This is a genomic window from Vibrio sp. 99K-1, from assembly GCF_013114585.1.
GTDB classification, from domain to species: domain Bacteria; phylum Pseudomonadota; class Gammaproteobacteria; order Enterobacterales; family Vibrionaceae; genus Vibrio; species Vibrio chagasii_B.
Genome location: NZ_VTXF01000031.1, coordinates 1 through 57,671 on the forward strand (window position 1 = coordinate 1; position 57,671 = coordinate 57,671).

Annotated in this window: 47 protein-coding genes and 2 tRNA genes; 28 read left to right on the forward strand and 21 right to left on the reverse strand. The window is 45.2% G+C overall.

Annotated elements, in window-relative coordinates; translation table 11 throughout:
- Positions 1-157 precede the first annotated feature (157 nt).
- Positions 158-2,308: a bifunctional tRNA (5-methylaminomethyl-2-thiouridine)(34)-methyltransferase MnmD/FAD-dependent 5-carboxymethylaminomethyl-2-thiouridine(34) oxidoreductase MnmC gene (gene mnmC, locus F0228_RS20860; protein ID WP_171731518.1), complete on the reverse strand. Its 2,151-nt coding sequence runs from the start codon at positions 2,306-2,308 to the stop codon at positions 158-160.
- 56 nt (positions 2,309-2,364) lie between these two features.
- Here mnmC and fabB point away from each other — a divergent pair, with 56 nt between their 5' ends.
- The 10 genes from fabB (at position 2,365) to purF (ending at position 17,296) form a co-directional block, all read left to right on the forward strand.
- On the forward strand, positions 2,365-3,576 hold the full coding sequence (gene fabB / locus F0228_RS20865; RefSeq protein WP_004737973.1) for a beta-ketoacyl-ACP synthase I: 1,212 nt from the start codon (positions 2,365-2,367) through the stop codon (positions 3,574-3,576).
- Between the two features lie 431 nt (positions 3,577-4,007).
- A complete protein-coding gene (locus F0228_RS20870; RefSeq protein WP_171731519.1) occupies positions 4,008-5,141 on the forward strand; it encodes a 4-phosphoerythronate dehydrogenase in 1,134 nt (377 codons plus the stop codon).
- A gap of 12 nt (positions 5,142-5,153) precedes the next feature.
- Positions 5,154-6,167 (forward strand): aspartate-semialdehyde dehydrogenase, encoded by a 1,014-nt coding sequence (locus F0228_RS20875; protein WP_061033729.1) that lies wholly within the window; start codon positions 5,154-5,156, stop codon positions 6,165-6,167.
- A gap of 208 nt (positions 6,168-6,375) precedes the next feature.
- Positions 6,376-11,277, forward strand: a complete 4,902-nt coding sequence (locus tag F0228_RS20880; RefSeq protein WP_171762721.1) for a FimV/HubP family polar landmark protein — start codon at positions 6,376-6,378, stop codon at positions 11,275-11,277.
- 145 nt (positions 11,278-11,422) lie between these two features.
- Positions 11,423-12,217 (forward strand): tRNA pseudouridine(38-40) synthase TruA, encoded by a 795-nt coding sequence (truA, locus tag F0228_RS20885; protein ID WP_008220283.1) that lies wholly within the window; start codon positions 11,423-11,425, stop codon positions 12,215-12,217.
- Between the two features lie 175 nt (positions 12,218-12,392).
- Positions 12,393-13,319, forward strand: coding sequence for an acetyl-CoA carboxylase, carboxyltransferase subunit beta (gene accD / locus F0228_RS20890; RefSeq protein WP_004740637.1), 927 nt, complete (start codon positions 12,393-12,395; stop codon positions 13,317-13,319).
- Positions 13,320-13,361: 42 nt separating this feature from the next.
- Positions 13,362-14,627 carry a bifunctional tetrahydrofolate synthase/dihydrofolate synthase gene (folC, locus tag F0228_RS20895; RefSeq protein ID WP_171366556.1) on the forward strand — a complete coding sequence of 422 codons (1,266 nt, stop codon included), beginning with the start codon at positions 13,362-13,364 and terminating at the stop codon, positions 14,625-14,627.
- Positions 14,628-15,194 (forward strand): SPOR domain-containing protein, encoded by a 567-nt coding sequence (locus tag F0228_RS20900; protein ID WP_171731521.1) that lies wholly within the window; start codon positions 14,628-14,630, stop codon positions 15,192-15,194.
- A 61-nt stretch (positions 15,195-15,255) separates the two neighbouring features.
- Entirely contained in the window at positions 15,256-15,747 is a 492-nt protein-coding gene (locus F0228_RS20905) for a CvpA family protein (RefSeq protein ID WP_004740640.1), read from the forward strand.
- A 34-nt stretch (positions 15,748-15,781) separates the two neighbouring features.
- Positions 15,782-17,296 carry an amidophosphoribosyltransferase gene (gene purF / locus F0228_RS20910; protein ID WP_008220291.1) on the forward strand — a complete coding sequence of 505 codons (1,515 nt, stop codon included), beginning with the start codon at positions 15,782-15,784 and terminating at the stop codon, positions 17,294-17,296.
- A 75-nt stretch (positions 17,297-17,371) separates the two neighbouring features.
- On the opposite strand, the gene F0228_RS20915 is transcribed toward purF, so the two are convergent.
- The gene (locus F0228_RS20915) at positions 17,372-18,247 is read right to left on the reverse strand and encodes a LysR family transcriptional regulator (RefSeq protein WP_061033732.1); all 876 of its coding nucleotides are present in this window, start codon (positions 18,245-18,247) and stop codon (positions 17,372-17,374) included.
- A gap of 228 nt (positions 18,248-18,475) precedes the next feature.
- Between F0228_RS20915 and F0228_RS20920 the strand changes: the two genes are divergently transcribed.
- The 7 genes from F0228_RS20920 (at position 18,476) to recR (ending at position 24,408) form a co-directional block, all read left to right on the forward strand.
- Positions 18,476-19,579, forward strand: a complete 1,104-nt coding sequence (locus tag F0228_RS20920; RefSeq protein WP_137407834.1) for a response regulator — start codon at positions 18,476-18,478, stop codon at positions 19,577-19,579.
- Between the two features lie 149 nt (positions 19,580-19,728).
- Positions 19,729-19,866, forward strand: coding sequence for a hypothetical protein (locus F0228_RS20925; RefSeq protein ID WP_004740644.1), 138 nt, complete (start codon positions 19,729-19,731; stop codon positions 19,864-19,866).
- Between the two features lie 74 nt (positions 19,867-19,940).
- On the forward strand, positions 19,941-20,312 hold the full coding sequence (locus F0228_RS20930) for a YbaN family protein (RefSeq protein WP_032498517.1): 372 nt from the start codon (positions 19,941-19,943) through the stop codon (positions 20,310-20,312).
- 161 nt (positions 20,313-20,473) lie between these two features.
- Positions 20,474-21,019, forward strand: a complete 546-nt coding sequence (gene apt / locus F0228_RS20935; RefSeq protein WP_171731522.1) for an adenine phosphoribosyltransferase — start codon at positions 20,474-20,476, stop codon at positions 21,017-21,019.
- Positions 21,020-21,037: 18 nt separating this feature from the next.
- Positions 21,038-23,254: a DNA polymerase III subunit gamma/tau gene (gene dnaX / locus F0228_RS20940; RefSeq protein WP_171731523.1), complete on the forward strand. Its 2,217-nt coding sequence runs from the start codon at positions 21,038-21,040 to the stop codon at positions 23,252-23,254.
- A 152-nt stretch (positions 23,255-23,406) separates the two neighbouring features.
- Positions 23,407-23,736 carry a YbaB/EbfC family nucleoid-associated protein gene (locus tag F0228_RS20945; protein ID WP_004740648.1) on the forward strand — a complete coding sequence of 110 codons (330 nt, stop codon included), beginning with the start codon at positions 23,407-23,409 and terminating at the stop codon, positions 23,734-23,736.
- A gap of 72 nt (positions 23,737-23,808) precedes the next feature.
- Positions 23,809-24,408: a recombination mediator RecR gene (gene recR / locus F0228_RS20950; RefSeq protein WP_004740649.1), complete on the forward strand. Its 600-nt coding sequence runs from the start codon at positions 23,809-23,811 to the stop codon at positions 24,406-24,408.
- 80 nt (positions 24,409-24,488) lie between these two features.
- Here recR and aqpZ read toward each other — a convergent pair whose 3' ends face one another.
- On the reverse strand, positions 24,489-25,178 hold the full coding sequence (aqpZ, locus tag F0228_RS20955; RefSeq protein WP_102425116.1) for an aquaporin Z: 690 nt from the start codon (positions 25,176-25,178) through the stop codon (positions 24,489-24,491).
- A 93-nt stretch (positions 25,179-25,271) separates the two neighbouring features.
- Entirely contained in the window at positions 25,272-25,520 is a 249-nt protein-coding gene (locus tag F0228_RS20960; RefSeq protein WP_105057441.1) for a YkgJ family cysteine cluster protein, read from the reverse strand.
- Positions 25,521-25,679: 159 nt separating this feature from the next.
- On the opposite strand from F0228_RS20960, the gene F0228_RS20965 reads away from it, so the two are divergent.
- The gene (locus tag F0228_RS20965; RefSeq protein ID WP_061033738.1) at positions 25,680-26,117 is read left to right on the forward strand and encodes a YcgN family cysteine cluster protein; all 438 of its coding nucleotides are present in this window, start codon (positions 25,680-25,682) and stop codon (positions 26,115-26,117) included.
- Between the two features lie 135 nt (positions 26,118-26,252).
- Here the strand turns inward: F0228_RS20965 and F0228_RS20970 are convergent, their stop codons facing one another.
- From F0228_RS20970 to rlmA, 5 genes are all read right to left on the reverse strand, one after another.
- The gene (locus F0228_RS20970) at positions 26,253-27,830 is read right to left on the reverse strand and encodes an alkaline phosphatase (protein WP_061033739.1); all 1,578 of its coding nucleotides are present in this window, start codon (positions 27,828-27,830) and stop codon (positions 26,253-26,255) included.
- Positions 27,831-28,025: 195 nt separating this feature from the next.
- Positions 28,026-29,912, reverse strand: a complete 1,887-nt coding sequence (locus F0228_RS20975) for a BCCT family transporter (protein ID WP_105057439.1) — start codon at positions 29,910-29,912, stop codon at positions 28,026-28,028.
- 133 nt (positions 29,913-30,045) lie between these two features.
- Entirely contained in the window at positions 30,046-30,399 is a 354-nt protein-coding gene (locus F0228_RS20980; RefSeq protein WP_105057438.1) for a hypothetical protein, read from the reverse strand.
- 184 nt (positions 30,400-30,583) lie between these two features.
- Positions 30,584-31,537, reverse strand: a complete 954-nt coding sequence (locus tag F0228_RS20985) for a ChaN family lipoprotein (protein WP_171731524.1) — start codon at positions 31,535-31,537, stop codon at positions 30,584-30,586.
- 75 nt (positions 31,538-31,612) lie between these two features.
- The gene (gene rlmA / locus F0228_RS20990) at positions 31,613-32,428 is read right to left on the reverse strand and encodes a 23S rRNA (guanine(745)-N(1))-methyltransferase (protein ID WP_171731525.1); all 816 of its coding nucleotides are present in this window, start codon (positions 32,426-32,428) and stop codon (positions 31,613-31,615) included.
- 205 nt (positions 32,429-32,633) lie between these two features.
- Between rlmA and F0228_RS20995 the strand changes: the two genes are divergently transcribed.
- Positions 32,634-33,602: a nucleoside hydrolase gene (locus F0228_RS20995; RefSeq protein ID WP_171731526.1), complete on the forward strand. Its 969-nt coding sequence runs from the start codon at positions 32,634-32,636 to the stop codon at positions 33,600-33,602.
- Between the two features lie 103 nt (positions 33,603-33,705).
- Here F0228_RS20995 and F0228_RS21000 read toward each other — a convergent pair whose 3' ends face one another.
- Both F0228_RS21000 and gap read right to left on the reverse strand, forming a co-directional pair.
- A complete protein-coding gene (locus tag F0228_RS21000) occupies positions 33,706-34,590 on the reverse strand; it encodes a D-hexose-6-phosphate mutarotase (protein WP_171731527.1) in 885 nt (294 codons plus the stop codon).
- A 237-nt stretch (positions 34,591-34,827) separates the two neighbouring features.
- Positions 34,828-35,823 (reverse strand): type I glyceraldehyde-3-phosphate dehydrogenase, encoded by a 996-nt coding sequence (gap, locus tag F0228_RS21005; RefSeq protein WP_061033745.1) that lies wholly within the window; start codon positions 35,821-35,823, stop codon positions 34,828-34,830.
- 358 nt (positions 35,824-36,181) lie between these two features.
- Here gap and msrB point away from each other — a divergent pair, with 358 nt between their 5' ends.
- Positions 36,182-36,580 carry a peptide-methionine (R)-S-oxide reductase MsrB gene (msrB, locus tag F0228_RS21010; RefSeq protein WP_032498724.1) on the forward strand — a complete coding sequence of 133 codons (399 nt, stop codon included), beginning with the start codon at positions 36,182-36,184 and terminating at the stop codon, positions 36,578-36,580.
- Positions 36,581-36,740: 160 nt separating this feature from the next.
- Here the strand turns inward: msrB and F0228_RS21015 are convergent, their stop codons facing one another.
- A complete protein-coding gene (locus F0228_RS21015; RefSeq protein ID WP_171731536.1) occupies positions 36,741-37,550 on the reverse strand; it encodes a DUF2989 domain-containing protein in 810 nt (269 codons plus the stop codon).
- A 113-nt stretch (positions 37,551-37,663) separates the two neighbouring features.
- On the opposite strand from F0228_RS21015, the gene F0228_RS21020 reads away from it, so the two are divergent.
- On the forward strand, positions 37,664-37,945 hold the full coding sequence (locus tag F0228_RS21020; RefSeq protein ID WP_010437067.1) for a DUF1315 family protein: 282 nt from the start codon (positions 37,664-37,666) through the stop codon (positions 37,943-37,945).
- Positions 37,946-38,089: 144 nt separating this feature from the next.
- Here F0228_RS21020 and ansA read toward each other — a convergent pair whose 3' ends face one another.
- Together ansA and sppA are read right to left on the reverse strand one after the other, a co-directional pair.
- Positions 38,090-39,106, reverse strand: coding sequence for an asparaginase (gene ansA / locus F0228_RS21025; protein ID WP_105057433.1), 1,017 nt, complete (start codon positions 39,104-39,106; stop codon positions 38,090-38,092).
- 119 nt (positions 39,107-39,225) lie between these two features.
- Positions 39,226-41,076 (reverse strand): signal peptide peptidase SppA, encoded by a 1,851-nt coding sequence (gene sppA, locus F0228_RS21030; RefSeq protein ID WP_171731528.1) that lies wholly within the window; start codon positions 41,074-41,076, stop codon positions 39,226-39,228.
- 276 nt (positions 41,077-41,352) lie between these two features.
- On the opposite strand from sppA, the gene F0228_RS21035 reads away from it, so the two are divergent.
- The 3 genes from F0228_RS21035 (at position 41,353) to F0228_RS21045 (ending at position 46,196) form a co-directional block, all read left to right on the forward strand.
- A complete protein-coding gene (locus F0228_RS21035; protein ID WP_171762722.1) occupies positions 41,353-43,362 on the forward strand; it encodes an NADPH-dependent 2,4-dienoyl-CoA reductase in 2,010 nt (669 codons plus the stop codon).
- A 176-nt stretch (positions 43,363-43,538) separates the two neighbouring features.
- Positions 43,539-44,087: an NAD(P)H nitroreductase gene (locus F0228_RS21040; protein WP_008223265.1), complete on the forward strand. Its 549-nt coding sequence runs from the start codon at positions 43,539-43,541 to the stop codon at positions 44,085-44,087.
- 114 nt (positions 44,088-44,201) lie between these two features.
- Positions 44,202-46,196 carry a DNA topoisomerase III gene (locus F0228_RS21045; protein ID WP_171762723.1) on the forward strand — a complete coding sequence of 665 codons (1,995 nt, stop codon included), beginning with the start codon at positions 44,202-44,204 and terminating at the stop codon, positions 46,194-46,196.
- A gap of 18 nt (positions 46,197-46,214) precedes the next feature.
- Here F0228_RS21045 and F0228_RS21050 read toward each other — a convergent pair whose 3' ends face one another.
- Together F0228_RS21050 and F0228_RS21055 are read right to left on the reverse strand one after the other, a co-directional pair.
- Positions 46,215-47,216 (reverse strand): DUF3080 domain-containing protein, encoded by a 1,002-nt coding sequence (locus F0228_RS21050; RefSeq protein WP_171762724.1) that lies wholly within the window; start codon positions 47,214-47,216, stop codon positions 46,215-46,217.
- A 7-nt stretch (positions 47,217-47,223) separates the two neighbouring features.
- A complete protein-coding gene (locus F0228_RS21055; protein WP_116871796.1) occupies positions 47,224-47,910 on the reverse strand; it encodes an SDR family oxidoreductase in 687 nt (228 codons plus the stop codon).
- Positions 47,911-48,171: 261 nt separating this feature from the next.
- Between F0228_RS21055 and F0228_RS21060 the strand changes: the two genes are divergently transcribed.
- Positions 48,172-49,092, forward strand: a complete 921-nt coding sequence (locus F0228_RS21060; protein WP_061033753.1) for a histone deacetylase — start codon at positions 48,172-48,174, stop codon at positions 49,090-49,092.
- Positions 49,093-49,156: 64 nt separating this feature from the next.
- On the opposite strand, the gene F0228_RS21065 is transcribed toward F0228_RS21060, so the two are convergent.
- The 4 genes from F0228_RS21065 to F0228_RS21080 form a co-directional block, all read right to left on the reverse strand.
- Positions 49,157-49,247, reverse strand: a tRNA-Ser gene (locus F0228_RS21065).
- Between the two features lie 400 nt (positions 49,248-49,647).
- A tRNA-Ser gene (locus F0228_RS21070) sits at positions 49,648-49,738 on the reverse strand.
- A gap of 138 nt (positions 49,739-49,876) precedes the next feature.
- Positions 49,877-51,679 (reverse strand): DUF3413 domain-containing protein, encoded by a 1,803-nt coding sequence (locus F0228_RS21075; RefSeq protein WP_061033754.1) that lies wholly within the window; start codon positions 51,677-51,679, stop codon positions 49,877-49,879.
- Between the two features lie 28 nt (positions 51,680-51,707).
- Complete coding sequence (locus tag F0228_RS21080) at positions 51,708-51,935, reverse strand: YejL family protein (RefSeq protein ID WP_004740674.1); 228 nt, start codon at positions 51,933-51,935, stop codon at positions 51,708-51,710.
- An 84-nt stretch (positions 51,936-52,019) separates the two neighbouring features.
- Between F0228_RS21080 and yejK the strand changes: the two genes are divergently transcribed.
- The 3 genes from yejK to F0228_RS21095 all read left to right on the forward strand — a co-directional run bounded on the left by yejK (position 52,020) and on the right by F0228_RS21095 (position 55,775).
- Entirely contained in the window at positions 52,020-53,024 is a 1,005-nt protein-coding gene (gene yejK / locus F0228_RS21085; RefSeq protein ID WP_116871797.1) for a nucleoid-associated protein YejK, read from the forward strand.
- Between the two features lie 107 nt (positions 53,025-53,131).
- Positions 53,132-54,520, forward strand: a complete 1,389-nt coding sequence (locus F0228_RS21090) for an Hpt domain-containing protein (protein ID WP_171762725.1) — start codon at positions 53,132-53,134, stop codon at positions 54,518-54,520.
- Between the two features lie 76 nt (positions 54,521-54,596).
- Positions 54,597-55,775, forward strand: coding sequence for a chemotaxis protein (locus F0228_RS21095; protein WP_171762726.1), 1,179 nt, complete (start codon positions 54,597-54,599; stop codon positions 55,773-55,775).
- Between the two features lie 99 nt (positions 55,776-55,874).
- Here the strand turns inward: F0228_RS21095 and nhaC are convergent, their stop codons facing one another.
- Positions 55,875-57,311: a Na+/H+ antiporter NhaC gene (nhaC, locus tag F0228_RS21100; RefSeq protein ID WP_239937998.1), complete on the reverse strand. Its 1,437-nt coding sequence runs from the start codon at positions 57,309-57,311 to the stop codon at positions 55,875-55,877.
- Between the last annotated feature and the right edge of the window lie 360 nt (positions 57,312-57,671).

A 57,671-nucleotide genomic window follows, 5' to 3' on the forward strand; every position in this document is an offset into this window, starting at 1 on the left:
CCATCTAAATATTGCTTAGCAATGATACATTTTAGCTCTCGGCTATATTTGGACATAAAAAGACCCCCAATAATTGGTGTCCAACTATTGGGGGTCAGTTCACACTCGGGCTTTTTCATTACAGATATTCAGAGTTACTGAACGAACAATACATCAGCTATTGATTGGCGTTCGCCTGTTTATCTGCAACCCATCCAGCCGTTAGCGCCTTGCCTTTACGCAGCCTACGCACCCACATTCTGCTAGGGTGGATGGCTTCCAGCACATCAGCTGGTAGAGGTAGTGGATCGCCACAGATTTGTGATGCTAACACTTCTGCAAGTAATGGAGCTGAGCTTAACCCTCGTGAGCCTAAACCGATAAAACAGAATAGGTTAGGGAAGCTTGTCACCGTTTGAACATCATCTACCGAGTCACGTTGTGGGTTAAAGTTATGCAGATTCTGATATTGCTCTTTAATGGCTTCAAAGTCGCCAACGTTACCGACAAACGGAAGGTGATCGCGGCTTACGCTACGAATGCCTTGGCGCGCTAGGTTGCCACTGGTATCGACCTCTTTTGTCCACTCTTGGTCTGGCAGTGATCCGTGCAGGCGCTCACCATTGTGCTGTTGAACCTCAATGTCAAACTCTTGGTCGATGTTGGTTTTGTCGTAGTTTGCGCCAATGCAATGGTGCCCATTGTTTGGGTTTTGTGGTGTTAAGTAACCATCAAAGCACAACACGGTTTTGAGTTTGTTGAGGTTTTCCGTGGTCGGAATGTGGCTCACTTGACCTTTAACTGGAGTCAGAGGCACAGGTTGAGTCTGCTCAAACTGAGTGAACTTGTGGCCGTTCGCAACAACTACTTGGTCATGTTTAGTTTGAATCTCACCTCGTGGTGTCTCAATAGTGAGTTGCCATTGTTGTTCAGCTTCGAGCCACTCTAACTGAGTCACTTGGTGTTGATAGTGTGTACTTACTTTATTGGTTTCTTCTAATTGACCAATAAGGCGTTGAGTAAGCTGAAGTGGGCTTAACCACCCACCCAGAGGAAAGTAGACACTCTCTTTATCAACTGGCAAACCGACCTTTTCATTTGCTTGCTCTGGTGATAAACGCTGAATCAGATCGGTGTGGAAATTACCTTCCAACATGCGATTGAGCTTCTTAGTCGAGCCTTCATCCCACATCAAAATGTTCACACCACACCAGTTATGATCAAATTCAATAGACTTTGCCGCTTGATTGATGAACTGACGTGCAAACAACAATCCAGGGCCGAATATACGCGAAACGTTTGAGGTCGCCTCACTTAATAGCGGGTAAATTGCACCTTGGTTATTACCAGAGGCGTTACCAGCAGCTTGTGGATGTTCACAATAAAGGGTGATGTTCTTGCCGCGGCGGCTTAGCGTTTTGGCTAATGCAGCACTGGCAACACCACCACCGATGATCGCGATGTCTTGTGAGTCGCTGTGCTCTGATAAGCCATACCAAGGTTTGATATTGGTATGGGCATGTTTTTCGCCAAGTCGGCCTGCAATCATTTCGCGCTTAGTACCAAAGCCTTTGACCTTCTTCATCTCAAAGCCAGCTTCAATTAACCCACGACGCACGAAACCGGCCGCGGTAAAAGTCGCACAGCTACAATCTTGTTTGGCTAGCTTTGCCATGCCATTGAATAGGTTTTGGTTCCACATCTCTGGGTTTTTGCTTGGGGCGAATCCATCTAGGAACCATGCATCCACCAAACCTTTCTTTGGCGTAGGCACGCTTGGCATACAGTCTTTGATATCACCGAACCATAAATCCAATGTGATTGTGCCATCGCCCAATACAATGCGGTGACATTCAGGCAGAGCGATAGGGTAATGTTCTTGGAGTTGCGTCGCATACTCGGCTAATTCAGGCCACGCTTGGTGCGCTTTGATGAGATCCTCTTTGTTTAAAGGATATTTCTCAAAACTGATGAAATGTAACTCTTTGGTAATAGCTTGAGGGTTATCTTTAAGGAAAGCATCGAACCATTGCCAAACCGCAAGAAAGTTGAGGCCTGTACCAAAGCCAGTTTCAGCGATCACAAAACGGCGCTGATCATGTTCAAGCCAACGCTCTGGAAGGTGGTTTTGCTTTAAAAAAACGTAACGAGTCTCTTCCAAACCATTCACGTTGGAGAAGTAAACGTCGTCAAATTGGTCTGAAACTGGCGTGCCAGACTCATTCCATTCCAGCTCAGCATTAGTAATTGAAGTCATAAAATCTATCATTTTGTGATTTGAAGCGATATGTTGGTAGGGATTGTACGAATTTCTAGGAAAGCTGACCACTTTTGTTGGGCTTCTTAGTTATCATCTAGCTGAATTTAGAATTATAGGAATGTCACATGAAACGAGTCGTAATCACCGGTATGGGTATTGTTTCAAGTATCGGTAACAACGTCGAAGAAGTTTTAGCATCACTGAAAGAGGGTAAATCTGGTATTACCGCTTCAGAGCAGTTCAAGGAAAACGGCTTACGCTCTCAAGTTTGGGGTAACCTTAAAATGAACCCTGCTGACCATATTGACCGCAAAAAGATGCGCTTTATGGGTGATGCAGCGGCATTCGCTTATCTTTCAATGGAGCAAGCAATTGCAGACGCTGGCCTAACAGAAGAGCAAGTATCTAATGACCGCACCGGTATCGTTGCGGGTTCTGGTGGTGCTTCTTCTCTTAACCAAGTAAACGCAGTAGACATCATCCGTGAGAAAGGCGTTAAGCGTGTTGGTCCATACATGGTTCCACGTACAATGGCTTCAACGGTTTCTGCTTGTCTAGCAACTCCTTTCAAAATCCGTGGTGTGAACTACTCTATGAGTTCTGCATGTGCAACATCGGCACACTGTATTGGTCACGCAATGGAGCTTATCCAACTAGGTAAGCAAGACGTAGTATTCGCTGGTGGCGGTGAAGAACTAGATTGGTCTCTGACTATGATGTTCGACGCAATGGGCGCACTTTCTACTAAGTACAACGACACTCCTGAGCTGGCTTCTCGTACTTACGATGCAGACCGTGATGGTTTCGTTATCTCTGGTGGCGGCGGCATGCTAGTAATCGAAGAGCTTGAGCACGCAGTTGCTCGTGGCGCGAAAATCTACGGTGAGATCGTAGGCTACGGCGCAACTTCAGATGGCTACGACATGGTTGCTCCTTCTGGTGAAGGCGCGGTTCGTTGTATGAAGATGGCAATGCAAAACGTTGATGGCGTTGACTACGTGAACACTCACGGTACTTCAACTCCAGTTGGTGACGTGAAAGAGCTAGGTGCTATCCAAGAAGTATTTGGTGGCAACAGCCCAGCAATCTCAGCAACTAAAGCGATGACAGGTCATGCTCTAGGTGCAGCTGGCGTACACGAAGCGATTTACTCAACGCTAATGCTAGACAACGGCTTCATCGCTCCAAGCATTAACGTTTCTAACCTAGACGAAGCAGCTGCTGGCCTAGACATTGTAACTGAAGCTCGTGAGCAAGAGCTAACAACAGTTATGTCTAACAGCTTTGGTTTCGGCGGTACAAACGCAACGCTAGTAATCAAAAAATACCAAGCTTAATTAGGCTTGAGTTAGATAGACAAAGGTTAATTGTTAACGGGTGACGCGAGTGCAGTTTCAACACGCACAGGTAACCCATTAACCATGACCCACAGAACAAAGCTTTCTAAACATAGGTTTAGAAATGGAAAGGTTTCCAGAGCTTGATCAGTAGTGGCTTTGGTCAGTACTGGTCGAACAGACGCAGACTCTGTCTCCTGGAGAGCGAGATAGGATCCTTTTGTTCTGGATGTTTGCCCGATTGTTAATTCAATCGGGCATTTTTCGTTTTAGGCTTGAGTAGTAAAAGCTGCGTAGGGCAATCAATCCTTATCTCAACAAGCCTTTATTCATAACGTATTCCATTTGCTACTCGACACCGTGTGTGGAATTTTGCACAATCATTTCAATTCACATTAAGGTCGATAGACCCCAACAAAAGTACTCGCCAAATGAAAATCTTAATCGACGAAAACATGCCTTATGCAGAAGCGCTTTTTAGCCAGCTAGGTGAAGTGACAATGAAGTCTGGTCGCACATTAACTGCGGACGATCTGGTTGACGTAGACGCACTGATGATTCGCTCTGTCACCAAGGTGAACGAAGAATTAATCAGCAAAGCCAATAAACTGAAGTTTGTCGGTACCGCGACGGCAGGTATGGATCACGTCGACCAAGAATTGATGAAAGAGCGTGGCATTTTCTTTACCGCGGCACCGGGCTGTAACAAGGTAGGTGTGGCTGAATACGCGTTCAGTGCAATGATGGTTCTTGCGCAGCAACAAGGCTTCTCTGTATTTGATAAAACAGTCGGTATTATTGGTTGTGGTCAAGTGGGCAGCTACTTAGCAAAATGCCTTGAAGGTATTGGTATTAAAGTTCTACTGAACGACCCTCTAAAACAGCAAGAGGGTGACACTCGTGAGTTTACAGAACTAGAAACGCTGCTTAAGCAATCTGACGTTATCACGCTGCATACGCCAATCACTAAAACGGGTGAATTCCCAACGCATCACTTAATCAATGAGCAAGTGCTAAATAACTTGCGTGCGGATCAAATCCTGATAAATGCGGCTCGCGGCCCTGTCGTGGATAACCAAGCGCTAAAAGCTCGTCTGCAAAAAGCTGATGGCTTCACGGCCGTCCTTGATGTATTTGAGTTTGAACCTGAAGTCGACATGGAGCTGCTTCCTTTACTCGCTTTTGCAACACCTCACGTAGCGGGCTACGGTCTAGAGGGCAAAGCACGCGGTACGACGATGATCTTTAACAGCTATTGTGAGTTCTTAGGCAGTGAACAACGCGCTTACGCGAGCGATCTATTGCCGACAGCGCCTGTGCCTCAAATGAAATTAGATAGAGCTTGGGACGAAGCAACACTGCACAATTTGACTCAGTTGATCTATGATGTGCGCAAAGACGATGCCTTATTCCGTCGCAATATCGCTACGCCAGGTTCTTTTGACAAGATGCGTAAAGAATATTGGGACCGCAGAGAGTACAGTGCAGTCGAGTTAACAGGTGATGATTCTTGTAATCTAGCACCGTTAGCTAAACTCGGTTTTATGGTAAAGCCAACTTTATAAAAGAGAGAAACAATGAGCCAAGAATTTAATATTGCTATTTTAGGTGCGACTGGTGCGGTTGGTGAAACCATTCTTGAAGTACTTAAAGAGCGTAAATTCCCTATCGGTGAACTGCACTTACTAGCAAGTGAACGTAGTGAAGGTAAAACTTACCGCTTTAATGGTAAGACGATACAAGTGCAGAACGTTGCAGACTTCGATTGGTCTCAAGTTCATATCGCATTTTTCTCTGCTGGTGGCGACCTTTCTGAACAATGGGCTCCAGTTGCTGCGGATGAAGGTGTGGTCGTTATCGATAACACATCTAAGTTCCGCTACGAATACGATGTTCCACTGGTTGTGCCTGAAGTGAACCCAGAAGCAATTGCTGAGTTCCGCAACCGCAATATCATTGCGAACCCAAACTGTTCAACGATTCAAATGCTGGTTGCGCTTAAGCCAATTCACGATGAAGTCGGCCTAGAACGTATCAACGTATCTACTTACCAATCGGTTTCTGGTGCAGGTAAAACGGGTATCGATGAGCTTGCTGGTCAAACCGCTAAGCTTCTCAACGGCATGCCAGCTGAAAACTCAGCATTCCCACAGCAGATCGCGTTCAACTGTATCCCTCAAATTGATGAGTTCACGGAAAACGGCTACACGCGTGAAGAGATGAAGATGGTTTGGGAAACACAAAAGATCTTTAACGACTCTTCAATCACGGTGAACCCAACGTGTGTTCGTGTACCTGTGTTCTACGGTCATGCAGAATCTTTACACGTAGAAACTCGCTCACCAATCGGTGCAGACCAAGTGGTTCAACTACTAGAAAACACAGAAGGTGTTGAAGTTTTCCATGGTATGGAATTCCCAACACAAGTACGTGACGCTGGCGGTAAAGACCATGTAATGGTGGGTCGTATTCGTAACGACATCAGCCATCACAGCGGCATCAACATGTGGGTTGTTGCGGATAACGTTCGTAAGGGCGCTGCAACAAACGCAGTACAAATCGCTGAAGTTCTGATTCGCGATTACTTCTAAGCTTCACCGCTTTGATAAACAAGCCTCACTCTTTAGTGGGGCTTTTTTAATCGATTAAAAATATTGTTAGTCAAATTGTGTGAAATTGCTGCGAATATTGTCGCTGCAACACATTTTTTGTTTTCATCTCTATAGTTTTACGTCATTTATCCGATATATTTAATAGATCATCACTTTATCCGAATTTAAGCACCTAGCTGAGCCTTTTATGTTTCAAATTTTCAAGCAGTGGTTAATACCTTTTGCCGTTATCATTGCGACTCAGATTTCCGTTGTTCGTGCAGATTCCATTCGAGTTGTAGGGCCTAATGGTCAGATACAATCAGCGCCTACGTTTTCAGAACCTCTTCAAAGAGCTCAATCGAATAGCGCAGAGCCTTCTCGTTTCTATGGCCCGACTCGTGGCAATGAAACGCTATGGTCTATCGCGTCAAGATTGCGTCCAGATAACTCTGTCTCCGTCCAACAAACCTTGTTGGCAATTTACCGACTGAACCCACAAGCGTTTGAAAACCAGAATATCCATAGCTTGCTGCCAGCTAGTCATTTACGTGTCCCTTCTTTAGAGCAAGCTCGTGCAAGCTCTACGCAGCAAGCCATCAACATCATGAACTCGCACTTGGCCAAGCTGGATGATCCGGCCGCTAAGCCTGCAGTCAAACCAAAAGCAGCTCAAACCTCCAATCAATCGAATGCAGGTTCGAAAAGTTCGGTTGCTACTAAACCAGCCCCTGCTGCTGAAACAGTACAAAAATCAGTGGCTGCTACTTCTCCTGTTAAAGACATGAACAAACTCGAGAAGCAGTTAGAGTTATCTGAAACAGAGCTGTTGTCACTGGAAGAGAAGAATCACCAACTTAGATTAATGCTATCGGATGTGCAGTCCGAGGTGGATGTTCTTAAGACAGAACTAAGTGACGAAGACCGTATTCGCAGTGAAGTTGAAAAGTTACTTGCTGAAGAGCGTAGAAAGAACGCTGAAATCGAAAAAATGGCGCCAAGTGCGATTGACCAGTTGCTGTCTAATGGTTGGCTAGTGGCTGCACTTGCGATCATTCCAGGCCTTTTACTTGGTCTTATCATTGTGATCTTGCTAGGGCGCCGTTCTAAAAATGAAGAGCAGCAACAACCAACGCAAGACCAGCCTATTCAGCCAGAGCCAAGCAGCGCTGCTCCAATGATGTTGGGCGATGAGATCGATGACCTAGACAATGAGTTGTCTCTCGATGATGAGCTGTTTGGTACGGAAGATGACGCAAATAAGCTGTTTGATGATCAAGCACTGGCTGATGAAGACGATGTGTTTGCGGGTCTAGATGAGTCAGACCTTGATTTCAACCTTGATGGTGAAGACGATGACCCGTTTGCCAGCATTGGTGAGAACGGCGATTTAGACACTAACTTCGATGATCTAGATTTAGACAGCAGCAACGGCATCAGTGTTAATGGTGAAGAGAAAGCGCTTGGCCTAGAAGAGATGGAACGTGCGCTTGATAAGACGGCAGAAAGTGCACTTGATTCTGATGATGGTGACTTTGACCTGTCGGACGACAACTCAATGTCTGCTGATGACATTGAAGCTCTGCTATCTCAAGAGTCTCAGACAGAAGACCTAGGCTCCAACGAACTGGACCAATCGATGCTTGATGATCTGTTCGCGTTGGATGACGAAGACGACGACAGCTTCGACATTGACGCACTGATCTCAGAAGAGCAAAGTGATTCGACGCCGAGTACAGAGACGTCTGCAAGCGATGATTTTGATATCGATGCACTTATTTCTGAGCAACAAACCTCTCAACTAGAGCCAACAAGTGTTGAAGATGATATTGATGACATCTTTGCGCAAGTGGCTGCCCAGAATGAACAGAACGATCCTTTCAACCTAGATAGCGACGATGACAGTGCCAAAGATCTAAACAGCGGTTTGGCGTCTGACGACGATATCGAAAACATCTTAGCTCAGTTTGACCAGCCAGTAGAAAGCGAAGAGGAGCAGGAGAGTGTTGACCTGCTTGACGAGCAATTAGCTGGTGATGATGTTGATTTAAGTAACTCGACAGACTTACTTGATGAGATGTTAGAGAGCGACTCTGATGAAGATTCTGAAGGGGAACCTCTAGGTTTTGATGCTCTGTCTGAGTTGGAAGAACTGTCAGGCTTATCGACCGACGATGAACTTAACATTTCTGAAGACAGCACTGACATGTTGGATGAGTTGCTAAGTGATTCTGATGATGACTTCGAACTCGATGCAGAGAGCACTGACCTACTTGATGATTTCCTTGACGATGACGTTGATGATGCCAAGTTCACACTTGAAAGTGATGAAACCTTGGACGAATTGTTGGGTAGTGAGCTATCTGACGATGAGAATGGTGAACAAGCGACAGAGTCTCTTGACCCGTTCGACGAGCTACTGACGAGCGGTATTGAAGATGAGATTGAACCCGAAGTTCAAGCCTTTGATAAAGAGCTAGAAGCTGCATTTGATTTTGACAAGCAGAGTGATGAAGTCAGTAGCCTTGCTGACGCTGATGTTGAATCATTACTTGCAGAGCCTTCTACTGCCCCAGAGTTTTTGGAATCTCCAGAAGCAGAGTTGGAGCAACCGGCAAGTACTGAACAAGCCCCGAGTTTGGAAGACATCGAACTTAACGATGAGCTAGCAAGTACAGAAGCGATAGAAAATAGCACAGAGCCTGAGCTTAAGGATGAAGCTGCCGCATTTAATCGTGATGACTTTATTGATGATATGTTTGGTGTCGCGCCTGCAACGGATGCTTTGTTGGATGACGCATTGGAAACCACCGATGAAGCGCTTATCGATGAGCTAATGACGCCAGAACTTGACCAAGTGGTTGAAGAAGCTTCTGAACAACAAGCTCAATCTGACGTGATTGAACCCGCGGTCGGAGATACAAAACCAGAGGTCGAAAGCGATGAGTTAGATATCGACTCGTTACTCTCTGAAAATACCAGTGTTGATGAATTTGAGCAGGAACATCCTGAGCTAGAGCCTTCACCGGAACTGGGTAGCTCAGAAGAAATCGCAACCAGCTTTGAGAGTGAAGCTACGTCTCCTGCGTCATTGGGTGACATTTCTGACGATGATGAAGATACAGTTGAAGACTGGCTAGCTGAAGCGATCAACGATGTAGAATCACCATCGAACATTGACTCTGATTTTGATTTTGAACCTAAGATTCAAGGTAGCGAAGAGTTTGATAATGTTGTTGAATCCTTGCCAGAGCCAGAGCCAGAGCCAGAGCCAGAGCCAGAGCCAGAGCCAGAGCCAGAGCCAGAGCCAGAGCCAGAGCCAGAGCCAGTTCGTGCTGCGAATATGCCAGAGATCATTCCAAATGAATTCGGTGTACCACAAGACGACGATTGGCTGATTGACGAAGACACCTTTGAAGCAGTGGCTGAAACTGCTGAAGAACCAACGCCAGAGTCTCAACCTGAAACGGCCCTGCAGCCAGAGCCAGTAGAGCAACAGAGCGAAGATGAATTCTCGTTTGATGACTTCGAGCTTCCAGAGTTTGGTGAAGAAGATGCACTAGCTGAAGCCGAGACAGAGGCTATCGTTGAAGCGCAAGCTGAGCCACAACCTGAAGCAGCAACACAGCCAGAAGCCGCGGAGCAACAGAGCGAAGACGAGTTCTCGTTTGATGATTTTGAGCTTCCAGAATTTAATGAAGAAGACGCGTTGGCGGAAGCTGAGGCTGAAACTACCACTGAACTGCAAGCTGAGCCTCAACCTGAAGTAGCCTCACAGCCAGAAGTTGTAGAACAACAGAGCGAAGACGAGTTCTCGTTCGATGACTTCGAGCTTCCAGAATTTAATCAAGAAGACGCGTTAGCGGAAGCTGAGGCAGAAGTTAGCACAGAAGCACAAGCTGAGCCGCAACCTGAAACAGCACCACAACCAGAAGCTACAGAGCAACCAAGTGAAGACGAATTCTCGTTTGACGACTTTGAGCTACCAGAGTTTGGTGAGGAAGACGCACTTGCAGAGGCTGTTAGTGAACCTGATGAAGCTCAGTTAGAGCAGGATTTATCGGATGGCAGTGAGAAGTTTGAGTTCGATGATCTTGACCTTCCAGAATACGATGAAGAAAGCGCTAAAGCGGACTCTGTTTTAGACGATATTGAGCAGAGCAGTGCTGAGCCTGTGGCAGAAGAGCAAGGGGTACAGTTTGACGAGTTCGATTTGCCTGAATACGGTGAAGATGAAGCGATCTCTGATGCGTTTGCAGAAAAGCCTACGCCATTAACTGCCTTTAGTCCGCAGGGAGAAGAGCAAGACGCACTGCATGACCTGTTCTCGAACCCACAAAGTTTTGCTGGTGCGGATGATTTCTCGGGTGTCAATGAAGCAGATTTAGCTGGATTCCCAGAAGCGAACGAATCAACAAGCGCACCTTTAGCACCTAGCACTGAGGTGAATGAAGTTGAAGACGAGCCGTTAGAAGGCTTCGATAACTTTGATGAAACTAATTTGGCTGAATTGCTTTCAGAAGATGTTCAAGACACAGTCGACAACATGTTCGAGAAGCCATTAGATGCGACATCGATTGATAGCGCTGGGTTAGATATTGATGCAATGCTTGAAGTGGGCGGTGAAGATTGGAAAGGTTTTAATCTTGCACCAGAACAGCAATCGAGCATGCAAGATGGTGTGCCGGATGATCAACAAGAGATCTGGGCGTCTGCAGAACAGCAAGCTGAACCTAAGATCAAAGAAGAGAACTGGGCGCAGCAAGATAACCTGACCGAATCATCGAATAGTCGTGATAAGCAATACATGACCATCGATGAGTTGATGGCTCAAGTTGAGCAAGAAGGTGAAGATGCTATTAACCCAGACGAAGAAGAGCTGAAGCTGGATGTTGGTCTTAACGAATTCCCTGATGTGATTGGCGATATAGGAAACTATGATGTTGATAGTAACGCTGAAGCCGCTGGTAAGCTTGATCTCGCCAAAATCTACATTGAGATGAGTGACTCTCAAGGCGCGATTAAGCTTCTAGAAGAAGCGATAGTCGACGGAAGCGACGATATTCGTCGCGAAGCTAAGAATCTTATCGATACGTTAAACGGCCGATAAATTGAGCGAGATATAAAGGGTAGCATTGGCTACCCTTTATTTTTGGCGGGTCGTGCTTTTAATATTGTAGATTTAGTCCCATCCTATTTGGGATAGCACTCATTTCCGTATATACTTCTCGCCCATTTTCAAAGAGAACAAGAACATGAAAATTGCTTTAGGTATTGAATATAACGGTACCCACTACTTTGGTTGGCAACGCCAACGAGACGTGAAAAGTGTCCAAGAAGAATTGGAAAAGGCTCTTTCGGTTGTCGCAAATCACCCAGTAGAAGTTCAATGTGCAGGACGAACGGATGCCGGTGTTCACGGTACGGGACAAGTCGTTCACTTTGAAACCAATGTCGACCGCAAAATGGTGGCATGGACAATGGGTGCAAACGCCAACATGCCTAAAGACATCGCTGTTCGTTGGGCAACAGAAGTGAATGAAGATTTTCATGCTCGCTTCTCTGCAACGGCACGTCGCTACCGCTATATCATTTTCAATCATGCACTGCGTCCTGGAATCTTAAATTCAGGCGTGAGCCATTATCATGGTCACCTTGACGAGAAAAAGATGCATGAGGCAGGTCAGTACTTGCTGGGTGAAAATGATTTTACGTCGTTTAGAGCAACGCACTGCCAGTCTCATAGCCCGTGGCGAAATATGATTCACTTGAACGTGACTCGTCATGGCCATTACATCGTGATTGATATTAAGGCGAATGCGTTTGTGCACCATATGGTGAGAAACATTACGGGTAGCCTAATTGCCGTTGGTAAAGGTGAGCAGAAGCCAGAGTGGATCAAGTGGTTACTTGAAGCGAAAGACCGTAAGTTGGCTGGAGCAACTGCTAAAGCCGAAGGTCTCTATTTAGTTGATGTGGATTATCCAGAAGAATTCGGTCTTCCAAGAGAGCCAATTGGTCCTCTGTTTCTTCCAGATAATTTGAACTAAATGTGGGACTTAGGTTCAAAAAATATTGCGAAATCGTGCGTAAAATAGCTCAAGAAAATAGGTACAACCAGTTTTTTATCTACACTTGCTGTTTTATGTGCTTTAATCTCCTCGCATAATTCCCAAATTTATTTCTTTCGCAATCAAGCGGAAGAATCGAAACAAAAGGTCTTCCATGAGTTGGCTTGAAAAGATTTTAGAAAAAAGCAACATCGTAACATCTCGTAAAGCGTCTATCCCTGAGGGTGTTTGGACTAAATGTACTTCTTGTGAGCAGGTGCTTTACCATGCTGAGCTAGAGCGTAACCTAGAAGTATGTCCAAAATGTGACCATCACATGCGCATGAAAGCACGTCGCCGCCTAGAAACATTCCTAGACAAAGGTGAGCGTGTTGAACTTGGTACTGATCTTGAGCCGCAAGACAAACTGAAGTTCAAAGACTCTAAGCGTTATAAAGAGCGTATCTCTGCTGCTCAAAAGAACAGTGGTGAAACTGACGCACTTGTAGCAATGAAAGGTGAACTACTAGGTCTACCAATCGTAGCGTGTGCGTTTGAATTCTCATTCATGGGCGGTTCAATGGGCTCTGTAGTAGGTGCTCGTTTTGTTCGTGCTGTAGATGCTGCTATTGAAAACAACTGTGGTTTAGTTTGTTTCTCTGCAAGTGGTGGTGCGCGTATGCAAGAGGCATTAATGTCTCTAATGCAAATGGCAAAAACCAGTGCTGCACTTGAGCGTCTATCTGCGAAAGGCCTGCCGTTTATTTCAGTAATGACTGACCCAACAATGGGCGGTGTTTCTGCAAGTTTGGCCATGCTTGGCGATATCAATATCGGTGAGCCAAAAGCACTGATCGGTTTTGCTGGTCGTCGTGTAATCGAGCAAACAGTACGTGAAGACCTACCTGAAGGTTTCCAACGTAGTGAGTTCCTACTAGACCACGGTGCTATCGATATGATCGTTGACCGTCGTGAAATGCGTCAGCGCGTAGCTAGCCTAGTTGCAAAAATGACCAATCAGCCTTCACCATTAGTAGTTTCTGTGAACGATTCACCGAATGAAGCTGCTTATGAAGTACCAGAAGCGCCAGAAAAAGGGTAAAGTACCTTCTAACAAACCAACTTTATTATGGTTATGAGTTAGATGAGTCAACAACCTATTCCTCAAGCCACATCCTCTTTGGAGATGTGGCTTGATTATTTATCAAACATCCACACCAGTGCTATTGATCTTGGACTAGACCGAGTTCAGGCCGTCGCCTCTAAGGCAAATCTTACCAAACCTGCTAAACACGTCATTACCGTTGCCGGAACCAACGGCAAAGGCTCAACGTGCGCACTGATGGAAGCCATTCTATTAGATGCGGGATACTCTGTTGGTGTCTACAGCTCTCCTCACTTAATTCGCTACAACGAACGCGTTCGTATCAATGGTCAAGATCTATCTGATGAAAAGATGGTTCAGTCTTTTGACTTTATTGAGAAAGAACGTGGTGAAATCAGCCTGAGCTTCTTCGAATACGGTACTTTGGCTGCGTTGCGCGCTTTTCAAACGGAAGCGGTCGACGTTGTATTGTTAGAAGTTGGCCTCGGCGGGCGCTTAGACGCTACTAATATCGTTGATCACGATGTGTCTGTCATTACGAGCTTGGCGGTTGACCATGTTGATTGGCTTGGCGATGACATCAATGTGATTGGTTTTGAGAAGGCGGGAATCTATCGTAGCGGTAAGCCGGCTATCTGTGGTCAACCTAAGCCTCCAGCGACGGTTGCTGCGCACGCCGATGATATCAAAGCCGAGTTTTATCAGGTCGGTATTCAATATACCTATGCCGTTGATGGCGATACTTGGAACTGGCATAGCGGTGCATTCCAACTGGAGTCGCTTCCTATCCCAACATTGCCACTCCCGAACGCGGCAACGGCATTGATGGCACTGGGCACATCAGAGTTAGATATTAGCGATGTGAACGTGGTTAATGGTTTGAAGAACGCTCAGCTTCCTGGGCGCATGCAACAAATTAGTGACCAGCCTGTGATTGTGCTCGATGTGGCTCATAACCCACATTCAGCAGAATACTTTGCACAGCAAGTTACTAAAAAATATGCGGGCAAGAACTTGCACGTTGTAGTCGCTATGCTTCATGACAAAGACATTCCAGCAACATTAGAAGTGTTAGCACCAATTGCAACACACTGGTACCCAGCTTCTCTACAAGGGCCACGTGCAGCAACGGCAGCTGAACTTTGTCAGAGCCTTCCTCAAGGTGTTGAGCAGCATACAAACCCGGTTGCGGCGTTTGAGGCGGCGTTAGCATCAGCGAAAGGTGAAGACGATGTCGTGTTGGTGGTCGGTTCTTTCCATACAGTAGGGGAAGTGCTGGAGCATTGGCAGAAAAAAGGAAACTAGATGGCAAGTAAATTTCAGAGCCGCTTAGTCGGCACCATCATTTTAGTGGCCATTGGCGTGATTGTATTGCCAGATGTGCTTGATGGTAAAAAACTTCACTACAAAGAAGAGTTTGCGAGCATTCCTATTAAGCCCGAGCTTGATAGCAATGTGGAAGTGTTTGAGGTTCTTGACCCAGTGGAAGATCAGATTGCACTGCCGGATTCTCCAGTCGAGCGAGTGGCCGAAAGCGGTGGGTCATCAGAAACCCAAACGGCATCGGCTTCTGAAAAAGAAGCAGATAAAGTGGCGGTTGTGGTTAAGCCAGTACCTGAAAAAAATGAGTACCAAGACAGCGCTTGGATCATTCAATTGATGGCTTTGAAGAATGCTGACAACGCGAAAAGCGTGGTTAAGGATTTGCAAAAGCGTGGTTATCAGGCTCACACCAAGCAAGAAAAAACTTTTACGCGAGTAATTATTGGCCCAGATGTATCTAAATCCAAACTTGAGCGACAAATTAAGGAATTAGAAAAAATTACGGGTTCAAAAGGCCAATTGCTCAAATTTAAACCGTTAAATCCATAAGAAAACGTTTGCGTCAGCATTTTTTCTGTTAAAATGCGCGCCAACTTAAGATGAAGAATTCATGAATTGGTTAGATTTTGTCATTTTAGGCGTGATCGGCTTCTCTGCCGTGATCAGTTTAGTTCGTGGTTTCGCTAAAGAAGCGTTGTCACTCGTTATTTGGTTTGGAGCATTTTTTATTGCTAGCCAGTACTACGCAAAATTAGCGGTGTACTTCACCAATATCGAAGATGAGATGTTTCGAAACGGAACTGCGATAGCAGCATTGTTTGTTGCAACGTTAGTTGTCGGTGCTTTAGTTAACTATGTTATCGGGCAGCTAGTTCAGAAAACAGGCCTGTCAGGTACAGACAGAATCCTCGGTGTCGTCTTTGGTGGCTTACGTGGTGTTTTGATTGTTTCTGCAGTGTTGTTTTTCATGGATGCGTTTACTGCATTCCCAAGTTCTGAGTGGTGGAAGAATTCGCAGTTGGTTCCGGAATTTAGTCGAATCATTGCGCCGTTCTTCGAGCATTTACAAGCAACATCTAGTTTCTTATCTGGCGCGCTATAGCGCCAGTTAATGTCGAAAAATCGAGGATTAGGACATGTGTGGTATTGTTGGAATCGTGGGTTCAACACCTGTAAACCAGTCTATTTATGACGCTTTAACGGTATTGCAGCATCGTGGCCAAGATGCCGCTGGTATTTGTACCATAGAAAGCAATCGTTTCCGTCTGCGTAAGGCGAACGGTTTAGTAAAAGATGTTTTTGAAGCAAAACACATGCAACGCCTCCAAGGTAACGTTGGTATTGGCCATGTTCGTTACCCGACTGCAGGTAGCTCAAGCGCGTCGGAAGCTCAGCCTTTCTACGTAAACTCGCCTTTTGGCATCACGTTGGCTCACAACGGTAACCTAACGAACGCAAATGAAGTTCGCGAAAAGTTATTTGAAAAAGACCGTCGTCATGTGAACACTACTTCGGATTCAGAAGTGCTATTGAACGTATTGGCTCATGAGATCGATACGGTTAAAGGTAACGTGACTTCAGATGATGTTTTCCGCGCTGTATCAAACGTACACCGCACAATTCGTGGTGCTTACGCAGTAACAGCTATGATCATCGGCCACGGTATGATCGCATTCCGCGACCCACACGGTATTCGTCCACTGTGTCTAGGTAAGCGTGAAGTCGAAGGTAAAACAGAGTACATGGTAGCGTCTGAGTCGGTAGCACTGGATGCTGTTGGTTTTGATTTCATGCGCGATGTGGCACCTGGTGAAGCTATCTATGCAACATTCGATGGCGAGCTTTTCACTAAGCAATGCGCAGACAACCCACAACTAAACCCATGTATCTTTGAGTTTGTATACTTTGCACGCCCTGATTCATTCATCGATAAAATCTCTGTGTACAGCGCACGTGTTGAGATGGGTGAATTACTCGGTAAGCGTATTAAAGAAGAGTATTCAGACTTAGACATTGATGTGGTTATCCCAATTCCAGAAACCTCTAACGACATTGCACTGCGTATCGCTCAAGCTATCGACAAGCCATACCGTCAAGGTTTCGTGAAAAACCGTTACGTTGGTCGTACGTTTATCATGCCTGGACAGCAGCAGCGTAAGAAGTCGGTTCGCCGTAAACTCAACGCAATTCGCTCTGAGTTTAAGGATAAGAACGTTCTATTGGTTGATGACTCTATTGTACGCGGTACCACTTCAGAGCAGATCATTGAGATGGCCCGTGACTCTGGCGCAAACAAAGTGTTCATGGTGTCAGCGGCTCCTGAGGTTCGCTTCCCTAACGTTTACGGTATCGATATGCCGAGCGCGACTGAGCTAATTGCTCATGGTCGTGACAATGAAACGATCTGTAAGCAGATTGGCGCAGACGCTCTGATCTTCCAAACGCTACCAGACTTGATTTCTGCGGTAGGCATGGGCAACCAAGACATCGCGCGTTTCGATACTTCTGTGTTTAATGGCGAGTATGTAACGGGTGATATCGACCAAGCGTACCTAGATTTCCTAGACTCTCTACGTAATGACGATTCTAAGATTCAGCGTGAGATCCAACAAGATCTAGCGAACCTAGAGTTACACAACGAAGGCGCTTAGTTTTCGTTAGTGGCAAGAATATAAAAAACCAGAGCATCGGCTCTGGTTTTTTTGTTTTTGAAGTAGGGGATTAACCTAGTGAATGTGGTAAGCGATCACAAAATCAATAAACAATCTAACTTTCTCAGGTAGATGGTCTTTGTGGTTATAAAGCATGTAGATGTCACGCGGGTTAGCGCTCCAGTCTTCCAGTACTTGTACTAGGCTACCGTCTTCAATGTATTCGCGAATCATCACGTCTGGCATCAGTGTGATACCTAGACCTTCAGAACAAGCTTGTCTCACCACATTAAGTGCGTTTGCGTTGAAGCGGCCTTTTTCACTGTTAACTACTGTCTCATCATTCGAGTTACTTAGCTGCCACTTAATCAGTGGGTAGCCTTTAAGCAATGAATGGTTCGCCAGTTCTTCAGCATGGCTCGGTGCAGGGTTCTTCGCTAAGTAATCAGGGCTCGCTATAAGAATATCTTTTACTTCACTGATTTTTCGAGCGATGAGGCTTGAATCACGTTGCGGACCTACTCTGAAAATCACGTCCCACTCTGTAGGGTCGAGTTGATCAGCTTGGTTGTTCATCATCAACTCAATATTGATATCTGGGTATTGAGTCATGAAGTCGCTGAACATTGGCATCATCATGCGCTTAGTCAGGTTGGAAGGCGCTGTAATGCGGATCTTACCGGAAGCACCTTTACAAACATCCGTCAGTTCTTCAGCAGTTGAAGAGAGACGTTGCAGCAGTGGAGAGCATTCATTAAAGAAACGTTCGCCAGCCTCTGTTAAAGAGAGTTTACGCGCGTGTCTATTGAGAAGTCTCAGGTTTAGCGAGTCTTCTAGAGCTTGGATGCGTCGTGTGATGGTCGCAACCGGAATCATAGTCTTGCGCGATGTTGCGGTGTAGCTCCCATTTTCAACGACGAGTCGAAAGAGGTTTAAATCATCTAATTTCATAAATCCAGACACATTTGTTTACAATCTCATCTAATTTATACGTAACATTGAGATCAATGTTTGCGTCATGTCAACTTGTTGCACTATTTACAAGTATTCCAAGCCTTGTCACGAATTACCAGTAAAGAGTGAACATTTGTGTATTTAGCATTTTATTACTAAGTTTTATATTAGTTCTTAGAACAGATAACAATAATAATTCGACTTAGTTTTGTGAGGTTAGAAATTATGTACAAAACTCACAGTCAGCCAGTAATGACCTCGGCACAGGAAGTGATGAACCAGAAATGCGTAATGTTGGTTGATGATGATCCTATTTTTCGCCGTATAACCGGCGCTTACCTTGAAAAGGTTGGTTATAAAGTGGTTGAGGCTGAAAACGGACTGGACGCTTTGCAGAAGCTCAGAGATGCAGCGCCAGATTTAATTGTGTGTGACTTATCAATGCCGATCCTGGACGGTATCGAGCTTGTAGAAGAGCTCAGTTTAGAGTACCCATCACTGCCTATGATTGTGGTGTCTGCGACAGATGACATGTCTGATGTAGCGAAAGCACTACGATTTGGTATTAAAGACTTTTTAGCTAAGCCATTAGAGGACCACGGTCATCTAAGCAGTGCGATTGCCAACACATTAACAGATTCGTTCGACAACCTTTCAGATCAACGAGATTTCTCAAGCCAGTGGTTTTGTGTGGATGATGGAGGAGAGATCCCGGAAGACCAAGAGTTACATTGGCACCTGAATTACTTGCAGGACAACCCAAGCGCAGCAAGAGATTTGTTGCACGCGTTGTTACCAGACAAAGACACAAGACAAGGCTCATGGCGTTGCAGCTACCGTTTGTTGCAATCAACGGAAATGATGCCGCTTGTATTTGATTATGCATGGACGATGAATGGGCAGTTTGCTTTCTACCTTGTCGATTCAGCGTCTTCTGAAAATGGTGGCTCTGCGACTACCTTGTTAGTGAGAGCTTTGTTCCACGATTACTTAAGAAACAGAAAAGATTTTAGTGCTGACCTCAAAGATATCGCTGAAATTTTGGAGAAAGGGATTCGCTGCTCGGCGTGTTCAACACCTGTCAACGCGCTGTTTGGAGTTGCTAACCTCGCTGAGGGCACCATCTCAATTTTGCCTGCGGGTTTGGATGGGCGTTGGTCGAATGGTGAAATGAATCAACATATTGCAGCAGGTGAACGCTTAGGCGATAACTGTAAAAAGAACTTTATCACCAGAGACTTGCCAATAGAGCAGGGCTGTCAGTTGTCGTTGAGCCTGCTTGGAGCGGCAAGTTTCAGCTTGGATATCCATCAAGGGACAACCGATTAACCCTATATTCCCTCGGTTTTTGTGAATAATTGATTAAGGTATAGTTGCGCAAATGGTGTGGCTATGCCTTTTTTGTTAAATGTCTATTTAGCAAAGCGGGTTTGGTTCGCCACTGGACTTACCTTTACTAACAAAAACAAGAAGCAATCATGGCAGATAATCAAGACTTTAAAGACCCGTTTAATGTATTCTACTTTTTAGGCTTTCTAGCCGCATTTTTAATGATTCCATTACTACCAGCAACACTAACGTTGATCCGTGTATTTAATGGCTACGCAACATTTTAGTTAAGCTGTCGTCGCCAAATGGTGATAGCTAACTCAAGGAGGCCACAATTAGCGTTCGAGTTTTAAGCCTGAATATTGCTGGTGGCCTTTGTATCTTTCTCGCAGTTCTAGGGATTGTATTACCCGTTCTGCCAACCACTCCCTTCCTTCTTCTTGCTAGTGCATGTTTCATGCGAAGCAATCCAAAAGTTCACAAATGGATGCATGAGCATAAAACGCTCGGTCCTCTGTTAGAAAACTGGTACCAACACGGCGCTGTCACCAAGCAAGTTAAAACGCGTGGCGTATTCTTTATCTTGTTGAGTTTTGCGTTATCTATCTACTTTGCTCCACTCATTTGGGTCAAGGCTTTCCTAATTTGTGTACTTGTTATTCTTCTCACATGGTTTATGCGACTTCCAACCCATGAGTTGGTTGCTGACAGCAAAGAAAATCACTACCATTAAGCCAGTGTGCCTGCTTGTATAGCGGGCGTTTATTATTTCAGCAATTAGAGTTATGACTCTCGTTGCAATGAATACCAATCGTACCTTTCCTTAATTTCAAGCGTTGATGTTTGATTCGTTAACCAGAGTTTGGAAAGCGGCCTAATGAAGTGCATAAGATTATGAACACAGAAAAAATCTCTCTGATCAAAGCAAGCATCAAAAGCATTCCTGATTACCCTAAAGCGGGTATTTTGTTCCGTGACGTAACAAGCTTGATGGAAGACCCAGCAGCTTACAAAGCGACTATCGAGTTGTTAGCGGAAACATACAAGGACATGGGCTTTACTAAGATCGTTGGTACTGAAGCTCGTGGTTTCCTATTCGGTGCGCCTTTAGCATTAGAGCTAGGTGTTGGCTTCATTCCTGTGCGTAAGCCGGGCAAACTGCCTCGTGAAACTGTGGGACAATCTTATGAGCTTGAGTACGGCACAGATACACTAGAAATTCATACTGATGCTATCGTTGAAGGCGATAAAGTGCTGATGGTTGATGACCTACTAGCAACTGGCGGTACGATTGAAGCGACAACAAAGTTGATTCGTCAGCTTGGTGGTGTGGTAGAGCACGCTGCATTTGTAATTAATCTTCCAGAAATCGGTGGTGACAAGCGCTTAGAAGGCTTAGGTCTAGAAGTGTTTAGCATCTGCGAATTCGACGGCCACTAATCCTTTTCGGAATTATTCATGAGCTATCTTGCGTTAGCGCGAAAATGGCGACCAACCAAATTCAAAGAAGTGGTTGGTCAAGCCCATGTTTTAACAGCATTAGAGAATGCCCTTAGCCAAAATAGGTTGCACCATGCGTACCTATTTAGCGGAACTCGCGGTGTCGGTAAAACGACCATCGGCCGCTTGTTTGCTAAGGGACTTAACTGTGAAACCGGCATTACTTCAACCCCTTGTGGTGAATGTGCAACTTGTAAAGAGATCGATGAAGGTCGCTTTGTTGATCTACTAGAGATCGATGCGGCATCACGTACTAAGGTAGAAGATACCCGCGAGCTTCTGGACAATGTTCAGTACAAGCCAGCGCGTGGTCGCTTTAAGGTTTACCTTATCGATGAAGTACACATGCTTTCTAGGCACAGTTTCAACGCGCTTCTAAAGACGTTAGAAGAGCCGCCTGAGTATGTGAAATTCTTGCTCGCAACGACCGATCCACAAAAACTGCCAGTGACTATCTTGTCGCGTTGTTTGCAGTTCCATCTTAAGCCGATCAGCGTTGATAATATTCACGAGCAGCTTGACCATATTCTTGAACAAGAGAAGGTAACGTCTGAGTCTCGTGCCCTTGGAATGATTGCTCATGCCGCCGACGGTAGTATGCGTGATGCCTTGAGCCTGACGGACCAAGCTATCGCATTAGGCAACGGCAATGTCGTGACTGATACGGTTGCGCACATGCTTGGCACATTAGATACCGATCAAGCGATCCATCTACTTGAGGCTATTAGCAGTAAGCAGCCACAAGAAGCGATGGCTTGTATCCAAAACTTGGCTGAGAATGGCGTAGAGTGGGATGGTTTGCTGAATCAACTTGCTGCGCAACTTCATCGTCTCGCCATGTATCAAGCGTTGCCGTCTACCTTAGACAAAGCGCAGCCTGACGCAGAGAAGCTTGAACTGCTGAGTAAAGCGTTAAGCCCTCAAGATATTCAGCTTTATTACCAGATAGTGCTAAAAGGTCGTGAAGACTTACCGTTATCGCCAACCGCACGTGTTGGTATTGAGATGGTGGTTTTACGCATGTTGGCATTTAGGCCTGCAGAGCAAAGCGTAGCAACGGCTATCTCTACTCAGTCGACAAGCCCTGTTGCTGCGCCGGTTCAGAGTCAAGCTCAGCCGGTTAGTCAACCAGCGCCAACGGCCGCTCCGAGACAGCCGCAGATGCAGCAGCAACCTGCACAACAAGCTCCGCAGCAAAGTCCGGCTCAGTATCCGAATTCACAAGGCTACCCTGAGCATTCTGGTCATCAAGGTTATCCAGAGCAGGATTACCCGCAAAGCCAGTATGATGCGCCGCCAGCTTATGACGAACGTCCTAGCTACGGTTCAGAGCAGTCGATGAGTCCTATGGCTCAACAAGCACAGCCTCAGCAGCAAGTGAGCTATCAGAATCAAGCTCCGGCTCAGCCACAAAACGTTGCACCGTCTGCTCCAGAAGGGCAGCCTGCTCGTCCGGCATCACCTGTCAGTGGTTTGCGCCACCAATTGCGCTCTCAGCGTAGAGGTAGTGCAGCACAGGATGGCAAAGGTTCAGCGCCAAAAAAGGCTAAAGCGACACCTGCTAAAACTTCAGTTCTTGACCGAGTTGCTCAGCAACACGGTGGTTCTGAGCGGGTGTCGCCAGCTTCTTTACCGACCTCTCCGACAGAAAATGTTACCAATGATAATGAACCTTATCGCTGGAAACCGTCTAAACCTGTTGTAAAAGAGGCGAGCAAAGAGCTTACACCTACTCAGATCAAGCGAGCGTTAGAGCACGTCAAAACGCCAGAAATGGTTGAAAAACTGCTGAATGAGTCGATTGCTCAAGATGAGTGGTCTGCCACGATTCAAAAGCTAGAGACAGCTAAGCTTGTTGAACAGTTAGCGTTGAACTCTGTATTTACTAAAAACGATACATCGATAACGTTAACCTTGAGATCGAGCCAGGCTCACTTGAATACGGACCGAGCGCAGAGTGAACTGTTACAGTCTCTGAATACGGTACTCGGGGAAGAGTGTCATCTAAGTGTTGAAATCGGTGATGGTGGTGAAACACCACTAGAATTACGAGAAAGGCTGTACCAAGGTAAGTTGAAAGACGCGTTTACCAGTTTGGAAAACGATGCCAACGTACAGTTTATCGAAAGACGCTTCGCTGCAGAGCTCGACAGAGATAGTGTTCGTCCTATCTAACGTTAATTTTGATTTAGTGATGGGCGTATCATCTTAGATACGCCGATCGAAGAACTGAACACCGAGGGGTTGAATCACACTGCTTTAACCCCCATTTAAGCGCTTATAGCTTAATAAATTTTAATAAACCAATTAGACCAGAGAGTATTAACATGTTTGGTAAAGGCGGTATGGGCAACATGATGAAGCAAGCCCAGCAAATGCAAGAGCGCATGCAAAAGCTTCAAGAAGAAATCGCAAATATGGAAGTAACAGGTGAATCTGGTGCTGGCCTTGTAAAAGTAACAATCACTGGTAGCCACAGCGTTCGCCGTGTTGATATCGATGAAAGCCTAATGGAAGACGATAAAGAGATGCTTGAAGATCTTATCGCTGCTGCTTTCAACGATGCGGCTCGTCGTGTTGAAGAAACTCAAAAAGAAAAAATGGCTAGCATCACTGGCGGAATGCAACTTCCACCAGGCATGAAGATGCCTTTCTAAGCGACTTATTTCTAAGGGTTTGTTCTTGTCTTACTTGAGCGGACCGTTATTTGAAAATTAGAACGGTTAAATATGCGTACCAGTCATATGCTGGAGCATTTGATGGAGGCCTTACGTTGTCTACCTGGGGTTGGCCCCAAGTCGGCGCAGCGTATGGCCTTTCATTTGTTACAGCGCGATAGAAAAGGCGGCCTTCAGTTGGCTGATGCTCTTAGCCAAGCAATGACTGAAATCGGTCACTGCAATGAGTGCCGTACTTTTACTGAAGAAGATACCTGCCACATTTGTACCAATCCTAAACGTCAGGAAAATGGTCAAATCTGTGTAGTAGAAAGCCCAGCTGATATTGCAGCTATCGAAGCAACTGGCCAATACTCTGGTCGTTACTTTGTGCTTATGGGGCACCTTTCACCACTCGATGGTATTGGTCCAAGTGACATCGGCCTCGATGTTTTGGACTACCGCCTACGCCGTGGTGATATCTCTGAAGTTATCCTAGCGACTAACCCTACTGTTGAAGGGGAAGCGACAGCACATTACATTGCCGAGCTTTGTAATGCCCATGAAGTGAACGCGAGCCGAATCGCTCATGGTGTTCCCGTTGGTGGTGAGCTAGAGCTGGTGGATGGCACCACGCTTTCGCACTCCTTACTCGGTCGTCATAAGATCTAAAAAAGCCGCTTGGTGAATCATCACTAAGCGGCTTTTTCTTTTATCACTTAAAGCTTCTTTTATCCAAGTCTTCTCTGTGCTTAATCCGATCCTCGAACGGCTTTGTATATCACCGCACCGATCACCGCACCAATAATTGGAGCAACCCAGAATAGCCATAGTTGAGAAACGGCCCAGTCACCAACAAATACCGCTACACCCGTACTTCGAGCTGGGTTCACAGAGGTATTGGTTACAGGAATACTGATAAGGTGAATTAGGGTTAAACAGAGACCAATCGCGATGGGTGCAAATCCCGCGGGTGCTTTAGAGTCGGTCGCGCCCATGATCACGAATAGGAACACCATGGTCATCACAACCTCACAAACCAGTGCTGCGGTTAGTGAGTAACCACCGGGAGAGTGCTCTCCAAAGCCATTAGACGCAAAACCTGATGAAACAGCATCAAAGCCAGCTTGGCCGGAGGCAATCACAAATAATACGCCGCCGGCAATAATACCGCCGAGTACTTGAGCAATGATGTAAGGGACAACATCTTTGGCATCAAAACGGCCACCAGTCCAAAGGCCAATAGTGACAGCTGGGTTGAGGTGGCAACCGGATATATGCCCAATAGCGAAAGCCATGGTGAGTACGGTTAAACCAAAGGCAAGAGAGACCCCAAGCAGGCCAATACCTACATCGGGAAAAGCAGCGGCTAAGACGGCACTACCACAACCACCTAACACCAACCAAAACGTACCAAACATTTCTGCGATATACCTATTCATAACGATCCTTATTAATCTGTACCAGTATCAACAAGATAGTTTAGATTTATCAAAGTTGTGAAATCTTGGGCATATATAAAAAGAAAAATTTTGCTAGGTTATTGCTTCGAGCTCAATAAGGTTATCGAGTGCTTCTTGATCGGTTTTACCACAAACGACAGGGCAAGCCTTGAACTGATGACACACTTTAGGACGTGAGTCTTGACCAAACAGCTTACAGAGATTCTGTTCGTTTAATTGAATGCAGCGCACACCCGCAGGTTTACCATTCGGCATTCCAGGAATAGCAGATGTAATACTCGGAGCGATACAGCATGCTCCACAACCTAGGCGACATTCCATCAAATTAAACTCACTAAATAACAGGGTGCGCGATATTAGCAAAAAACAATCGCAGTGACAGCTATTGATTGGATCAAAGAATGAACAATTATTATCCTTGAACTTTTTATGGGCTAGCGGTATAACACGCACCCCAGTAAAAGAGTAAGAAGTAATCCTATGACGAATCCATTTTGGCAAGAAAAAACACTAGAGCAGATGTCCGAGCAAGAGTGGGAATCTCTGTGCGATGGTTGTGGTAAGTGTTGCCTACATAAGCTTATGGATGAAGATAGCGATGAAGTTTACTACACCAATGTCGCGTGTAGCTGGCTTAATGACAAAACGTGTTCTTGTAAGGACTACCCAAACCGTTTCACTTCAGGTGAAGAGTGTTTGAAGCTAACTCGTGACAAGATCGACGAGTTTCATTGGCTGCCAGATACGTGTGCTTATCGTCTTCTATCCGAATCTAAGCCGCTTCCAGAGTGGCACCCATTAATTACAGGCTCTAAGTCTGAGATGCATGCTGCGGGTGAAAGCGTCCGCAACAAAGTCGTGTACGAAATTGATGTTGTGGATTGGGAAGACCACATCTTGAACCACCCAAATCGTTAATGATTAAAAAAACAGTCGCTCACAGCGGCTGTTTTGCTATTTGGCGTTACCTAAATTTGAAGCTTACTTCGCTTAAATTCTTACAACAAAAAACGCCCCGCAGGGCGTTAAGTGAAGCTAGCAAAAAAGATCAGGCTAATTTACTTGCTGTTTGATGTACTCACCAAGCTCTGAGTGATGCATGATTTTTGATACTGGTAATATCTTTTCTGCTGGTCCCCAAGCAAACACATTTACAGGTGTATGGGTGTGTGTGCCTGTACCCCAAACAATGTTTTGACCTGTTGCTTGTTCTCGAGCAAGTAGATTGCCACGGTCGTTATATGGGAAAAATGCATCGAAATCGTTGATGGCAGGAACATTCTCTTCAGAAAGGTATTTGTGTTGCGCCAATCGATATGGGTTTGGCTTACTTGCGAGTACCTTTTTCGCTTGTTCTGCAGTGATTGGAAATTCACTATTTTTGTTCACGATCTCAGCGAATTTCTCAGGCGTTTGTGCAGCTTTGTCGAGTTTTTGATACTCACTGATCATGCTGTAGTAGCTTTGTTTCTGATTGTATAAACCATCAAGAATATCGAATGCACCGAAGTTAAAGTTTGGCGCATAATCACGATCGGTAAAGGCTTCACCTGGGCGCTTTTGTGGCTTTGGTAGCTCACTTGATGAATAACTAAAGCCGAAAGAGCCGGTTTCATGGTCTGCAGTCACGATTACGATGGTGTCTTCACGATCTTTTGCCCATTCGTATACCGTTTGAATTGCCTCATCAAACTTAAGTAGCTCGTGCAGCATAGTACCTGCATCATTACTGTGCCCAGCCCAATCTATCTGACCGCCTTCAACCATTAGGAAAAAGCCATCTTCATCTTTTGATAAGACGTTAAGCGCTTTTTGCGTCATCTCTTTTAAGCTCGGTTGTGTGCGTTCGCCACTCAGCTTTTTATTGCTATATGCGATGCCATCGTCCATGCCAGAGTACGCGAATAGACCAAGTAATTTGTCGCCGTTAGCGTTGTCGAGCATATTGCGGTTAAACGCTAACTGATAGCCATCCTTCTGGGCTTCAGCAAGAAGATTTCGGTCATCTTTACGTTTTGACTTGAGGTAAACGTCACCTTGGGTCAGTTGCTTAAGTTGTTTGTATGTTTCGCCTTTGTCATTTGTTGACTTCGGGATCCAGTGACGCAGCCCGCCAGAAAGCATCACGTCGACGCCTGTTTCCAGCATATCGCTAGCAATATGGTTTTCTAGAGAGCGGTGTGGCTGATGCGCGGCGAATGCTGCAGGTGTAGCATGAGTTAAGCGCGTATCGGAAACCAGCCCGGTTGCTTTACCCGCTTTTTTTGCTTTCTCCAGCACGGTTTCTACGTGATTGCCTTGGGAATCAATACCAATAACTTCTGAACCTGTGTAGATACCTGTAGCAAGCATGGTTGCGGAACAGGCAGAGTCGACCACAATCGCATCTTCTGGGTGGGTAAGAGATGAACCAATCACGCCTTCTTGAGCAAGCTGATAAAGGGCGGTCTTTTGACCTTTATAGATTGAGTTAGGTGCTTGGTTTGCATAAGTCTCCAATAAGCCAACTTGTTGAGGTCCCATACCATCGCCAATCATTAGAATGACATTTTTGATTTCTGCTGAAAGTACATTGAATGAGAGTGTTGACGTTGCCACTGCGGCGATAACAGGTTTTATAAGGTGCTTCATTGTTTGTCCTTTTTTATATAAGCGGGGTGATTAAAACACCCAAATGTGTCAACTCTGTTTCATATTTATTTCATAAATATAAAATTGAGTAATAGCTCAAACTATTTGGAACAGAAATAAAAAAAGGCTCACATCACTGTGAGCCTTTGGCTTATTTAGGAGGGCCCAAACTCGTGGGCAGCGTCATGGCTAAAGTCAAGCAAGCGGTAGTTCTGCAACCACTTGGTTGAACGCGATTCGAGCATTCTGAGCCTGCTCAGATAACTCGACCTTTTTCGCTTGTGCGGCACTAAGATTACTCTCGGCCTGCTCAAGTGCTTGCTGCAGGTTCTCTGGTAACTCGTGAGTTTCCATTTGTGAACCTTGTTCTAGCACATAAGCGCGAATTTCTTTTTTCACTGCTGCTAGTTCTGTATAAGCAACACGCTCAAGCTCTGCAGCTTCTTGTGCAGCGTCTCTCTCTTTCTCAAACTGAGCCAGTGCCATACCTTCAGCTGACCATGGATCCATGTCTGGCAGCTCTTCGATATTGATGGTTGGTTCGATGTATGCATCTTGGTGACGTAAATCGAGGCTAGTTGCGCGCACTGCTGAAATCATCAACATCACAGAGATAGCCAGTAGCGGTAGGCCACCAACAATCGCTGCAGTTTGTAACGTACTCAAGCCACCTAGGAACATCAGAATCGTTGGTAAGAACGACAGTGTGAATGCCCAGAACATACGGTTCCAACGCATTGGTTCTTCTGTCACGTTGTTCTGAACAACAGAAGCAAGGATGTATGAGATAGAGTCAAAGGTAGTCGCAGTGAAAATGATACACAGTAGTGTAAATACCGCGATAACGATTGTGCTCATCGGTAACTGTGCCAGCATCGAGAAGATAGCCTTAGTTGCGCCTTCATTGTTTAGTACAGCTACAACATCTAGCTCGCCAGACAGTTGTAGAGACAGGCCGTAGTTGCCCAAGATCATGAAGAATAGGAAACAACCTAGCGAACCAAAGAAGATAGAACCTGACACCATTTGTTTGATGGTTCGACCGCGAGAGATACGCGCTACAAATAGACCCATACTTGGTGCAAATACTAGCCACCATGCCCAATAGAAAATCGTCCAGTCTTGTGGGAAGTGCGTATTTTCGAATGTGCCGTAGCCACCAAATGGTTCAGCCCATGTCGCCATCACGAAGAAATTAGACAGCAGACGACCAATCGAGTCTAAGCCGGTTTCCAGCATGAAGATCGTTGGACCAGCAATCAGTACGAAAGCCAATAGACCCATTGCACCCCAGAAGTTGATGTTACTTAGGATCTTAATGCCTTTTTCCAAACCCGCGTAAGACGAGTAAGCAAAAATAGCAGTACAGACCAAAAGAACCGTCACTTGTGTTAGGTTGTTTTTCGGCAAGCCAAACAGGTGATTCAAGCCTTCGGTGATTAGAGGAGCTGCCAAACCTAAGGTTGTTGCTGCGCCGCCTAATAGGCCGAAAATGAATAGGATATCAACGATCTTTCCTGGTACGCCTTTACTACGGTGTTCACCAAGAACAGGCATTAATGCACTTGAGATCTTTAGAACAGGTTGTTTACGTACGTAGAAGAAGTAAGCGATAGGAATTGCCGGAATTAGGTAGATAGACCATGCGATTGGTCCCCAGTGGAACAGACCGTAGGTCGCTGCCCAGCGTACTGCTTCTTCACTGCCAGGTTCTAGTTGGAAAGGAGGTGATTGGTAGTAGTAAGCCCACTCAATACAGCCCCAGTACAAGATACTTGCACCGATACCACCACAAAATAGCATGGCAGCCCATGAAGCAGTTTTAAACTCAGGCTCTTCATCAGCTTCGCCGAGTTTAATTTGTCCCATATCACTGAACACCACGTACACCATAAATGCACAGGCTGCGAGACCTAGCGCTAGATATAGAAAACCAAGTTGATCAGTCATGAATGTTTTCGCAACCGCAATCCAGTCTGCGCCTTGAGCAGGGAACAGAATGAGCGGGAAAACTATCGTGAGGAGGAGTGCAATCGCACCAAAGAAGGTTGGCTTATCAATAAGCTCAAAAGTGTTTTTCACGAGTATTATTCCATTAAAATGAGAGCGGAATTATGGAATGAACTCGTTTTTCTGACCTAATCGGGTCTATTGTCGTGACGACAAATCGTTTTTATTTTGAATAAAATACGTTCAAAGGACTCAGCGGGTAAGGCTATATTAGAGCAAGAAGAATACCGCCTACGGTTGCCGCTGCGGACAGGTATTGCCCCGCTGAATAAGAACCGTCATCCTCTTCTTCGATCTTATCTGGGTGATCCATACCTAGAGCGCCGTGAGCGAAAGACTCGACTTTATCGGTGACTGTCGCGTTTTCTGCTTCAACTTTCTTCGCTTCTTTATCGATTTCTTTAAGGGCAGATAAGAGTGCTTTGCCCTCTTCAGAAAGCTTAACCGTATTTTGCTCAACCTTAAGCGGCGCAGGCTTTTCAGCTTCGCTATCTTGACTCTTAGTGTTCATCTGCGAAGGTGAATATAGCTGAGTATTACTCGTTCCTACTGGCGTCATATAGTTCTCCTTACCTATCCTTAAACATAGTATCGGCAGAGGTGTGAAAAACTTGTGCAATTAATCATCGATAGTGATGTTTTTTTATTCGCACATTACACTTTCTTCTGCTTAATCAAAACTGCTTGGTATTTAAGCAATTCCTATGCCGATACCCATGTTCAATTTAGGAAGCTAAGCGAGCTTAGTCACATTGTAGGTCTGAGCTGCGTTTAGACAGGTGTTTGTATGCCTTCATACGGTTCTCTTTCTGAACAAAACGTACGGGTGGAGACAGCACTTGCAGTTGGTAATCACGCGAATCTGAAGACAAGGCGTCAACAGGTGTGATGATGGCAACTTTCAGGTCAGGATTGCGACGCGAGATAGAAGCGGCTGTGCCTAAACCACCTTCAGTATGGAACTTACCAGCGACATGAATCACCTGTTTGTCTGGGTTCGTTGCTAGGTAATCGACAATTGATTCCGCCATGGTTTCATCCCAAGTTACTTGAGCGGCAAACTGCTTTTCAGTTTGTTCAGGCGTACCGTGGTGCATCGATGCCATGAACTTGTCTTTGTATGGGCTATCGCCAGTATTCACTTCAGTCGCTACCCAACCTCTCTGTTCTGAAGAAAGCTGCTCTAGGTACGGTAACCCTTTACGGCCAATACATTGAACGAAAGGCTTTGGTGCGTTTGCTGCGATAACATCCAAATTATTGGCTTTTGCGAACTCTACTAGTGCGCGGTAATCGCTTTCGTAATTTGGCCAAGCGGCAGCCTTGGAGATAAGCACCTGTTCACCAATCTCACCGTTTAGGTATTGGTTAAGCGTGTCTTGGTGCTCTCGGGTAAACTGCTCCATTGATAGGGCAATGTTTGAATCTGCGTTTTGACGCGCTTTTAAGAAGTCAGTCTGAAAGCGGTGAATGGCAGAGTGAGTGTGCCATTCGCCAATAAGAATGACGTCAGCGTCTAGCAGCTCTTGAGGTAAAGCGTTAAGAGAGAGTGCTTCGCCTTGTGGTGAGGCAAACTGGTAATCGTAGTAGGTGGAAACGGTTTCCGGTTGAACCACTTTTTGAGAAGTGTTTTCTGAAGGTTGATTAGCACAAGCTGTGAGAAGAGTGGCTAATCCGATAAGAATAATACGTTGCATGAAAGGCCTCCTTGAAGAACACGCATACTAAAGGAGGCAAGGTGAGATTTCAATGCAAACGATAATCAATATCAATTAAATCTGTTTGCGATACACTCTTAGCATAAAGTCAGCTTCACAGTTGAATTGCTCTGCGTTGGTGAGTTGTTGTTTAAACTCTTCAGTCGCTTTCCAAGCAAACGGCGTCATCTGTAGCAGGTCGAATGCATCTGACCCCGATAGTTCCATCATATAGTTTAGATGCTCTTGGTGCTCAAGAGTAAAACCTTCGATCAATTCAGGATCTTCATCGTGTAAACGCACACCATCATAAATGGCGTCACGCAACTGATATAGATGTCTGCTTGCTGGTGTTACTGTAATCATGACACCATTGTCTTTAATTGTGCGTTGGAGCTCTTCTGTCTTACATGGTGCATAAATGCGTAGAATGCCGTCTAAGCTGTTTTCAGCGAAGGGTAGTCGATGGCTAGAGGCAACAGAGAAGTCGACTGCTGGGTAGCGTTTAGCCGCGTATTTGATAGCAACCTTAGAAATGTCTAGGCCAAAAATCGCGCCGTTCTTATCTTGAAGATTCAACGCGATTTCATTGGTGTAATATCCCTCGCCACAGCCAATATCCAATAGGCTAGGATCTGTGTCTGGCAGGTAGCTGGAGCATAATCCGACTACCGCTTGGCGCATTGGATCGTAATGGTTGCCTTCAAGGAAGCGACGACGTGCCTGCATCATCTCTTTGTTGTCACCTGGATCTTTTGAACGTTTATGGTGTGCTGGCATCAAGTTGACGTAGCCTTCTTTTGCTAAATCGAACTGATGGTTCTTTTCACACTTAAACGTACGATCGTGTTGAGATAAAGGTTGGTGACACAAAGGGCATTGGTAGTGCATGACGATCTCAGAGCATAGAGTAGGGCGGCAAATTCTATCAAAAAGGTCTCTGTCAGGCTAAACAAAAAAGTCGTTGATAGTGGCTCTGGAGATGTGGAGTGTTGGGGCTGATAACATTAAAAATCATTGCTTCGATTTTGGTCACGTTTGTCTGCCGTTTTTCTGGGTATTGTTCACTCTTTCCTAGCGTGAATAAGAAACTGATATGACAAAGAAAATTATCCTCGATACAGACCCAGGCATCGATGACGCAATGGCAATTCTATTTGCTGAAGCTCACCCAGAGATTGAGCTGATGGGAATTACGACGGTTTATGGCAATGCGACGATAGATAACGGTACTCAGAATGCGCTTTATCTGAAGCAAAAGTTTGGTATGAATGCGCTGGTGGCAAAGGGTACTGATAAGCCATTAGTCAGAGACCCAGTTGGTGCTACCGTGGTCGTGCATGGTGAAGCTGGCTTTGGTGATGTAAAAGCACCGAGTTCACTAGAGGTTAAAGCGATTGAGAAGCCCGCTTATCAGTTCATTATTGATAGTGTTCGTGCTGAGCCGGGAGAGATTACACTCGTGGCGGTTGGTCCTCTCACTAACCTTGCTCTGGCATTGGAAGCCGCTCCTGACATTGTCGATTTGGTTAAGGAAGTGGTCATTATGGGTGGAGCCTTTGGCGAAAATGACCACAGGGGCAATGTGACACCATTTGCTGAAGCGAACATACACGATGATCCTCATGCTGCAGACAAGGTCTTCACGGCATTATGGCCAGTGACGGTTATCGGACTTGATGTAACAGAGGAGAGCTTCTTTACTGCTCAATACTTGGATGATTTGAGAGATGACGCTGGAGAGGTCGGGCAGTTCATCTGGGATGTTAGCCGTTACTATTTGAAGTTCTACTCAGAAAAAGTGGGAATGGAAGGCTGTCACGTTCACGATCCATCAGCCATTGCTTATGTTATCCAACCTTCTTTATTTGAGTGCCGAAATGGTGCGATTAGAGTGGTCACTGACGGACCTGCAGAGGGCATGACCATCCAGAAAAGCGACCAGCGTAGTTACATGAATGATGAGTGGAGCTCATTCCCGGCGCAGAAGGTCGGCGTTAAAGTAGACGATGAAGCGTTGTTGTCACTCTACAGAGAGACGTTAGTTCGATATTCTCAGAGTTAAGCTTGAGCGTTAGCCGATTGAGAGTGATAAAAAGGCCGGAGTGAACCGGCCTTTAATATATCTTGCGTAGTGAACTGATGACTGAACAGTTTTCCTGAACAGGTTATTGAACAGAAATCGTTGTGATCAGCTGGTGGCTTTCGCCAGGCTGAAGTGTTTTACCTGCCTCTAAACTTGGTGCGTGCAATGTTGATTCAACACATAGCATGGTGAGGTAGCCATCATCTTGCATGTCGCCCATACCAGCAGCACCTTCTGCCCAAGGGTTCCACAATACCGCAGAGTTATGCCCTTGGTTTTCAACTGTTAAAGTACGCTTAAGCTTTTTGTCCGCAACTAAGATTTGAGCTTCTGGCTGAGTGTACACTCGGTCAATGGTGTCGGTTAGCACAAGCTCAGCACCGCCTTGGCAGATCTTGCCACCTCGTAAGCTGTCGATGTACTCAGCACCCATACCTGTGGTTGTTGTGTTATGGATGTCTGCAACGTTTAGGTAAGTGTGCAGCGCACCAGAGAAAGTCCATGGTTGCTCATCGGTATTCTTCACATCCAAAGTCACTTTAAGCTCATCGCCAATCTCAACATTTAAGCGAGCATCGAACTGATGAGGCCATACTGCCAGCGTCTCTTCACTAGGCTTTAGACCCAAGCTTACAATCACACCAGCTTCGCTTTCGCGGTGCTCAATTAATTGCCACTCGCTTGAACGAGCAAAACCATGTGCAGGAGCTGCAATACGGCCAAACCAAGGCCAACATACTGGAATACCACCGCGCAGTGCTGTTTTTCCATCGAATTTAGCTTGTTGGCTCATCCAAATAAGGTCTTCTTGGCCTTGCGGTTGGAATGACACGACATGACCGCCAAACAGTGAAATCGCTGCATTTGCTTTATCGTGGATAACGCGAACCAGTTTTACACCTTCGTGTTCAACGATAGTGACGTTGTCAGAAAGTACAGCCAGTGCAGGTAGAGTTGATAAATCCATTACATGATCCTTCTAAGGAAATTGAATTCAAATGCTGACTCGATTCAAGCTTGTGATGAGAGGTGCAAGCAAACCAGTATTGGAATTGAATTTTACGTTTGGGCTATCTTGGTGGATTAAAATAGACGAAGTTAAAAGATAGCAGGTATTAAAAAGGCGACACTAAGGTCGCCTTTTTCAAAGTCTGCTCAAAACAGTCTTTGCTAATGCTTATCTAAAGCTATTTCTAAAAAGAAATTACTTAGAGATGTGAGCGATTAGGTCAAGAACTTTGTTTGAGTAACCGATTTCGTTGTCGTACCAAGATACAACTTTAACGAATTTGTCAGTTAGAGCAACACCAGCTTTAGCATCGAATACTGAAGTGTTAACTTCGCCGATGAAGTCTTGAGAAACAACTTGGTCTTCAGTGTAACCTAGAACGCCAGCCATTTCGCCTTCAGAAGCTTCTTTCATTGCAGCACAGATTTCTTCGTAAGAAGCAGCTTCTTTTAGGTTAACTGTTAGGTCAACTACAGAAACGTTAGCTGTTGGTACACGGAAAGCCATACCAGTTAGAAGGCCGTTTAGTTCTGGAAGAACAACGCCTACAGCTTTAGCAGCACCAGTTGAAGATGGGATGATGTTTTGAGAAGCACCACGGCCACCGCGCCAGTCTTTAGCAGAAGGACCATCTACAGTTTTTTGAGTTGCTGTAGTAGCGTGAACTGTAGTCATTAGACCAGACTCGATGCCCCACTTGTCGTTAAGAACTTTAGCGATAGGTGCAAGACAGTTAGTAGTACAAGAAGCGTTAGAAACGATGTCTTGACCAGCGTAAGTTGCTTGGTTAACGCCCATAACGAACATTGGAGTTGCGTCTTTAGAAGGACCAGTAAGAACAACTTTCTTAGCACCAGCAGTGATGTGCTTACGTGCAGTCTCGTCAGTTAGGAAAAGACCAGTTGCTTCAGCAACAACGTCTACGTCGATTGCATCCCACTTAAGATCTTCTGGGTTACGCTCAGCTGTAACACGTACAGTTTTACCGTTAACGATTAGGTTACCGCCTTCAACTTCAACAGTACCGTTGAAACGGCCGTGAGTTGAGTCGTACTTCAGCATGTATGCCATGTATTCAACGTCGATAAGGTCGTTGATACCAACAACTTCGATGTCATTGCGCTCTTGCGCTGCACGGAATACGAAACGACCGATACGGCCAAAACCATTAATACCTACTTTGATAGTCATTGTAGTTGCTCCACAACTTAATTTCTGATTAAAGATAACTGGTAGTAAAATTACAGAATCCAGTCTAAATCTGCAATAGATAATCCGACTTAACTTGTTTAATGTCAAAAAAAAGCGACGCTTTTCTTAACAATTGAGTGTAAGTGGTTGAAAATTGACCATTGCTAGTGGTTCTGCACCCTTCCAGTTGGGTAAAATACCTCTAAATGACGATTCACTTATGAGTGTATATGTACAATGTTTTCTTGTGAGAAAGTATGTGCTACAAAACGACTCATATGCAAGCCTTTATAGAAAAAAGTAAATATAATAAATGAGAATGTGGAGAGATATTAACGTGATTCAAAAGGAAGAAAAGATGATAAAGCCTGATGAATACTGGCGTGAACGCCTAACTGACGATGAGTACGAAGTGTGTCGTCTACGTGGTACTGAAGCCCCTTATAGCGGTAAGTTACTACATAACCACAAGACGGGAGTTTACAGCTGCACATGCTGCCAAGCCCCATTATTCCTGTCGGATAACAAATATGATTCTGGGTGCGGGTGGCCGAGCTTCGATGCTCCTGTAAACGATACAGCAATACGCTATATAGAAGATCTAAGTCACGGAATGAAGCGTGTAGAGATTCGTTGTAGTGCCTGCGATAGCCACCTAGGTCACGTTTTTCCTGATGGTCCGAAGACAACTGGCGAACGTTTTTGTGTTAATTCTGTGTCGTTAATTTTCAACAAAAATGACGAAAGTACGAAATAACTTGTCACTATTGTTTAATCCTTACAGCTCGCATTTGTCGATGAAATTGCAATGAACAGCCCAAGATTTCAGCGTTAACTCTAGTACAAATAAAAACAGCTACCATGATGGTAGCTGTTTTTTTTTCAATTTGTTGAAGAGGCTATTTGGTCGCCTAAGATTACTCGTAGCTCTTTACAACAGCAGGGCTGTAAACGCCGTCTAAAATGGCTTCGACAATTTTGTCTGCGTCTTTATTCAACTGCTTATATTTTGGCTTTTCAAAGTGATAGAGAACAGCGAGCTCAGACTCCGATGCGATAGGCACATTAAAGTCTTTAGCGACCATTGCCCATACGTATGCTTCTTCCATATTGCCTAGGCTGTGATTAATACTGGCCATCGACTTAAAAATTTCAGTGTTGACGTTAGAATTACTCGATAAGGTCAATGCGTTATTAAGTAGTTTTAACGTCTTTACATGGTCTCTAGTGGTGTAGAAAGTCGCTAGGGCATACTGCATCTCTGCCGTATTCAACGCTTCTGTTCCTTCTAGTTGTAAGAAGCTGCGTCTTGCGTTGGTATCCCCGTTTTGTGACCACAAGAAGTAGAGCGTTTCTGGCGTGTCTGATTGAGACAGTTCACTGACAATGCGTTCAGACTCTTCGATGCTGTGCATTAAAGAAGTAAAGCGACGTTCTTGAAGTTTAGATTGATCGATCGTTTCTATCTGCGCGGCAAGCTCAAGACATTTTTTATAGGCTGTGACCAATTCGAACTCTTTGATCTTATTGATTTCGGTTGGTTGTTTTTGAACTTCAAAGCGATGCCAGATAAGGTCGGTACGCGCTACACGGCACTGTCCGTCGTTCATGTTCAGCTGTTCACAGCGCAACCCAGGATTGCTCTGGCACAACTGATCGGTATTTTTGTTGCCCTCAAGACACCCAACCAGAGTGAAAGGTAATAGGCTAATTGCCAACCATTTCATAATTTTCATATTCCTTCACTTGTGATCAAATGCACTTATTATCGGTCAGGTTCTTGACTCAATTCTGTTAAGAGTTATTTTCTGGTGAAAATTGTTAACACTAAGGCTTTACCATGGATGCAGAACAACTTCTTAGCGCAATGACACCCGAGGTCTACGAACGTTTAACCTACGCAGTTGAAACGGGTAAATGGCCAGAAGGAACAGCGCTTTCTAAAGAGCAGCGCGATTCGTGTATGCAGGCGGTTATGTTATACCAATCTAAACATAACTCTGAAGCTCAACACATGACAATTGCCGCTGGTGGCGAAATTAGCTTTAAGTCTAAATCTGAACTCAAAAAACAGTTTAAGTCAGATCAAGAAGATATTGTAAGAGTTAACCCAAATCATTAGGCTTTAAATTACAACAAAGGGGTGGCGCAGTACCACCCCTTTTACGTTAAGTCGTTTATTTATAAGTAATAAAACGATTTAGCTCACGTGAAACTGCTGCTCACATCATAGAAGAGCAGCGGCTCAAGATGAACCTTAACGAGCTTACAAGCTCATCTCACCACGCAGTACTTGCTGCATCTGAGTTTTCACTTCTTCGTAGCTTAGGTTTTGGCTTAATAGGTAATGAAGTTTCGCTAGTGCCGCTTCCGGAGTCATATCATAACCACTAACAACCCCAGCTTCTGCTAAAGCACAGCCCGTCGCATAGCCACCCATGTTCACTTTACCTGCTAAACATTGAGTTAGGTTTACCACGATAACACCGCGCTCTGATGCGTCTTTTAGGTGCTGAAGTAGCTCTGGGTTTTGTGGTGCATTACCAACACCAAAAGTCAGCAGGATCATTGCGTTAACAGGTTGTAGTAACGTGTTACGGATCACTTCGTGTGAGATGCCTGGGTACATAGTGATTACGCCGATTGGTTGCGGTGTAATGTTATGAACCTTGAACTTCCCTTCAGGTTGCTCGTTGACTACAACGTTGTTGCTTAGCTGGATATTGATACCAGCTTCCAACAGCGGATTAAGGTTTGGAGAGGTAAACGCATTGAAGCCATCAGCATGTGATTTAGTGCTGCGGTTACCACGCATTAATTTGTTATTGAAGAACAGTGTCACTTCGTTGATTGGGTAATTCGCCGCGATGTGTAGTGCATTCAATAGGTTTGCTTGGCCGTCAGAACGTAGCTCAGCAAGTGGGATCTGAGAGCCGGTTACAATCACTGGTTTGCCAAGGTTTTCTAGCATGAAAGACAACGCAGAAGCGGTGTACGCCATGGTGTCAGTACCGTGCAGGATAACGAAACCATCGTATTTGTCGTAGTTCGCGCGGATGTCATCAGCGATAGTCTGCCAATCAAGTGGCGTCATGTCTGAAGAGTCCATCAATGGCGAGTATTCGTGGATGGTGTACTCAGGCATCTCTGGGCGATGGAATTCAGGCATACCAGCAAGCTGTTTATCCATGAATCCAGCAACAGGGACATAGCCGTGATCATGCGATTTTTGCATGCCGATTGTGCCGCCGGTGTACGCGATATAGATGTGTTTTCTTTCCATGGCGATTATTACTTTAGTGTGATGTAGGGAACAGGTGGGCGATTATAGCGAATTATTATGTAATAAAAAGAGGCGCCTCACACAGAGGCGCCCCTTGATAATAAAGCGTTGAGCTTAAATTATTGAACTTGGCAGTTTAAGCAAAAAGCGTAACGGCCTTGTGGGTCGTTAAAGTTGCTTAATAGTTGGCTATCTTGAGCTAACTGCTGCGTAACCGGCTGCAAACTGCTTGGTATCATTGACTGAATATCAAGGCCAATCGACATCTGGACTTGGTTCATAAATTCTTGAATAAACTGCTCAGTGGCTGAAAGTGGCTCTTCTACCCAGTAGATGTTGTAGCTTTCGAGTTCTGCAAGTGAAGCGGCGGCTGCAATCGCGTCATCGAAGTCACCAATTTCATCGACTAAACCGTTTTGCATAGCGTCTTGACCTGTCCATACGCGACCTTGAGCAATTTTATCGACCGCATCAACATCCATTCCACGGTTTTCTCCAACTAGACCGATGAATCGGCGGTAGCCATGTTCAATACCCATCTGGAACGCATCTTTCGCGCCCTCAGTTAGGCCGGTGGTGATACCAAGACCTGAGAACGGTGATGTGCCAACGCCATCAGTATAAACACCAATATCATTTAAGCCTTTTTCGAAGGTAGTGATGACACTGAAGATACCAATCGAGCCAGTTAACGTAGTTGGTTGAGCGAGGATCTTGTCTGCGCCCATTGAGATCCAGTAACCACCAGAAGCGGCAAGGCTAGACATTGACACAACTACAGGCTTACCCGCTTGCTTAATCGCTTCTATTTCATTGCGAATAACTTCTGAAGCAAATGCGCTGCCGCCAGGGCTATCCACTCTAAGAACAACGGCTTTAACTTTGTCATCGTTACGAGCTTGGCGAAGTAGAGCCGCGGTTGTATCGCCACCCACGGTGCCACGTGGCTGTTTGCCATCCATAATAGCGCCGCTAGCAACAATCACAGCTACATCGTGTGATTCACTGCTCATGTCTGGAAGCATGGTTGCACGGTACTCGTAGTAGCCAAGTGCGTTGTAACTGTCTTGACCATCACTGCCGAACACATCTGCAAGCTCTAGTCGAACTTGCTGGCGAGTGGCTAGCTCATCCACCAAACCAAGTTTTTCCGCCAGTTTCGCGATATCGCCATCAACAGATTCAAGCTCTTTCAAGAAAGTGTCCATGCTTGGATTGAGTGTCTTCGCATCAATTTGGCGGTTATTGCTCACATCATCAACGTAAGCGCTCCAAAGTTGGCCCAACCAACGTGATGCCGACTCTTTGGCTGCGTCAGACATGTCGTCACGAATGAACGGCTCAATCGCTGATTTGTAAGTGCCCACGCGGAACACATGAGTGTTCACATCGAGCTTCTCTAATAAGGTTTTGTAGTAAAGCGAGTAGGCGCTGTAACCTTTAAGAAGTACACCACCATCAGGCGACATGTATACCTTAGTTGCGTAGCTTGCTAGGTAGTATTGGCTTTGGTTGTAGAAGTCACCCACCGCATAAATTGGCTTTCCTGAAGCTTTAAACTCATTTAAGGCTTTAGCGATGTAGCGCAGTTTAGTTAGGTTGGTCTCTGGCAGCTCTTTAAGTGCCAAAACAATACCTGTTACATTGTCATCGTCTTTGGCGTAGCGAATCGTTTCAACGATATCAAAGAGAATGTTTTCTTTTGGCAGGTCCTTACCAAGCAGCGAGCCAGTGACGGAGTCCATTGGGTTAATATAGCGACTTTGTTCAACAATCGGACCCGACAGGTTAAGCACTAAAGCTGATTGTTGAGGCACCGTTGGTTGTGCAGTGTCTGAGTGGAAGTAAACAAAGTAGATAACGGCGATACTAAGTAAGAAGATTAAGTTAACAAGCGCAACACGTATAAACGTAATCAGCTTCCAAATCCCTTTGAAGATCATGCCTATAAATTTGAATATTTTTTTCATTCTGTCTCCGCAGTGAGATTACGTCGCTTTAACAAGCAGCAGTACCATTAATCTCAATAATATGAACTGCTTAGTATCCTACGATAATTCCCAAGCTCAAACTACACCAAGAATTGTTAATCGATATATTCTCATTAAGTGTAGACAGATTAGGGGCTTCTGAACGATTAATACCTTCAGCATTATGATCGGTGTTACAAAAATGTAAACGGTTGTTTGAACTTTTGGTGATTGAGCTATACTGTGGTCAGACCACAAGGATAAATAATAGAAGTGATGTCTGCCATGTACCCACATTTACTTGAACCACTCGATCTTGGATTTACTCAGTTACGTAACCGTGTATTGATGGGATCAATGCACACCGGCTTAGAAGAGCACAAAGAAGGCCTACATAAACTCGCCGCGTTTTACGAAGAGCGAGCAAAAGGAGGCGTTGGCCTAATTGTTACAGGCGGCTTTTCTCCGAACTTACGTGGCAGATTATCCCCATTTAGTGCTGAATTCAGTAAAGTTAAGCACGCGAAAGCCCACCAGGTTGTTACCGAAGCGGTACATAAACACGGTGGCAAGATCGCTTTGCAGCTGTTGCATGCTGGTCGATATGCGATGCACCCATTCGCGCAGAGTGCGTCAGGTATAAAAGCACCAATCGCCAAATTTGCGCCAAGCGAGATGAGCCCTCGTCAAATCAAAAAGACCATCAATGCCTTTGCTAACAGTGCCGAGCTTGCTCAAGTGGCAGGTTACGACGGCATTGAAATCATGGGCTCTGAAGGTTACTTGATTAACCAATTTATCTGTAAGCGAACCAACATGCGTTACGACGAGTGGGGTGGCTCTTATGAGAAGCGCATGCGTTTCCCACTAGAGATCGTCAAATCGATTCGCGAAGCTGTGGGCGATGATTTCATTATTATCTTCCGACTGTCGATGCTAGATTTGGTTGAGCAAGGTAGCACCTTTGAAGATGTTGTGTTGCTGGCTCAAAAGCTTGAAGAGGCGGGCGTTACCATTATCAATACGGGTATTGGTTGGCATGAAGCACGCATTCCGACTATCGCGACACAAGTACCACGTGGTGCTTTCTCATGGGTTACTGAGAAAGTGAAACCGTATGTTTCTATTCCCGTGATCACTTGTAACCGTATCAATACACCTGAAGAAGCAGAACGTATTATCAGCTCCGGTCAGGCCGATATGGTCTCCATGGCTCGCCCTTTCTTGGCTGACCCTGATTTCGTCAATAAAGCCGCGCAAGATCAAGCACAGTTCATCAACACCTGTATTGGTTGTAACCAAGCGTGTCTTGATAACGTATTCAAAGGGAAACGTGCGAGCTGTTTGGTTAATCCACGAGCGTGTCACGAGACTGAAATTGTCGTTCAACCCGCACCGGCGACCAAGACTATAGCAGTTGTAGGTGCAGGCCCTGCAGGTTTAGCTTGTGCGACGACTTTGGCTCAACGCGGGCATAAAGTTGATTTGATTGAGAAAAATGATCGTATAGGCGGTCAGTTTAGACTAGCAATGCAGATTCCGGGCAAAGAAGAATTCAGAGAAACGATTCGTTATTTTGCTAACCAAATCGACGCATCGGGCGTGAATCTGAAACTGGATACTGAAGCTACGTTTGAGATGCTACTTAAGTACGATGAAGTGGTGATGGCGGCGGGTGTAGAGCCAAGAAAACTGAATATTGAAGGTATTGATCACGAGAACGTGGTCGATTACCAAACCTTGATTCGCGAAAAGACACCTGTAGGTGAAAAGGTCGCGATTGTTGGTGCTGGTGGTATCGGTGTCGATGTGGCAACCATGCTCACCGAGCCGACGTCCCATAGTTTAGACGATTGGCTACATGAGTGGGGCATCGATAAGAATATGGAACACCCAGGTGGCCTGTATCCTTACCCGGATTCATTCAGTGACAAAACGGTTTGGGTTATGCAGCGTAAAGCGGGTCGCGTTGGTAAAGGTCCGGGCAAAACCACAGGCTGGATTCACAAACGCACACTAGAAAAACGCGGTGTGAACTTACTTGGTGGCGTGAGTTACAACAAGATTGACGACCAAGGTTTGCATATCAGTGTTGGTAAACAAGAACAGGTATTAGATGCCGATTCCGTTATCGTGTGTGCAGGTCAAGTATCGGTGAGACCATTCGAAGATATGTGGCAAGAGTTTGGTGGCAAATTGCATGTGATTGGTGGTGCTGATTATGCTGGTGAGCTAGATGCTGTGCGCGCTATCCGTCAAGGTGTTGAACTAGCGATTAAGTTATAGAGCCAGTTAGCTAAACTACTGAGATAGATGTTTGAACAAGGCTCCTAAGTCGTAGATTTAGGAGCCTTTATTGTGTCTAATCTAGTCTATATGGGGAGTCGTTGAGATTTATTATCGTTTGTATTCTGTGCTAAAGTTCAAGTATACAAATAATAAAGAAATAGTAAGGACTTCAAATGGATGCTTTGGATCTACTGCTCAACCGACGCTCTATCGCAAAACTCTCTGATCCGGCACCTGAAGGTGTAGCGTTAGAAAACATCATCAAAGCGGGCTTACGAGCTCCTGACCACGGTGCACTAACACCATGGCGCTTTGTTATCGCACAAGGTTCAGGGCTACAGAAGCTATCTGACATCTTGGTTCGTGCTGCTGAAGCGGAAGACAGCGAAGAAGCGGTGATCGAGAAAGTGAAAAAGGCGCCGTTCCGTGCTCCTATGGTAATTACTGTCATCGCTAAAGTAACCGAGCATGAGAAAGTACCAGCGATTGAACAACATCTTTCTGCAGGTTGTGCGGCGCAAGCAATGCAAATGGCGGCTGTCGCTCAAGGTTTCCAAGGTTTTTGGCGCTCAGGCAAATGGATGTTCCACCCAGAAGTTCATCAAGCATTTGGCCTAGAAGGCGACGACGAAATTGTTGGCTTCCTATACCTAGGTACGCCGGGCTGTACACCAATGAAAGTACCAGAGCGCGACTTCTCTAAGTTTGTTGAGTTTTTATAAAGAGCACTGAAGCTGAATAGTGGAATGCTAACTGTATAAACAACCAGTTTTTCTTGATTTATTAGGGTCACATTAGATAATGTGGCCCTAATTGTTTGTAGCATCTGGAAAAACATGTCTCGCCTTATTATTGCTGAAAAACCAAGCCTCGGTCGCGCGATCGCCGCTGCATTGCCAAATCCACAGAAGAAAGACCAAGGGTTCATTAAATGTGGTAATGGGGATGTAGTGACTTGGTGTATTGGACACTTATTGGAGCAGGTTGAGCCAGATGCTTATGACGACCGCTACAAGAAATGGAACTTGGCCGATCTTCCTATCGTGCCTGAGCAGTGGCAGCTAAGGCCACGCAAGACTTCAAGCAAACAGCTCACGGTGATCCGAAAGCTATTGAAGGACGCCACTCAAATTGTTCACGCCGGAGACCCTGATAGAGAAGGGCAGCTTCTGGTTGATGAAGTGATCGATTACTGCAAAGTTTCTAAAGCCAAGAAAGAGTCGATGGAAAGGCTGCTTATCAGCGATTTGAACTTACCAGCCGTGAAGCGTGCACTTTCTCAAATGCGCAGCAATCGCGATTTTATCCCTCTCTCTGTTTCAGCATTGGCACGCTCTAGAGCCGATTGGCTGTATGGCATGAACATGACTCGCGCTTATACCTTGCTGGGTCAAAAAGCCGGTTACCAAGGTGTATTGTCGGTAGGGCGTGTGCAGACGCCAGTACTTGGTTTAGTGGTGAGGCGTGATGAAGAGATCGAATACTTCATTCCAAAAGATTACTTCACTTTGCATGCCTTGATTCCTTACCAAAATAACGGACAGAGCTTTGATATTCGTGCTCGCTGGAAACCAAGTGAAGCGTGTAAGCCGTGGCAAGATGAAGAAGGTCGTGTACTCAATCGAAAGTTGGTTGAAAATGTCGCTCAGCGAATCGCAAACCAACCTGCAACCGTCACAGAGTCAGAGCAGAAGCAAAGTAAACAAGCTGCGCCACTTCCTTACTCTCTGTCTGCCTTGCAGATTGATGCCTCCAAACGTTTTGGCATGAGTGCTCAGCAGGTGTTGGATACCTGTCAGTCTTTATATGAGAAGCACAAGCTCATCACTTACCCTCGTTCTGATAGTCGCTATCTTCCTAAAGAACACTACTCGCAGCGAGAGTCGATCGTAGACGCCATCGCCAATAATGCGAAAGAACTACAAAGTGGCGCGCAGGGCTCGGATCTTTCACTGAAATCAAAAGCGTGGAACGACAGCAAGGTCGATGCTCACCACGCGATTATTCCTACTCCGAAAAAATCATCGGTGAATGGTTTGTCTGCAAATGAGATGAAAATCTATCAACAAATCGCACGCCAGTATCTGATGCAGTTCTACCTACCGGCTGTGTTTGCGGACGCTAAGTTAGTGTTTGATATCGCTGGTGGCGTGTTCATCGCAAAAGGACGTCAGCTTATCAACCCGGGTTGGAAGGTGTTGATGGGTAAAACAGACACTGAAGAGAAAGGTGATGGTACTGATACGGTTCCTCCGCTCGATAAAGGAACGGTGTTGACCTGCCGTGAGGGTGTCATTGGAGACAAGAAAACCGAGCCGCCGAAGCACTTCACAGAAGCGACACTGCTCCAAGCGATGACAGGTATCGCCCGTTTTGTCGCGAACAAGGACTTGAAAGCTATTTTGAAAGAGACTGATGGTCTCGGGACAGAGGCGACTCGTGCGGGCATTCTGGATACGCTATTCAAAAGGCAGCTGCTAACGCGTCAAGGTAAGAGTATTCATAGTAGCCCAGCAGGTAGAGGTTTGATTCATGCACTACCTGAGGATTCGACCTTCCCAGACATGACAGCGCACTGGGAGCACCAGCTGCAAGGTATGGCAGAACGAAATCAAGCGTACCAACCTTTTATGCAAGCGCTGGAAAGCAAGATTGATGGCTTAATGGGGAGAGTGAAAACAGGGGAAGTGCCTGAATCACTCCGTCATCTCCCTAAAGTCGAAAGACCGGCTTTTAAACGCCGTAAAGGTGGCAGTGCGAAGAAGTCTTATGCCAAGAACGGTTCGTATGCTAAGAAAGGTACTTCCGCTAAGAAGGGCACTAAGAGCTAGTACTTATCGGTAGAAGGATTAACGTCCGACCTTACGCCCACAACGCTTAAATAACTGTTGCCAATACTCAACATGGCGGCGAGTTGATGCGCGAAAGGCTTGGTGCGTATCTTGGATGGGGAAGTAGTAGCTGTGCAGTTCTGGTTGAGCGTCAAACATTGCCAGTTGCGGAGCGAGCTGTTGATAGTAGCCATCCAGTTGCGCCATGTAAGGCTGTACCTTGCCAATGTATTGTTGCTCGAATACGTTGTTGAGGTAACGGAACTTAGTGGTGTCTCGTTGTTTTCCGCAGATGATATTGGCATCAAAAGTAGTGAGTTGCTTGGTGATGGTATCGAGTTCAACCGACGCACGAGCAAGCGAATAATACAGATCCCCAAGGGTAGAGCTCTTCTCTAACACCTCTTGCACCTCTGTGGTCTTACCCGAAACAAGCGGCGTATTTAACGATTGGTTAAGATGCTCTAGGGCATCACTCGTCTGTCTTACTTGTTGACCAATATCCTGACGCAACCACTGGCTTCCACGCATCTGTGCCTGCATGGCATCGCTAGCATAGATCAGGTTCCACTGATGGAGTGGAAATTGTGCGAGCTTTTGTTGCTCTATCCCTCTCAAGAGTTCGATGATTTCTGGGTCTAGCTCATCAGTGGATAAGCACTTGCCCACGCCTTCGAGTAGAGCAACTTGATAATCGTAATTGCGGAATTCGTCCGCGACTTTTCCGAGCACTGAGTTACGCTCAGCAATTAGATTGAAAAGTCCACATTGGCGAAGCTGATAGCTGTCGATGAGCCCAATAGAAACTGAGGGGACGTTTAACAATAGCTCTCGCTTTCTTGGCAACCCTTCAAACTCCCACTCTTGTTTGAGCTCCTCAGCATCTTGCACCCTTGCTACCTTGGTTTGATAGTCATCGAACAAGTCTCCAGGGCCTTCCCCAAAACATCCTCCGAGCACCACAGTGATTAAAAGCAGTGGTGAGCGTTGTGCGAAGTTTGTAAGAAGGCGAAGATTCATGGGTTACCTACCAGTCTATTTCACTGCCATCGAAATTGAAGAAGTGACCACTTACTTCAGTGCTGGCAGACTCGATGACTTTAATAAGGCCAGATGCTGAGGTATCGGTGTCAATAAGGGCATTAGGACCACCCATCTCTGTCTGTACCCAACCTGGGTGCAGTGCCAATACCGTGAAGCCGTTACTGGTTAGATCATTACTTAAACTTTTTACAACGGAGTTAAGAGCCGCTTTTGAAGAGCGATAGATGTAGCCACCACCAGAGGTGTTTTCTGCCATGCTGCCGACTCGGGAAGACAAGCAAGCGATCTTTTTAACGTCACTGTCTTCTAGCATAGGAATAAGTGTTTCAACCAGCTTCAATGGCGCAATGGTGTTGACCTCAAAAACGCGTCGCCACTCTTCTACATCGGTGTTACCCAGTCCGTAACCTTTAGGGCCGTAATAGCCAGCATTGTTAATTAGAATATCAATGGGCTGTATTTGAGAAGGTAGCCTGCTGGTGGCTTGGTAATCGGTGATGTCCAGTTGAATGCAGGTCAAGTTACTGTGATGTTCTGCGAGTGCCAGTAACTCTTGCGCCGATGAGGTATCACGATAGGTAGCGTAAACGTTGTGATTGTCCTTTACGTATTGCTGAGCAAGGCTTAAACCAATGCCTCGGTTTGCTCCAGTAATAAAAATAACGCTCATGGTGATTCCTTTTCAGTTCAATTAGTTAAGTGTGATGGCTTAACACAAGAAAATCAACGGCCCACCAACTGGCCATTAGCATTCCGACAAAAATCATTACTGCTGTCGCTGAGCCACAGATCACCCCAAGGGTAAGTATTAGGTTTTTCATTACTTTCTCTGAAGATTATTAGGGATAATGATAATTGTTATCATTAATATGGGTTGTCGCCAAGTCTGAGGCTGTTATGATTTTGAGAAAGATAAGCAATTAACTCGATTATGATTCCTTTAATTTACCACCCAATCTATTCACAGTTACCTTTACCAGAAGGCCATCGCTACCCAATCAACAAATATCAGTTGTTACATAGTGCTGTTGAGGCGCTGATGGATAGTGAACCTCGATGGAAGAGCAAGTTTGAAGTGTGCCAACCAACGCCCGTTTCGGTTGAGCAAGTAAAACAAGTACACGATAGTGACTATGTCGATTTGCTCGTGTCTGGTAATTTGCCTGCGGCTAAAATGAGACGCATCGGTTTCCCGTGGAGCGAGCAACTTATTGAGAGAACACTCTACTCAAGTGGTGGAACCTGCTTGGCCGCTGAAATGGCAATAGAGAGTGGTTTAGCGATTCATTTGAGTGGTGGTTATCACCACGCGCATCATGATTTCGGCAGCGGATTTTGTTTGTTGAATGATTTGGTGTTAGCAGCAAAGCATGCACTTACCTTTGAGCAGGTTGATAAGGTGCTGATCGTAGACAGTGACGTACACCATGGCGATGGGACGGCGACACTCTGCCAAGAGAGCGATGAGATCATCACTTTGTCATTTCACTGCGACAAAAACTTCCCAGCAAGAAAGCCACTATCGGATCTGGATGTGCCATTAAGTCGCGAGACGGAAGATGAAGAGTTTCTGCGTTGTTTTGAGCAAGTGACTAAGCTGGCAATTGCGCATCACCAACCTGATCTGATCATTTATGATGCGGGTGTCGATATCCACCAAGACGATGAGTTGGGTTACTTGAATGTATCGACGCAAGGAATCTTTGAACGCGATTGCTTCATGATTAGCTTAGCAAAATCAGAGTCTATTCCAATGGCGTGTGTTGTTGGAGGAGGCTATCGAACTCAACATCAAGATTTAGTACCGATCCACATGCAGCTTTTGAAAGCGGCCCTAGCCGTGAATAGTTGACTTGCTGAGCTAGTTTTCTTCAGATACAAAAAAGCCGCTGATTTCTCAGCGGCTTTTTCTAATGTGGTGGAGGGATAGGGATTTGAACCCTAGAACCGCTATTAACGGTTGCCGGTTTTCAAGACCGGTGCTTTCGACCACTCAGCCATCCCTCCGATGCCGCGTATAATATAAGGGTGGCTTTCGCTTGTAAATACCCTTATTAACTGACTGCTTTTTTTATGAACGCTTTTCGCTGTTTTTGTATTGAATGGCCGTTTATTGTGCACTTTCTGATGGTTTATCGTAACTACCAACTAAAAACGGATAGCTAAAAGTTAAAAACGAGTGCCAAAGAACGGCATGTGTCCTAAGCCTGGTGAACTAAATAGGTAATAACAGGAATCTTTAGCTGAAAGTTTGGCAAAGTAATAGAAGGAGTAACGCTAGATAACCGAGAGACTGCGGTATTAACAGCTACTCAAGGTTCACTTAGTGTGAGGGGGAAAGCATAGAGATAAGTGGTAAACCCTAGATGCAAAAAAGCCGCTGATTTCTCAGCGGCTTTCTCTAATGTGGTGGAGGGATAGGGATTTGAACCCTAGAACCGCTATTAACGGTTGCCGGTTTTCAAGACCGGTGCTTTCGACCACTCAGCCATCCCTCCAGTGGCGTGAATAATATAAGGGCATGAGGATCTTGTAAACCCCTAATTTACATAAATTTGTTCTGTTGCTTGTTTTCTAGGCATTAACGGCAATAAAAAAGGGAAGCCATTGGCTTCCCTTCTTCGTTTGGTGATCATTTAATCATTTTTTGCGTAGAATCGCTGTAATTCAGTGAGGCCTTGCATGAGCACTGGTAAGCGAGGGCTTACATTTTTTAGTCGTTGGTAATCTTGGTCGTACAGTTTGTAGTTACCAAACTTATCTAGCACAGTAGTTTGCTTATCTGTCACAAGCGCTAACTCACGAGAATCACCCGCAAGAACCCATTTTCTCTTACGCTCATCAAACAAGCTGCGGCCGCTGCTAAAGTCAGTTGGGTTTGAAGATACACCCAGTAGCTCTTGCATTAGTGTTACTGAAATATCTAAGTGGCTAGAGCGGTGAGTGTACTCAGACGCTGATTTACCTGGCCAGCTGATAAACAGCGGAACCTGCAATTGATAACGACTGTAGTTAGAGTTTGCACCCCAGCTGTTAGTCTTGGTTTCGTTAAACTCAGTACCATGATTGGAGGTAATGATAACCACCGTATTATCGATAAGGTCTAAGCGTTCCAATTCTGCGTAGATGGTCGCAAGCTGTGCGTCCGCTGCTTGAGCTGACTTTTGATAATCAGCAGCAAAGCGCTCTGCGGTTGTTAACGCTGAGTCTGACTCGGCTTCTGAACTTGCAAAGTTGTCCAGTGTTGTCAGCTCAATAAAGTTAAACCAAGGGCGTTTAGCTTTCGGTGATTCCACCCAGCTTGACCAAGCTTGGATTGCACTCTGGTCATTAAACGTCGCTTGCTCTGACATGATCTTACGGCCTCGGAAGATGATGTCCGAGTAAAGTGTATCGTCAAAGTTGTCACCGCTGAATGCGGCCAACTTGTAATTGTGATTATCTAATACATCCAATAGTACTGAGCTCGCGCCTTGAGCTTCAATGCTGCTCGCATAGCTGCTCGGAAGGCCGTAGAACAAACCGAAAATACCAAACATGTCGTTACTAGAACTGTAATGGTTAGTAAAGTTGATCGACTGTTGCGCGAATGCATAGCTATTCGGCATTGATGCTTCGTTAAGAGCGTCTGAGCGTAGGTTATTCACGCTCACCATCAGGATGTTCAAGTCATCACTGCGGCGGTTGTATTGAATTTCTTCTAGCGGGTAGCTAACAAGGTTTACATTGCCTTTGTTCGCTTCTAAACGCTCTAGATATTCTTCACGGTCTAACAGACCATGTTTCTCCATAAAGCTTTTCGCTGTCATTGGGTAAGACAGTGGGAAGTTGGCTTTTTGGCTGGTAATTGGGTTATAGAAATACGCATCAGCCCACATGTAAGTCAGGTGGCTACTGATGAAACACAGGAAGAAGACGGCGGTAATAGGACGACCGATGTGTTTATGAGACAGTTTACGCTGCTTACGCCAAACCCACTCAGATAGACCGAGTTGCAGCAAGAAGATAAGCGGCATAACAATGAAGAGGTGCTGCAAGTCAGATGTGAATGCAGACTCCTCTCCACTGAATAAAACCTCCCACACGACAGGCGTCAGGTGGAGGTTTATATCTTGATACGTTTGGGTATCAATCAATAGGACAGTTAAACCTATGGTCGCAAAGCAAACGGCAACCAAACGTAATAACTTCCTCGACGGAAGAATAAATGTGAGCGGGAACAGCACTAATAGATAGAGCGCAAATACCAAAAAGCCGAAATGACCAACCCATGACGCAGCCAAATAGAACTGACCCAGCAGGGTTTCTGGCCAAGCAGATTGAGTGATATAACGAGTACCAATCAACATCGCAGCAATGATGTTGAAAAATGCAAACCAGTGACCCCAACCAACTAGGCGAGATACACGATCGCTATATGAGTTTGCGCTGTCTACCATTTATAATTCTTTTATCCGTCAATCAAATTTAGTGAGACTTTTTATCTTCAAGAGAAGAAATTAAAGCCTCGGCAAATTTTTCAGCAATTCCTTTGCGTTGTGAAGCAGCAACGTTCTGATTTAAGACATTGGTTGCGATATTTCCAGCGATCATCAGTGAAAGTTCTGGTGAAGCTTTGTGCTTAGATAGTACAGCACCTACTTCAGCTAGGATTTTTTCAACTTGTTCATCTGTGTATTTAGATATAATCGGCATAAGGACTCTAATAATGATAGTAAAAGCGGCTTATGATAACCTACTATGCACGACAACTGAAACCTGAACGGTAATATTTTCACTATGAGCCTTCACCTTTCCAACGTAATTTTACACCAGCTGAGCAAGAACGATCAGGAAGAACTGATTGTTAACTATCGTGCTGAATCTCTAGAAAACGATGCTTCTTCTGAAAGCCTAGTTGCTGAACTTCATCGTGTTTTTAACTCAAAAGCAGGCAAAGGGTTTGGTTCTTTCAAATCTGACAGCGAATTCCAACAGTGGTTGCATCAACTTCGTGCTGGTGAGACAAACTTTTACGATTTTTCTCAAAAGAGTGCGCAACGTCTAAAAGACGAGCTTTCAAAATACCCATTTGCTGATGAAGGCACCTTGGTAATGGCTGAATATCAGTCACTTGCAACTGACTACCTTTTCATTGGTCTACTGCCTTCAAACCAAAGCTTGAAGGTAACAGAAGGGTTAGATATCAGTGCGACTGACTACTTAGATATCTCTAAAATGGACATCGCAGCTCGCTTAGATCTTTCTACTTACGAGACAGACAAAGAGTCAAACCGTTACCTAACGTACATTAAAGGACGTGTTGGTCGTAAAGTGGCCGACTTCTTCTTAGATTTTCTTCAAGCGGAAGTAGGTCTGGATGCAAAACTGCAAAACCAGGTGCTGATGCAAGCGGTAGAAGATTTTGTTTCTGATTCTAAATTAGAGAAAGAGGAAGCTATCAGCTACAAAAAGCAGGTTGCTGATTACTGTAACGAGCAGTTAAAAGCGGGTGATGAGGTTCAAGTGCGTGAACTGTCTGGCGAATTACCAGCAAGCTCAGATGGCACCAGCTTCTTTGACTATACTAGTGAGCAAGGCTACGAGTTAGAAGACAGCTTCCCTGCAGATCGCGCAACTATGCGTAAACTAACAAAATTTGTTGGTGCTGGTGGCGGTTTGAATGTTAGTTTTGATAGTCTGCTTCTAGGCGAGCGTATCTTCTATGATCCGGAGACAGATACACTAACGATTAAAGGCACACCGCCAAACTTACGTGACCAACTGACTCGTAATAAGTCATAGTCCGAAGTGAATAGGTAAGCGGCAGTAGGATGCTGTCGCTTGTTTTTGTGCTTTGTGTCTTCGCCATAGCAATAATGGCTTCAAGTTAACACGCACAAGGAATATAGATGGAACAATCAGTAGCAAAGCCCACTCGCTTTAATAAACCAGCCACTTTCTTAGTTGTGATTTTGGTTCTGTGGCTACTTCCTTCATTGGCACTTCTCAACCTAAGCCGTTCCTACACAAACTCTCTTGCTCAAATTGAAGAGCTAGGTATTCGCGTTAACGAATTAAGACAGTCACTCTATTTCTCGGAACCACTTCGCGTCTCACGCATCAATGAGTTAGCTCTTGACGCTCAATTAGTTTATTCGATTCGACTTCAGATCGAATCCGATTTCCAAAACGCATTTTTCCGCCCTGACGTAAACCAACTGCTTTATGTGGCAGACCAGTTCTTGGACAAATTTGACGAGTTCATTCCAATCGAAAGTCAGGTTCAAGAGATTGTCGATAACATCAAGCTTTTACGTGCAGACAAGCAGTTATCTCCCAAGTTAAAACCGTTGCTAAATGAATTCGGAGTGGTGGTTTTTGAAGCCATGTATTCAGACAGCCAAAGCTCGTCGGCAACCTATCGAGCCTTTGATTCTATTCTTGAAAGATCTTACAAGTTAAAGACGGAGGAGCAGGACGCCATCCAACAGTTGTTGGCTGATGCTTCTGCTTTATTGGTGGATTATGCTCAACTTAACTTTCTAGTCGATAAGATTAAACAGAACTCAGTGAATAAGCAGATCATCAAATTGGAGGCTGAGTATCATGAACGTCAGTTTAACCTTTTACTTGTGATGTTAGGTTTGAGCTTCGTGGCGATGGGTGCATTGGTTGTTTGGAGTATCAACGTGAGAAAATCGGCGCAGCAACCTAAAGCGGAGCTGAGTGCTGATCCCGAACCTAGCATGGAGAAGGTGGTTCAATTTTCTGATAAAGAAGAATTGTTTCCTGAAACCAGCGTGGAACCGCCTCCCTCAGTAACTGAAAAGCTTGAAAGTGATTCTGACGCCGCGTCGAATCAGCAGACACAACCTCTACAAACCATGGACACTGCAAGCCAACCTGATTTGCAAGAGGCGGCTTTGACTGAGAGGCATGTTGCCAGTGTTACGGATTCAAAGCCCGCGATTGATATTGAAGATATGCTCGAAACACTCGATGGCGATGCGGAATCGGTAGAATTGTTGCTTGGGGTTTTTGTCCAAGACCACGCTAACGACTTTGAAAAGTTTAAAGCGCTGTTGACCAAAGATGAAACCTCAGCTGCTCGTATTGTGCACAGTCTAAAAGGTGTGGCAGGCAGCATTAAAGCATCGCGATTAGCGATTATTGCCGCAAGTATCGAGATGACAATGAAGCAATCCAGAGCCATCAGTGAACATGATCTGACTGAGCTTGAGCAGGCGATAAGAGCCTCGGTGGATTCCGCTGTCGAATATTTAGATAATCAGCGTTAACTTTTGCGGGAGTTTTGACAATACTCTGACGAAGCGCTCATACAATCCGCGCCCTTAGTCTTTGTCAGAGGTTTTTATGTTACGAGTTTTGAGTCGAAGTTGGATGGTGTTGGTGCTTAGCATTGTGCTAAGTGGTTGTTCTCTCTTAGAAGTTAAGTTAGATAGTCAGACGACGCCTCTCACTCAACAAGAGCTGAATGCTCGGCTCATGACGCGTGAATACGCTAAGTTGTTTTTTACACAAGTAGAAGACTCGGCTGATTTAATCGCGCAATCTTATCCTGCCGATGACACCTTACATCAATCTTATGTGTTGCTTTGGAAAATCCACGCAGAGCAGGGCTTGCAACAAGCGGCTTACCAAACTTCTCCTATGTCTGCTCTCATTTATACTTGGGTGTTTACTGCGCAAATGAATCAATTTTATGCCGAAGGTGAAGGAGCGGATCTGTTCACGGTGGATCATGCGGTTAACACAGCACGTTCTCTCGACCAAGAAGCGGAAAAGCTAGCAAAGGGCGTTTTGAGCTCGAGTGATTTTAAAAAGAGCAAGGCATTTGTTGCCGAATTTGTTGCGAGCAATCCCTTTAAAGATCTTACCTTCAGAAGTACGCCCGTTTATCGAGAATGGCTAACTTACCTTGGTAAAGATGAATCACAGATCGTTCAGAGCCTAGGCACTATGCCAGAAGCCATGAGCGACGCATCAGACCGTTTAAGCTTAATGGCGGACCAAACGCCAAAACTGATGTCTTGGAAAGCAGAGTTAGTGGCGATGAATAGCTCACTGACCGGTGAAGATTTGTCTATGACACTAGAAAGCCTTCGTCAAACGTCAGCAAGCATGCAGGACTTCATTGAGAACAACCCTGAATACATGCAAACACTGGCTTCTATTATGTCGGCCGAAATGCAGCCGCTGCTTAATGATCTTAGCGACAAAACAGACCAAAAGCTGGCTATGCTGAGTGATGAGCGTGTGGCGTTAGAAAAGATGGTAACGCGTGAGAGAGAAGCTCTGGTGCAGATGATTGAGAAAGAGCGTATCGAGATTGCAGGTATCGTGACATCTGAAAGAGAACTGTTCACTCAGGATTTAGACCGTGTCTCTCAAGAGGTCGTTGTACTTGCGATTGATAAGTTGATGGAGCTAATCAAAGGTGTGATTATCTACTTCATCTTATTTATCTTAGTGGTGTTCTTTGCACCTTTAGGTATCGGTTATTGGTTGGGTAAACGAACCGCCAACAAATAAGCAAATCATCAGATAAGAAAAGAGCGCTCTAGGGCGCTCTTTTTGCATTTATATCATTAACGGTTTGTTTACGTTCTAACGTTTTTGAACGATGAACTACTAGGCTTGTTGCTTTGTCAGCTCTGCCGCTTCTTCCGTTTCAACGGCCGGAGCTGTTGGTTCACACTTATCAACGAACCAACCCATGTAAGAGGTTACGATAGTAACGATGATACAGATGAAGCTTAGCCACATGAATGGTGCGTACGACAGCGTTGCAACGCCTAAGATACTCGCCATGTAGATGCCGTTATCACTCCAAGGCACCATACCTGATGTTAACGTGCCACCGAACTCAGCGTTACGAGAAAGGTTCTTACGTTTGTAACCTAGGCGGTCGTAGTTTTTCGCACAGATTTTTGGTGTAAGGATCAGTGATACGTACATTGCAGAGCCAAACACGTTACCCATGAAAGCCGTACCAATCGTGCTGGTTGCTAGCGAACCTGCGCTGTTTACGCGGCGTTCGAAGACTTTTGCGATGGTTTCTAGTACGCCTACTTTATCCAGTAAGCCACCAAAACCAAGGCCGAACACGATAACTGCAACTGAACCAAGCATTGAAGACATGCCACCGCGGTTTAGGATTGAGTCAATGAAGTCGACGCCAGATGAGATGGAGAACGGTGCCCATGCTGTGTTGAATGCTGTTAGGAAGTCGATCTCTTGAATCATAACTGCCCAGATAATACCGAGCAGAGAACCGAAGCTGATTACTGGGAATGAAGGCATACGGAAAGCCAGTAGGCCTAATACGATCAGTACCGGAACAAATGAATATGGCGTGATGTAGAACTGAACTTCCATCGCTTTGATAACCGATTCTACTTGGCTCATGTCAACGTTGCCGGCGTAGTGGAAGCCAAACGCGGTAAACATGATGCCAGTAATAACGTAGCTGATTAATGCTACAGGCAGCATGCCTTTGATATGTTCAACCACTTCTACGTTAGACATAGAAGAAGCCAAAATTACTGAATCAGAAAGTGGAGACATTTTGTCACCGAAGTAACAACCTGAAAGTACTGCACCTGCCGTAATTGGCGCTGGAACACCTAGGCCTTGGCCAATACCCATCATCGCAATACCCGCTGTACCAGCGGCACCCCAAGAAGTACCAGTAGCCAACGCCGTTAGAGAACAGATGATCATGGTCGCCAAAAGGAAGATAGAAGGATGGATAGCTTTCAGACCATAGTAAATGATGGTCGGTACGATCCCGCCAGAGATCCAAGTACCAACAAGAGCACCAACGGCTAAAAGTATTAAAACTGCGCCTAAACCGTTAGATATTCCTTTGAGTGCTGCTTTTTCTAAGTCTTTGTATTGGTGTCCAAGACGAATACCAAGCACCATGATAATGAACCAACCAATGTACAAGGCAAGTTGGATTGGAAGGTCAAGCTTTGCTGTAAAGGAAAAAGCAAGGGATAGAAATAGTCCTAACGCGATGAATACCTGCATCAGGTTCGGTAGGCGAGTTTTACTCTGCTTCATAAAAGCCTCTTGTGATTTCGAGCATTTATAGTGCTTCATTATATTGTGGGGTACGAAATGGACACTACAGTAATTAGATTATTATATCGAAAAAATACACTTAAGTTGTGATATTTGACTGCATATCGGACCTGTTATGGTTTCATAATCTAAATTTTTGTTAAATTAATGATTGTTACATGTTGAATTCTGTCGCACGTTGTTTTCGTTTTGTAAAATAAAATGCCAATTAACCATGGTTTAATAGAGGGAATTACTGTTTGTGATCGGAGTTCTGTTGTTAGGTTTAGCGTGCTAAATCGTTGAATTTTGCGGTGTTGGTCTTCCTGTCAATAAGCTGGAGGCTGAATCTCTGTACTG

Excerpts from the sequence above, each read along its gene's own strand:
- recR (WP_004740649.1), top strand. The coding sequence starts at position 23,809 with ATGCGTACCAGTCATATGCTGGAGCATTTGATGGAGGCCTTACGTTGT.
- apt (WP_171731522.1), top strand. The coding sequence starts at position 20,474 with ATGAACACAGAAAAAATCTCTCTGATCAAAGCAAGCATCAAAAGCATT.
- F0228_RS21015 (WP_171731536.1), bottom strand. The coding sequence starts at position 37,550 with ATGAAATGGTTGGCAATTAGCCTATTACCTTTCACTCTGGTTGGGTGT.
- F0228_RS21090 (WP_171762725.1), top strand. The coding sequence starts at position 53,132 with ATGGAACAATCAGTAGCAAAGCCCACTCGCTTTAATAAACCAGCCACT.
- rlmA (WP_171731525.1), bottom strand. The coding sequence starts at position 32,428 with ATGCACTACCAATGCCCTTTGTGTCACCAACCTTTATCTCAACACGAT.
- F0228_RS20965 (WP_061033738.1), top strand. The coding sequence starts at position 25,680 with ATGACGAATCCATTTTGGCAAGAAAAAACACTAGAGCAGATGTCCGAG.
- yejK (WP_116871797.1), top strand. The coding sequence starts at position 52,020 with ATGAGCCTTCACCTTTCCAACGTAATTTTACACCAGCTGAGCAAGAAC.
- F0228_RS21060 (WP_061033753.1), top strand. The coding sequence starts at position 48,172 with ATGATTCCTTTAATTTACCACCCAATCTATTCACAGTTACCTTTACCA.
- folC (WP_171366556.1), top strand. The coding sequence starts at position 13,362 with ATGAGTCAACAACCTATTCCTCAAGCCACATCCTCTTTGGAGATGTGG.
- F0228_RS20980 (WP_105057438.1), bottom strand. The coding sequence starts at position 30,399 with ATGACGCCAGTAGGAACGAGTAATACTCAGCTATATTCACCTTCGCAG.
- F0228_RS21075 (WP_061033754.1), bottom strand. The coding sequence starts at position 51,679 with ATGGTAGACAGCGCAAACTCATATAGCGATCGTGTATCTCGCCTAGTT.
- F0228_RS20995 (WP_171731526.1), top strand. The coding sequence starts at position 32,634 with ATGACAAAGAAAATTATCCTCGATACAGACCCAGGCATCGATGACGCA.
- sppA (WP_171731528.1), bottom strand. The coding sequence starts at position 41,076 with ATGAAAAAAATATTCAAATTTATAGGCATGATCTTCAAAGGGATTTGG.
- F0228_RS21045 (WP_171762723.1), top strand. The coding sequence starts at position 44,202 with ATGTCTCGCCTTATTATTGCTGAAAAACCAAGCCTCGGTCGCGCGATC.
- aqpZ (WP_102425116.1), bottom strand. The coding sequence starts at position 25,178 with ATGAATAGGTATATCGCAGAAATGTTTGGTACGTTTTGGTTGGTGTTA.
- F0228_RS20905 (WP_004740640.1), top strand. The coding sequence starts at position 15,256 with ATGAATTGGTTAGATTTTGTCATTTTAGGCGTGATCGGCTTCTCTGCC.
- F0228_RS20925 (WP_004740644.1), top strand. The coding sequence starts at position 19,729 with ATGGCAGATAATCAAGACTTTAAAGACCCGTTTAATGTATTCTACTTT.
- F0228_RS20900 (WP_171731521.1), top strand. The coding sequence starts at position 14,628 with ATGGCAAGTAAATTTCAGAGCCGCTTAGTCGGCACCATCATTTTAGTG.
- F0228_RS20970 (WP_061033739.1), bottom strand. The coding sequence starts at position 27,830 with ATGAAGCACCTTATAAAACCTGTTATCGCCGCAGTGGCAACGTCAACA.
- F0228_RS20880 (WP_171762721.1), top strand. The coding sequence starts at position 6,376 with ATGTTTCAAATTTTCAAGCAGTGGTTAATACCTTTTGCCGTTATCATT.
- F0228_RS20960 (WP_105057441.1), bottom strand. The coding sequence starts at position 25,520 with ATGGAATGTCGCCTAGGTTGTGGAGCATGCTGTATCGCTCCGAGTATT.
- gap (WP_061033745.1), bottom strand. The coding sequence starts at position 35,823 with ATGACTATCAAAGTAGGTATTAATGGTTTTGGCCGTATCGGTCGTTTC.
- truA (WP_008220283.1), top strand. The coding sequence starts at position 11,423 with ATGAAAATTGCTTTAGGTATTGAATATAACGGTACCCACTACTTTGGT.
- fabB (WP_004737973.1), top strand. The coding sequence starts at position 2,365 with ATGAAACGAGTCGTAATCACCGGTATGGGTATTGTTTCAAGTATCGGT.
- dnaX (WP_171731523.1), top strand. The coding sequence starts at position 21,038 with ATGAGCTATCTTGCGTTAGCGCGAAAATGGCGACCAACCAAATTCAAA.
- msrB (WP_032498724.1), top strand. The coding sequence starts at position 36,182 with ATGATAAAGCCTGATGAATACTGGCGTGAACGCCTAACTGACGATGAG.
- F0228_RS21020 (WP_010437067.1), top strand. The coding sequence starts at position 37,664 with ATGGATGCAGAACAACTTCTTAGCGCAATGACACCCGAGGTCTACGAA.
- F0228_RS21095 (WP_171762726.1), top strand. The coding sequence starts at position 54,597 with ATGTTACGAGTTTTGAGTCGAAGTTGGATGGTGTTGGTGCTTAGCATT.
- F0228_RS21040 (WP_008223265.1), top strand. The coding sequence starts at position 43,539 with ATGGATGCTTTGGATCTACTGCTCAACCGACGCTCTATCGCAAAACTC.
- accD (WP_004740637.1), top strand. The coding sequence starts at position 12,393 with ATGAGTTGGCTTGAAAAGATTTTAGAAAAAAGCAACATCGTAACATCT.
- F0228_RS21035 (WP_171762722.1), top strand. The coding sequence starts at position 41,353 with ATGTCTGCCATGTACCCACATTTACTTGAACCACTCGATCTTGGATTT.
- nhaC (WP_239937998.1), bottom strand. The coding sequence starts at position 57,311 with ATGAAGCAGAGTAAAACTCGCCTACCGAACCTGATGCAGGTATTCATC.
- F0228_RS20875 (WP_061033729.1), top strand. The coding sequence starts at position 5,154 with ATGAGCCAAGAATTTAATATTGCTATTTTAGGTGCGACTGGTGCGGTT.
- F0228_RS21050 (WP_171762724.1), bottom strand. The coding sequence starts at position 47,216 with ATGAATCTTCGCCTTCTTACAAACTTCGCACAACGCTCACCACTGCTT.
- F0228_RS20945 (WP_004740648.1), top strand. The coding sequence starts at position 23,407 with ATGTTTGGTAAAGGCGGTATGGGCAACATGATGAAGCAAGCCCAGCAA.
- F0228_RS21055 (WP_116871796.1), bottom strand. The coding sequence starts at position 47,910 with ATGAGCGTTATTTTTATTACTGGAGCAAACCGAGGCATTGGTTTAAGC.
- F0228_RS20915 (WP_061033732.1), bottom strand. The coding sequence starts at position 18,247 with ATGAAATTAGATGATTTAAACCTCTTTCGACTCGTCGTTGAAAATGGG.
- F0228_RS21000 (WP_171731527.1), bottom strand. The coding sequence starts at position 34,590 with ATGGATTTATCAACTCTACCTGCACTGGCTGTACTTTCTGACAACGTC.
- ansA (WP_105057433.1), bottom strand. The coding sequence starts at position 39,106 with ATGGAAAGAAAACACATCTATATCGCGTACACCGGCGGCACAATCGGC.
- F0228_RS20920 (WP_137407834.1), top strand. The coding sequence starts at position 18,476 with ATGTACAAAACTCACAGTCAGCCAGTAATGACCTCGGCACAGGAAGTG.
- purF (WP_008220291.1), top strand. The coding sequence starts at position 15,782 with ATGTGTGGTATTGTTGGAATCGTGGGTTCAACACCTGTAAACCAGTCT.
- F0228_RS21080 (WP_004740674.1), bottom strand. The coding sequence starts at position 51,935 with ATGCCGATTATATCTAAATACACAGATGAACAAGTTGAAAAAATCCTA.
- F0228_RS20870 (WP_171731519.1), top strand. The coding sequence starts at position 4,008 with ATGAAAATCTTAATCGACGAAAACATGCCTTATGCAGAAGCGCTTTTT.
- F0228_RS20985 (WP_171731524.1), bottom strand. The coding sequence starts at position 31,537 with ATGCAACGTATTATTCTTATCGGATTAGCCACTCTTCTCACAGCTTGT.